Origin of the sequence: Paenibacillus cremeus (assembly GCF_007786445.1) — a bacterium.
Classification (GTDB): domain Bacteria; phylum Bacillota; class Bacilli; order Paenibacillales; family NBRC-103111; genus Paenibacillus_G; species Paenibacillus_G cremeus.
This window is the reverse complement of record NZ_VNJI01000019.1, coordinates 1-57,671: the sequence shown is the minus strand read 5'-3', so window position 1 is coordinate 57,671 and position 57,671 is coordinate 1. Positions and strand designations below refer to the sequence as shown.

General features: G+C 50.8%; 52 protein-coding genes (1 of these 52 running past the window's edge). 41 read left to right on the top strand and 11 right to left on the bottom strand.

Annotation, left to right across the window (positions count from 1 at the left end; translation table 11 throughout):
• On the bottom strand, window positions 1-148 hold the start of the coding sequence (locus tag FPZ49_RS35765) for a hypothetical protein (RefSeq protein ID WP_186445869.1). The gene continues 458 nt to the left of window position 1, outside the view; only the first 148 of its 606 coding nucleotides appear in the window; it begins with the start codon at window positions 146-148; its stop codon lies off the left edge, out of view.
• Window positions 149-319: 171 nt separating this feature from the next.
• Window positions 320-652, bottom strand: a complete 333-nt coding sequence (locus tag FPZ49_RS16385; protein WP_144848644.1) for an S-Ena type endospore appendage — start codon at window positions 650-652, stop codon at window positions 320-322.
• A gap of 202 nt (window positions 653-854) precedes the next feature.
• Here FPZ49_RS16385 and FPZ49_RS16380 point away from each other — a divergent pair, with 202 nt between their 5' ends.
• Both FPZ49_RS16380 and FPZ49_RS16375 read left to right on the top strand, forming a co-directional pair.
• Entirely contained in the window at window positions 855-1,922 is a 1,068-nt protein-coding gene (locus tag FPZ49_RS16380) for a Gfo/Idh/MocA family protein (RefSeq protein WP_144848641.1), read from the top strand.
• A gap of 27 nt (window positions 1,923-1,949) precedes the next feature.
• Window positions 1,950-2,789 carry a sugar phosphate isomerase/epimerase family protein gene (locus FPZ49_RS16375; RefSeq protein WP_186445868.1) on the top strand — a complete coding sequence of 280 codons (840 nt, stop codon included), beginning with the start codon at window positions 1,950-1,952 and terminating at the stop codon, window positions 2,787-2,789.
• Window positions 2,790-2,872: 83 nt separating this feature from the next.
• On the opposite strand, the gene FPZ49_RS16370 is transcribed toward FPZ49_RS16375, so the two are convergent.
• Window positions 2,873-4,435 (bottom strand): extracellular solute-binding protein, encoded by a 1,563-nt coding sequence (locus tag FPZ49_RS16370; protein ID WP_186445867.1) that lies wholly within the window; start codon window positions 4,433-4,435, stop codon window positions 2,873-2,875.
• Window positions 4,436-4,587: 152 nt separating this feature from the next.
• Window positions 4,588-6,726: a helix-turn-helix domain-containing protein gene (locus FPZ49_RS16365; RefSeq protein ID WP_144848632.1), complete on the bottom strand. Its 2,139-nt coding sequence runs from the start codon at window positions 6,724-6,726 to the stop codon at window positions 4,588-4,590.
• Window positions 6,727-6,947: 221 nt separating this feature from the next.
• Between FPZ49_RS16365 and FPZ49_RS16360 the strand changes: the two genes are divergently transcribed.
• The 8 genes from FPZ49_RS16360 (at window position 6,948) to FPZ49_RS16325 (ending at window position 15,004) form a co-directional block, all read left to right on the top strand.
• Entirely contained in the window at window positions 6,948-7,913 is a 966-nt protein-coding gene (locus FPZ49_RS16360) for an ABC transporter permease (RefSeq protein WP_261381449.1), read from the top strand.
• An 18-nt stretch (window positions 7,914-7,931) separates the two neighbouring features.
• On the top strand, window positions 7,932-8,786 hold the full coding sequence (locus FPZ49_RS16355; RefSeq protein WP_144848629.1) for a carbohydrate ABC transporter permease: 855 nt from the start codon (window positions 7,932-7,934) through the stop codon (window positions 8,784-8,786).
• A gap of 28 nt (window positions 8,787-8,814) precedes the next feature.
• Window positions 8,815-10,188: a rhamnogalacturonan lyase family protein gene (locus FPZ49_RS16350; RefSeq protein ID WP_144848626.1), complete on the top strand. Its 1,374-nt coding sequence runs from the start codon at window positions 8,815-8,817 to the stop codon at window positions 10,186-10,188.
• A 36-nt stretch (window positions 10,189-10,224) separates the two neighbouring features.
• The gene (locus tag FPZ49_RS16345; protein WP_144848623.1) at window positions 10,225-12,216 is read left to right on the top strand and encodes a hypothetical protein; all 1,992 of its coding nucleotides are present in this window, start codon (window positions 10,225-10,227) and stop codon (window positions 12,214-12,216) included.
• 100 nt (window positions 12,217-12,316) lie between these two features.
• Window positions 12,317-12,760, top strand: a complete 444-nt coding sequence (locus tag FPZ49_RS16340) for a GyrI-like domain-containing protein (protein WP_144848620.1) — start codon at window positions 12,317-12,319, stop codon at window positions 12,758-12,760.
• A gap of 41 nt (window positions 12,761-12,801) precedes the next feature.
• Window positions 12,802-13,233 carry an SRPBCC family protein gene (locus tag FPZ49_RS16335; protein WP_144848617.1) on the top strand — a complete coding sequence of 144 codons (432 nt, stop codon included), beginning with the start codon at window positions 12,802-12,804 and terminating at the stop codon, window positions 13,231-13,233.
• 147 nt (window positions 13,234-13,380) lie between these two features.
• Window positions 13,381-14,127 (top strand): type I methionyl aminopeptidase, encoded by a 747-nt coding sequence (gene map, locus FPZ49_RS16330; protein ID WP_144848615.1) that lies wholly within the window; start codon window positions 13,381-13,383, stop codon window positions 14,125-14,127.
• A 52-nt stretch (window positions 14,128-14,179) separates the two neighbouring features.
• Entirely contained in the window at window positions 14,180-15,004 is an 825-nt protein-coding gene (locus FPZ49_RS16325; RefSeq protein WP_186445866.1) for a sugar phosphate isomerase/epimerase family protein, read from the top strand.
• 19 nt (window positions 15,005-15,023) lie between these two features.
• Here the strand turns inward: FPZ49_RS16325 and FPZ49_RS37475 are convergent, their stop codons facing one another.
• Complete coding sequence (locus tag FPZ49_RS37475; protein ID WP_186445865.1) at window positions 15,024-15,119, bottom strand: AraC family transcriptional regulator; 96 nt, start codon at window positions 15,117-15,119, stop codon at window positions 15,024-15,026.
• On the opposite strand from FPZ49_RS37475, the gene FPZ49_RS16315 reads away from it, so the two are divergent.
• Window positions 15,100-15,720, top strand: a complete 621-nt coding sequence (locus FPZ49_RS16315) for a family 4 glycosyl hydrolase (RefSeq protein WP_261381448.1) — start codon at window positions 15,100-15,102, stop codon at window positions 15,718-15,720. The two genes, FPZ49_RS37475 and FPZ49_RS16315, sit on opposite strands and share 20 nt — an antisense overlap.
• A 22-nt stretch (window positions 15,721-15,742) precedes the next feature.
• Window positions 15,743-16,969, top strand: a complete 1,227-nt coding sequence (locus FPZ49_RS16310) for an oligogalacturonate lyase family protein (RefSeq protein WP_186445864.1) — start codon at window positions 15,743-15,745, stop codon at window positions 16,967-16,969.
• Window positions 16,970-17,020: 51 nt separating this feature from the next.
• Here FPZ49_RS16310 and FPZ49_RS16305 read toward each other — a convergent pair whose 3' ends face one another.
• The 3 genes from FPZ49_RS16305 to FPZ49_RS16295 form a co-directional block, all read right to left on the bottom strand.
• Complete coding sequence (locus tag FPZ49_RS16305; RefSeq protein WP_144848600.1) at window positions 17,021-17,398, bottom strand: VOC family protein; 378 nt, start codon at window positions 17,396-17,398, stop codon at window positions 17,021-17,023.
• 251 nt (window positions 17,399-17,649) lie between these two features.
• On the bottom strand, window positions 17,650-18,165 hold the full coding sequence (locus tag FPZ49_RS16300; RefSeq protein ID WP_144848598.1) for an SRPBCC domain-containing protein: 516 nt from the start codon (window positions 18,163-18,165) through the stop codon (window positions 17,650-17,652).
• 18 nt (window positions 18,166-18,183) lie between these two features.
• A complete protein-coding gene (locus FPZ49_RS16295) occupies window positions 18,184-18,540 on the bottom strand; it encodes an ArsR/SmtB family transcription factor (protein WP_144848596.1) in 357 nt (118 codons plus the stop codon).
• A 216-nt stretch (window positions 18,541-18,756) separates the two neighbouring features.
• Here FPZ49_RS16295 and FPZ49_RS16290 point away from each other — a divergent pair, with 216 nt between their 5' ends.
• From FPZ49_RS16290 to FPZ49_RS36795, 4 genes are all read left to right on the top strand, one after another.
• Entirely contained in the window at window positions 18,757-19,317 is a 561-nt protein-coding gene (locus FPZ49_RS16290) for a DJ-1/PfpI family protein (RefSeq protein ID WP_144848593.1), read from the top strand.
• Between the two features lie 130 nt (window positions 19,318-19,447).
• Window positions 19,448-20,185: a class I SAM-dependent methyltransferase gene (locus FPZ49_RS16285; protein ID WP_144848590.1), complete on the top strand. Its 738-nt coding sequence runs from the start codon at window positions 19,448-19,450 to the stop codon at window positions 20,183-20,185.
• Between the two features lie 333 nt (window positions 20,186-20,518).
• Window positions 20,519-20,788, top strand: coding sequence for an exo-rhamnogalacturonan lyase family protein (locus FPZ49_RS36800; protein WP_144848587.1), 270 nt, complete (start codon window positions 20,519-20,521; stop codon window positions 20,786-20,788).
• Entirely contained in the window at window positions 20,775-20,900 is a 126-nt protein-coding gene (locus FPZ49_RS36795; protein ID WP_261381447.1) for a hypothetical protein, read from the top strand. The genes FPZ49_RS36800 and FPZ49_RS36795 overlap by 14 nt, the downstream gene beginning before the upstream one ends.
• A gap of 57 nt (window positions 20,901-20,957) precedes the next feature.
• Here FPZ49_RS36795 and FPZ49_RS16275 read toward each other — a convergent pair whose 3' ends face one another.
• Window positions 20,958-22,064, bottom strand: coding sequence for a glycoside hydrolase family 88/105 protein (locus tag FPZ49_RS16275; protein ID WP_144848584.1), 1,107 nt, complete (start codon window positions 22,062-22,064; stop codon window positions 20,958-20,960).
• A gap of 218 nt (window positions 22,065-22,282) precedes the next feature.
• Window positions 22,283-24,400: a GMC family oxidoreductase gene (locus FPZ49_RS16270; RefSeq protein WP_144848581.1), complete on the bottom strand. Its 2,118-nt coding sequence runs from the start codon at window positions 24,398-24,400 to the stop codon at window positions 22,283-22,285.
• Window positions 24,401-24,783: 383 nt separating this feature from the next.
• On the opposite strand from FPZ49_RS16270, the gene FPZ49_RS16265 reads away from it, so the two are divergent.
• The 9 genes from FPZ49_RS16265 (at window position 24,784) to FPZ49_RS16225 (ending at window position 36,258) form a co-directional block, all read left to right on the top strand.
• The gene (locus FPZ49_RS16265) at window positions 24,784-25,407 is read left to right on the top strand and encodes a helix-turn-helix domain-containing protein (RefSeq protein WP_144848579.1); all 624 of its coding nucleotides are present in this window, start codon (window positions 24,784-24,786) and stop codon (window positions 25,405-25,407) included.
• A 144-nt stretch (window positions 25,408-25,551) separates the two neighbouring features.
• Window positions 25,552-27,801 carry a helix-turn-helix domain-containing protein gene (locus FPZ49_RS16260; RefSeq protein ID WP_144848576.1) on the top strand — a complete coding sequence of 750 codons (2,250 nt, stop codon included), beginning with the start codon at window positions 25,552-25,554 and terminating at the stop codon, window positions 27,799-27,801.
• Between the two features lie 382 nt (window positions 27,802-28,183).
• Window positions 28,184-29,137, top strand: a complete 954-nt coding sequence (locus FPZ49_RS16255) for an ABC transporter permease (protein ID WP_144848797.1) — start codon at window positions 28,184-28,186, stop codon at window positions 29,135-29,137.
• Between the two features lie 64 nt (window positions 29,138-29,201).
• On the top strand, window positions 29,202-30,050 hold the full coding sequence (locus FPZ49_RS16250; protein WP_144848794.1) for a carbohydrate ABC transporter permease: 849 nt from the start codon (window positions 29,202-29,204) through the stop codon (window positions 30,048-30,050).
• Window positions 30,051-30,087: 37 nt separating this feature from the next.
• Window positions 30,088-31,686, top strand: coding sequence for an extracellular solute-binding protein (locus FPZ49_RS16245; protein WP_144848573.1), 1,599 nt, complete (start codon window positions 30,088-30,090; stop codon window positions 31,684-31,686).
• A gap of 15 nt (window positions 31,687-31,701) precedes the next feature.
• Complete coding sequence (arfA, locus tag FPZ49_RS16240) at window positions 31,702-33,210, top strand: arabinosylfuranosidase ArfA (RefSeq protein ID WP_144848570.1); 1,509 nt, start codon at window positions 31,702-31,704, stop codon at window positions 33,208-33,210.
• Between the two features lie 12 nt (window positions 33,211-33,222).
• Window positions 33,223-34,665: a sulfatase family protein gene (locus FPZ49_RS16235; protein ID WP_222429919.1), complete on the top strand. Its 1,443-nt coding sequence runs from the start codon at window positions 33,223-33,225 to the stop codon at window positions 34,663-34,665.
• 126 nt (window positions 34,666-34,791) lie between these two features.
• Window positions 34,792-35,844: an amidohydrolase family protein gene (locus tag FPZ49_RS16230; RefSeq protein WP_144848567.1), complete on the top strand. Its 1,053-nt coding sequence runs from the start codon at window positions 34,792-34,794 to the stop codon at window positions 35,842-35,844.
• A gap of 12 nt (window positions 35,845-35,856) precedes the next feature.
• Window positions 35,857-36,258 (top strand): Rieske (2Fe-2S) protein, encoded by a 402-nt coding sequence (locus FPZ49_RS16225; RefSeq protein WP_144848564.1) that lies wholly within the window; start codon window positions 35,857-35,859, stop codon window positions 36,256-36,258.
• Between the two features lie 43 nt (window positions 36,259-36,301).
• Here the strand turns inward: FPZ49_RS16225 and FPZ49_RS16220 are convergent, their stop codons facing one another.
• Entirely contained in the window at window positions 36,302-37,435 is a 1,134-nt protein-coding gene (locus FPZ49_RS16220) for a helix-turn-helix domain-containing protein (RefSeq protein WP_144848562.1), read from the bottom strand.
• Between the two features lie 166 nt (window positions 37,436-37,601).
• Between FPZ49_RS16220 and FPZ49_RS16215 the strand changes: the two genes are divergently transcribed.
• The 16 genes from FPZ49_RS16215 (at window position 37,602) to FPZ49_RS16140 (ending at window position 57,495) form a co-directional block, all read left to right on the top strand.
• Window positions 37,602-38,615 (top strand): LacI family DNA-binding transcriptional regulator, encoded by a 1,014-nt coding sequence (locus FPZ49_RS16215; RefSeq protein WP_144848559.1) that lies wholly within the window; start codon window positions 37,602-37,604, stop codon window positions 38,613-38,615.
• A 206-nt stretch (window positions 38,616-38,821) separates the two neighbouring features.
• Window positions 38,822-40,207, top strand: a complete 1,386-nt coding sequence (locus FPZ49_RS16210) for an ABC transporter substrate-binding protein (protein ID WP_144848557.1) — start codon at window positions 38,822-38,824, stop codon at window positions 40,205-40,207.
• Between the two features lie 17 nt (window positions 40,208-40,224).
• Window positions 40,225-41,109 carry a carbohydrate ABC transporter permease gene (locus FPZ49_RS16205; protein ID WP_144848554.1) on the top strand — a complete coding sequence of 295 codons (885 nt, stop codon included), beginning with the start codon at window positions 40,225-40,227 and terminating at the stop codon, window positions 41,107-41,109.
• 3 nt (window positions 41,110-41,112) lie between these two features.
• Window positions 41,113-41,952, top strand: coding sequence for a carbohydrate ABC transporter permease (locus FPZ49_RS16200; RefSeq protein ID WP_144848551.1), 840 nt, complete (start codon window positions 41,113-41,115; stop codon window positions 41,950-41,952).
• A gap of 48 nt (window positions 41,953-42,000) precedes the next feature.
• Window positions 42,001-43,098 (top strand): mandelate racemase/muconate lactonizing enzyme family protein, encoded by a 1,098-nt coding sequence (locus FPZ49_RS16195; RefSeq protein ID WP_144848548.1) that lies wholly within the window; start codon window positions 42,001-42,003, stop codon window positions 43,096-43,098.
• A gap of 115 nt (window positions 43,099-43,213) precedes the next feature.
• Window positions 43,214-44,656 carry an aldehyde dehydrogenase family protein gene (locus FPZ49_RS16190; protein ID WP_144848545.1) on the top strand — a complete coding sequence of 481 codons (1,443 nt, stop codon included), beginning with the start codon at window positions 43,214-43,216 and terminating at the stop codon, window positions 44,654-44,656.
• A gap of 15 nt (window positions 44,657-44,671) precedes the next feature.
• Window positions 44,672-45,874, top strand: a complete 1,203-nt coding sequence (locus FPZ49_RS16185) for a hydroxyacid-oxoacid transhydrogenase (RefSeq protein ID WP_144848542.1) — start codon at window positions 44,672-44,674, stop codon at window positions 45,872-45,874.
• A gap of 28 nt (window positions 45,875-45,902) precedes the next feature.
• A complete protein-coding gene (locus tag FPZ49_RS16180; RefSeq protein ID WP_144848539.1) occupies window positions 45,903-46,877 on the top strand; it encodes a 2-hydroxyacid dehydrogenase in 975 nt (324 codons plus the stop codon).
• A 113-nt stretch (window positions 46,878-46,990) separates the two neighbouring features.
• Entirely contained in the window at window positions 46,991-47,707 is a 717-nt protein-coding gene (locus FPZ49_RS16175) for an MBL fold metallo-hydrolase (protein WP_186445862.1), read from the top strand.
• A gap of 90 nt (window positions 47,708-47,797) precedes the next feature.
• Complete coding sequence (locus FPZ49_RS16170; RefSeq protein WP_144848533.1) at window positions 47,798-48,754, top strand: D-2-hydroxyacid dehydrogenase family protein; 957 nt, start codon at window positions 47,798-47,800, stop codon at window positions 48,752-48,754.
• A 239-nt stretch (window positions 48,755-48,993) separates the two neighbouring features.
• Window positions 48,994-51,285 (top strand): helix-turn-helix domain-containing protein, encoded by a 2,292-nt coding sequence (locus tag FPZ49_RS16165; protein WP_186445861.1) that lies wholly within the window; start codon window positions 48,994-48,996, stop codon window positions 51,283-51,285.
• 148 nt (window positions 51,286-51,433) lie between these two features.
• Entirely contained in the window at window positions 51,434-52,969 is a 1,536-nt protein-coding gene (locus tag FPZ49_RS16160; RefSeq protein WP_144848528.1) for an extracellular solute-binding protein, read from the top strand.
• Window positions 52,950-53,915, top strand: a complete 966-nt coding sequence (locus FPZ49_RS16155) for an ABC transporter permease (RefSeq protein WP_391563828.1) — start codon at window positions 52,950-52,952, stop codon at window positions 53,913-53,915. Before FPZ49_RS16160 ends, FPZ49_RS16155 begins: the two co-directional genes overlap by 20 nt.
• A 2-nt stretch (window positions 53,916-53,917) precedes the next feature.
• Entirely contained in the window at window positions 53,918-54,790 is an 873-nt protein-coding gene (locus FPZ49_RS16150; RefSeq protein WP_144848522.1) for a carbohydrate ABC transporter permease, read from the top strand.
• 16 nt (window positions 54,791-54,806) lie between these two features.
• A complete protein-coding gene (locus FPZ49_RS16145) occupies window positions 54,807-56,099 on the top strand; it encodes a sulfatase-like hydrolase/transferase (protein WP_144848521.1) in 1,293 nt (430 codons plus the stop codon).
• Complete coding sequence (locus FPZ49_RS16140; RefSeq protein ID WP_144848518.1) at window positions 56,086-57,495, top strand: sulfatase family protein; 1,410 nt, start codon at window positions 56,086-56,088, stop codon at window positions 57,493-57,495. Before FPZ49_RS16145 ends, FPZ49_RS16140 begins: the two co-directional genes overlap by 14 nt.
• Window positions 57,496-57,671: the final 176 nt, after the last annotated feature.

Genomic DNA, 57,671 nt, shown 5'->3' with positions numbered 1-57,671 from the left:
CAACAGCTTGTATTTTTTCTGCTTCTGCATTAATCACATGTGCTAATCCCAGTTCTTCAAATGCAATAGAAGCCAAAAGGAGATTGACTACTTCTTCTCTCGTTAGGCTTATGCTAGGGGTAACGTTTGGTATATTTGGAAAGCTCATATATTTTCACCTCATCAAAAAACTTCCAAAATATTTTATGAAATGAATTGATTTTTGAAACGGATTAACACCTATGATTTTATATGTGGGGGAATATTTGCATAAAAATATTTGCATAAAAAAGGAGTCTCTTATTAAACAGTGAGACTCCTTTAAATACTTAATACTAAGTTAAGCTAGGACGCGTTTGTAGAGTGTAATACAGAATGTACCACTTACTCCTGTTGGTGCATCAATAACAAAAGAGATAGGATTTTTTACTGCCGCTGCATTGGAGAATCCCGGTACTGCATCAAACGTTGTAACGGCCCCGACGGCAGGAGTTACTGTTCCAACAGCTGAAGCGGTACTTGAGGCAGAGTTGAAAATCTCAAAAGTTCCTTCAAAATAATCACCCGCTGGAGCTGTAAATACAGCACGTACAGCTGCTCCTAAGAAATTGCCGCAAATTTTTTCCTGGAATATTTGAGCCGGAGGGCAACAGGCACTAGTATTGCAACACATGTACACTCACTCCTTTTAATTAAAAGTATTAGAGCTTATCTGCTCCCTATATTAAATGATTTATTTTAGAGATTTGAGAGTTTAATAGCGGAATTTATGCAAAAAATTATCGTTGAATAGACAACCCATTGGTTGAACCTTCCACCGACTTCAGTCTACAATAGAGATAGAAGACTCTAGTATCTGGAGGAGAATAAGCAGCATGCAGCCTATGGGGCAAATCCATTTGGGGATTATTGGATGTGGAAAGGTAACGGTGGCAAGACACCTTCCTTCGATCAAAGCGGTGGGTGATCCGACGGTGAGGCTGGTGGCGATGGCAGATGCGGTGCCAGGGCTGGCTCGTCAGGTGGCGGATGAGCATGGGATTGCGCTGGCATTTGACGATTACCGGGAGCTGATCGCGATGAATGAGATCAATGCCGTGTCGATCTGTACGCCGGCCTTCACGCATCGACAGATCGCAATCGACTGCCTCAGGGCAGGGAAGCACGTGTACCTGGAAAAGCCAGCAGCGTTAAATGAAGCGGAGATGCTCGAGATTTTGGCAGTGTCGAAGGAAACGGACCGCGTGTTCATCGTGGGCTCGAACGGGTTGCTGCAGCCGCAAATGTTCGTTTTTAAGAACATGATCGAGCAAGGTCAATTGGGCGAGGTATACAATATCGGCGTTTCGCGGACCGCTTCCCGTGGGGAAAGTCACAGCAGAAAAAGCTTTTCGAGCGACGGTGGCGTCCGAATGGAAAGCGCTTCCCATAATGTGGAGTGGGCGTTGTTTTTCCTCGGTGATCCTAAACCGGTTGCCGTAACCGCGACGGGGTACTACAAATACGACAACCTTAGCATCCTTCCACATGAGCGTGAAGCGAAAGAAACGCAGGACGCGATCATGGCGTTGATCCAATTCGACAATGGAACGAGCTTCAGCTACAGCGCCATCCGGGCTGCCGCAGCTCCGCCGAAGTATGAGCTGACGATTCAAGGGGATCTAGGCCAAATCCGATATGATGTAAATAAGTGCTACCAGCAAAAGTCCAATGAGTGCGTCGATGTCTACACCCAGAACGAGGAGGGACAGCTCGTTGCTTCGAAGCCGATCATTGAATGTGGAAGAACGCATGCGGCAATGTATGAGCATTTCTTCCAGTGCATTCATGAAGGTCAAGCGTCGCCGGTCAGCAATGGAGAGCGAAGCGCGGTAGTGATGCGGGTGTTGGACGCACTGAAGCTGTCTATTGAGCGTGGAGGCAAGCAGATCGAATTGAATTAATCGCTGGATGGAAAGGTGCACGAGCGCGTGATCAAACTTAGCTGCCATTCTAGAAATTATGGTCCCGGGACACCGGACGAGATTTTTTCGTTTATCCGCAAACTGGGGTTCGAATATATCGATGTAGATTCGGTAGGGACCATTAAGCAGGACGATGTGCTAGAAGCTCCGGACAAGCTGGCCCAATTCACGAAGGAATTAGCCGATAAGCATCAGCTGAAGCTGGCGGAATTTTTTATGGGCGGAGTGCTGGTGGATGGTCAAGGGATCGGCCCAAGTGTGCCAGACCCGCAGCTCAGAGAACGAATGCTGGCGAATTTCAACTCGATCTGCAGGTTTGCCGGGCAGGCGGGATTTCGCAGTATTATGGGGTCTGCCGGATCGCTGCAGCAAGAGCTGGGCTTCGATGGTTCGTTCGAGTACACAGCTCAAACGCTGGAACGAATGGTATCCATTGCGGCTGAGCATGGGGTAGCGTTTCACGTTGAGCCAAGCCGGACCTCACTGCTGAACACGCCGTCCATGGCACTGAAGATGGCGCAGAGCGTTCAGGGACTGAAATATACGCTGGATTTCCTGCACTTTCAGATCAACGGCGTCGACCAGGAGGAGACGATGCAGCTGCTCGCGCACACGGGTCATATGCATGCCCGGCAAGCGGCGGTAGGTTGGCCGAAATGTCCGTTTGAGCACGGGGAAATCGATTACGACCGGATTGTGAAACGTCTGCGCGGACTTCGGTGGGACGGCATCATTGCGATGGAGTTCTGGAACGGACCGGAGCAGGAAGCCGAGGGGATGTGCCCGGTCGAGCAAACGATTGTGATGAGGTATCATTTAAAGGGATTAATCAAGAAGTATTATTAGAACACATCTCTCAAGCGAAAAAAACGTGGTGATAGAGGAGCTCAACGTTCCTTTATCGCCACGTTTTTTGTTTACTGCTAAGCCTACTGCTTCACCGTATTTTTGCCCTCTTTGTTATACCAATCGGTCCAGAACTTGATGACTTGATCGCCGCCGGCCGATCTCCAGCGCTTCACGTAATCGTCCCAGGATTTGTCGATATCCGTGTTGCCCAAGATGGACTTGATCGTAAATTCATCGACGATCTTGCCCAAGTTAAAATTAGCCAAATCAGGATAGTACGGCAGGGATGCCTGCAAGTTATCGACTTGGCCGATATTTTTGGCCATGACGAGATTGTCAACGGCTTCCTTCGGATAGACCACGCCGATATATTTCAGAATATCGTCGGTCAGCTGACCGGAACGGACGAGCGAGAACGACCAATGAATCGGCGCGAGCTGCTTCAGCACTTCGATCTTGCCGTTGTCTTCCTTGTAGTTGAAGCCCGGAACACCGAGGAAAGAGAACTTCATGCCCTCAGGAGACACGGCCCAATCGAGCATTTTCATAAATTTGTCGATGTTCTTGGTCGTCTTGGGAATGGCAATATAGTGACGGTTCAAGTTCGGATAAGAAAATTTGGAAGCCGAACCATCCTTGTGAAGCGGCAGGTTGACAGCGACATAGTGATCCATGACATCTTTAGGCACCTCGAGACCGGACGGATAGTGCCAGAAGCTGGAGAAGGCGCCGTATTTCAAGGTTTTGAGCTTCTGCTGGAAAATCGCGCCGGAGAACGTAGGGAACTCGGGATCCATTATTTTTTCGCTGACTAGCTTGTTTAAAAATTTCAGATAGTCCTTGTACTCGCTGGAAATTTCAGGTGGGAGCACCTGGCCGTCGCGGATTTTATAGGTTTCCGCATCGAACGCTGCTTGGAACATCCGGCCACCATTGCCCAGCGTGTTGCTCGCGAGCAGGCCGAACGTATCCTTTTTGCCATTCTGGTCGGGATCATTTTCAGTAAACGCCTTCATAACGGTGTAAAATTCGTCGATCGTCTTAGGGATTTGCAGGTTTAAGTTTTTCAGCCAATCCTTGTTGATGTAAACGACTTGACTAAGACCGTCTGGGCGGTTGTAGGGGAAGGCCCATACTTTTCCGCCGTCGGTCACGGGCAGCCAGGCATCGGCAGGCATATATTTTTTGATGTTCGGGTACTTGGCAGTATCGTTAATATAGGGGGTCAAGTCGGTGAGCAGGTCGTCCTTCGCATATTTCAGGATGATTTCCCGCTTGCCTTGAGCAAAAGCGTCGGGATAGCTGCCTGAGGCCATGAGCACGTTCAGCTTGTCGTCATACCCCGCCGAACCAGGCGAATCCAGCTTGATCTCCACGCCGGTTTTCTCTTTGATGAATTTGTTGTACTCATTTTCCTGTAAATTCAAGCCCTGAGGATCTACATTGTAATCGTACAGCACCTTAAACGTAACAGGACCGCTGTTGGCGGGCTCGCTGGCTGCCGGCTTCCCGCTGGGCGCCGGGGTTCCACTGTCTGCTGGGGCAGACGATTGTGTACACGCTGTGGTGGCGAGCAAAGAAACAACCGAAATGAGAACTGCCGTCGACCGCACCTTTTGTTTACGGGCATTGCTCCTTGGCATTTGCATTCCTCCTTGTTGCGAATGGTTTACATCTTTCATTGTGCATGGAACGCCAAGCGAAGCAATGGCTATTATTTTGAACCCTGTAAAAAAACCAGACTTTGCAAATGTTCAATTTTTGAGCCGATCGCATCTAAAAAAATGAACACGCCTCAATGATTCATCCGGTTGCGGTATTCGCTAGGCGTCACGATGTGCACTTTTTTGAAATTGCGGATAAAGGAGTGAACCGTATCGTACCCGCACGCCTCGGACACCTCCCGGATCGGGATGCGCTGGTCGCACAGCATAGCAGCGGATTTTTTCACGCGCAGCTCGTTAACGTATTCGACGAAGCCTAAGCCCAGCTCGTTTTTGATCAAGAGACTGACGTAGGAGGCATTGATGTTGAACTCCTCGGACACGGTGGTGAGCGAGATGCGCTTGTCGTAATTTTTGTTGATGTAGTCGAGCACGAGCTTGAGCGTCTTGTTGCTGCTTCGCGAAGCTTCCTTCTTATATTGAATAAACGTTTGGCAGATGCCGACGACGTAATCTTTTTTATCCGAAATGACCTCATAGCTGAACAGAGGGATAAAAATGTCCTGATGGAAAATATCGTCCAGCGAATAGCGCAGCTCCAGCGCATACTTCACGACGGAGAATAAGGTATTGGCGAGCATTGCGTTGATCATTTCGATCGACACTGAGCCGGACTGAATCAGGTTGTCGCAAAATTCATCGAGCAGCTTCTGCACCTCTGCAAGATCGCCGCCTCGGATCGAAGTGTTGATTTTGTTCATATCGACGGCAGGGTAGTGATACTCATGGGCGGAATGGACAGCCACATCCTTGTAATAAATGACAGAATGCTTTCCGTAGATCAGCTTGGAGTTAATGGCTTTGAAGGCCTGGGAGTAATACATGTGGGCATTTTCCAGCCGGTCGGCGATGTCGCTGATGCCTGCGCAAACGGTGAGTCCGGTCGTATCCAAAATTTCCTTCTGGATGTAGCGGATCATTTTATCCAGATCGGCCAGCTGCTGCCGGGTATCAGCGTCCTCTTTAACAGCCACGAGGATGGCGATTTTTTCCAGCTCCGCTTTGACCGTGTAAGAGCTGCACTTCGTGGAGAAGTACCACTTGATGGCGTTGTAAATGGTTTTGTTCGTGTTGAACCGATCCTCGTTCTCGAGCCGCAGCAAATGGTTGTAATAGTCGTCGATGTGGAACACAATGACCAAAAATTGGCTCTGAAGCTGGATCCCTAGCTGCTTCGTCCGGTAGCGGATATCCGAGGCTTTGATCTTGCCCGTCAGGATGTTCAAGATGAAATTATGCTGCAAATCGTCCAGGTTCTGGTCGAGGTTGGTCTTGTATTCCTTCATCGGCTTAACGTAATTTTTGCTGAAAAAGCGGCAGATGACATAGACGTTAGCGACAATGAGCATCAGCAGCAAAAGGAGCAGGAGAGCATGGGGCAGCCGCAGCTGGACCAGCTGGGTATGCGGCATCAGTGAGATGATCTCCCATTTTCCATGCGCGTTACTGGACACGAGGGCGAAATGCTCGGAGATGCTGATCGGACGGGAGTCCGTTTCGTGCAGCTGAAGCAGCGTGACGGGCGACAAAGGGGAATCCTTCCCCAGCGTTGCACCGGTATAGGCTAGGATCGAGCCGCTGTTATCCGTTAGGGCCACGCTCTCGCCGGGCACGATGTTCTGGAACAGCTTGGCACGGTTGACGTTGATGGCGACGTAGCCGGTGTTGTTGTTGAGCGGTGCAATAAATGTAATGACGGAATGCGAGGTGCCGCCGACATTTTCGAATCGTTCGTTCATCCAATGGCCCTTATCGTCTGGCTGCTGCTGGTTGAACAATTCTTTTTCGGGGAAGCTGTCAATGGAAGTGAACATATAGTTGGTCGACAGGACGGTGCCGTTGTTCTTATTGTACAAATACATCGAGACGAGCTCGGGGTCGCTGTTGACGATGTTGATCATGCTTTTCTGAATTTGGCTGAGGTCGTAAATATCGAGGACGGTATAGTCCTTTTTTTGCAGCCAGGCATTGAGGACGTTTTCCAGCAGCATTTGACGGTACACGGAATTGATATGCTCCTCCAAGATGAAGGAGAGGGAGGCGGTCATTTCATGGGCTTTGCGGAACGAGGACAGCTGCGCTTCGTACATTTCGATCCGGGTTTTCACGAACACACTGAGGATGGAGATAAAGGTCACAAGCAAAATGAAATACAAGGTCAAAATGAGCGACTTCAACCACAAATCCGAACTTTTAGGAAAAAGCTTCATCCTTTTCACTCCCGGATCGTTATTCGTAAGCCCCTGATGTTGGATAATTATACATCAGCCCCGATTTTGGCCACAACGTATATTTCTTGCAGTCGCCCAAGTATAAAAAAATCAACAGCTGAACTTTCTTTTTCGTACATGAACAACGGATAATTTCCATTTCAAACGCGGAATCGCCAGCCTATACTTGGGATAAATCGAACGATGGGAGGTGTGCGAAGGTGGAGGTACCTATAAGTCGGCCGGAGCAAGGAGTCACGGTCAGGAAGAAGCAAGCGTCCACCAGATCGCTGCTAGCCATAGTCCGCAAGCATAAGTATTTGTATCTGCTGATGCTCCCCGGGCTGATCTGGTATTTCGTGTTCCGGTATTTGCCGATGTACGGCATCATTATTGCGTTCAAGAATTTCAATTTCTCCAAAGGCATCTGGGGCAGCCCATGGGTTGGAACAAAGCATTTTCAAATGCTGTTTCACAATCCGGACTTCTATTCGATCGTGAGAAATACGCTGCTCATCAATGTGTATGAGCTCATCTTCGCGTTTCCGATTCCGATCCTGCTGGCGATTATGCTTAATGAAATCCGGCACACGCTGTTTAAGCGGACGATTCAAACGGTGGTGTATTTCCCTCACTTTTTATCGTGGGTTGTGTTCGGAGGGATCATCATCCAGCTGCTGTCGCCCAATGACGGGCTCGTTAACTATATCCGCGGGCTGTTTGGACTCAAATCGATCTATTTCATGAGCCTATCCGGATATTTCAGGCCGATCGTCGTCATCTCGTCCATCTTGAAGGAGGCGGGCTGGGGGGCCATCATTTATTTGGCGGCGCTTAGCGGTATTGACCCGGACCAATACGAAGCGGCCACCATCGACGGCGCGACTCGCTGGCAAAAGATGCTGTACATCACGCTGCCAGGCATCCGCAACACTATCGTCATCATGCTGATCTTGAAGGTAGGGTACCTGCTGGACGTTGGGTTCGAGCAGATTTACATTCTGTACAATCCTTCGGTGTACGATGTGGGCGATGTGCTCAGCACCTACATTTACAGGATCGGGCTTCAGGGCGCACAGTTCAGTGTCACCGCCGCCGTCGGCTTGTTCCAGTCGGTGATCGGCTTCGTGTTGATCCTTACGACCAATTGGCTGGCGCGCAAATTCAGCGAGGTGTCGTTATGGTGAGGAAAGGAGGATGTGACTATGCGACTGCGTTCTAATGTGTGGATTGGCGGGCTGCTGATTCTGTTTGCGCTGATGACCTTTTTGCCGTTCTACTATGTGATGTGCGCTTCGGTAAGCGATTCCAATCTGATCAGTGAAGGCCAGCTGCTGCTTTATCCGAAGGGCTTCAACCTGAAAGCGTACAGTATGATTTTTCAAAACAATACGTTTATCAATGCGTTCCTCGTCACGGTTACCCGCACGCTGCTCGGCATCGTGATCAATTTAGCGCTGCAGCTATGCTTGGCGTTTGCGCTGTCGAGAACCTATCTGCCAGGCCGCAAAATATTCATGCTCTATATCATCATTACTATGATGTTTCACGGCGGGATCATCCCAACTTTTCTCATAGTGAAAGGGACGGGAATGATCGACACGATCTGGGCGCTGGTCATTCCCGCTGCCATCAGTACGTGGAACGTGATTTTGCTGCGCACGTTTTTTGAAAATGTGCCGGACAGCCTCGAGGAATCCGCCAAAATGGACGGAGCGAACGATTTAACCGTATTTGTGCGAATCTATCTGCCGCTATCCCTGCCTGCGGTGATGACCATCGGTTTGTTTATCGCGGTCACGCATTGGAACAGCTTTACGGACGCGGTCATTTATATTAACTCGCAAGAATTGCAGGTGCTGCAAATTTTCTTAAGAAACATGGTCATTCATCTGGATATGGCCACCCAGCTTGGGGATTTGACGGCCATGAAGGATGTGTCCTCGCTGTCGCTGCGGGCTGCGTCGATCTTTCTAGCTTCGCTGCCCATTATTATCGTCTATCCTTTTATTCAAAAATTTTTTATAAAAGGCGTTATGGTAGGTGCGGTAAAAGGATAAATAAACTTTGCCAAGGGAGAGTGTACTCATGTCTGCACAAGTGGATCTGAAAGTGGTTACGGAATTTTCGTTAGGTCAGGACATTGGCATGCTGCGAGCGGTTCCGGTTCGTCTTAAAGGGGGGAAAAAAGCCGTCTTGGTCGTTTATTGCGCCGATTTTGACGTGGATCCCTCGTATGAGATGTTTTTCTTTCCGACTGACACGCTGAAGCTGGCGCTGTATTCGCTGGAAGGGGAACAGATTTGGAAAAAAGATCTGGGCAAGGGCGTTGTGCCAGGAATTTGGTTCTGTCCGGTGTTCCCGTTTGATTTGAACGGCGATGGCGAGGACGAAATTTGGTTTGTGAATAATACAATTGTCCAGCACCCGCTTACGTTAAAAGGCTACGTATTGGAGCGTCTTGAAGGCTCGACAGGAGAAACGTTAGGGCAATTTCCATGGACGTATTATGGCGAACGGCAGGCGTTATCTCCGCAGTTCCGCAACTTCATTCTGGGCGGCTATGCCAATGGGGAGCCGGTGCTGGTGACCGCGCAGGGGACCTACCACAATATGCACCTGCAAGGCTGGAACGCAGATATGACGATGCGCTGGAGACATGATATTGCAAATGACGATCCGGGTGCCCGGGGGAGCCATATGACGCCGGTTGTTGACATCAACAATGATGGCGTTGATGAGGTGCTGTGGGGCGAACGCGGCATCGAGGTCGATACGGGGCGCGAGCTGTTCTGCGGGGACCGCGACGTGTACAGGGGACACTCGGACATTATCCAGCCGATTCGGGATCGGGATTCGAACCAGCTCTACATCTATACCGTCCGGGAATCCGATCCGACGGCCACGCCGCGTGTCGTGCTGTTTAACGGCGAGGGTCAGCGGGTATGGGGGAATGTAGACCACGGCCACATCGACATGGGATGGGCTGCCCGCATCAAGGATGACCAAGGGCATGTCGTCATGGCGATCCGAATCGGATCCAAAACGTGCGGTCCCGACGGGCGCTTCCATCAAAATATGGATGAATTTACGTATGATGCGCTCTCTGGTGAGGAGTATCCGCTTCCATTCAGTATTTACCGCACCTTCCCTGTGGATCTGAATGGCGACGGTTATCACGAGCTCGTTAGAGGAGTTCCGAACGGCGATGGCGAAGTGTTTGATAGACACGGTCAATCTATCGGGAATGTAGGCGGTACGGTGGCGATGGCGTCCAAGTTTATGGATCTACCGGGCGAGCAGCTGCTTTGTTTTTACCCGGACGGGACGATCCGCATTTGGGCGGACGCGAACGCTAAGGACAGCGAAACACTGCTGGAGCGGTGCGCTCACCCGTTCTATAAAGGTGCCCAGCGCATCACCGCCGTCGGCTATAATGTTGTGCTCATGGCCGGACTATAACACCAAATCACGTAGAAGCAGGAGTGAGTAGTGTTCATGATAACCGTACTTCAAGATCAATTCCGGCAGTTCTCCATTGGACCGTTTCCGTACGATCCGCAGCATTCCGCGATTGGCGAATACCATTACTATCCGTCGCAAGGCTTTCACGGCGGCTGGCATGATCCGGTCGTATGGTACGGGTGGCTTGGTCCGACATGGATCGTGACCGAGGAACGCGGGCGCAAATTTATGGAGCAGACGCGTCCTCAAATCGCGATCAAGGCTCATCTATGGCCGCAGCTGGTCAAAGGCGAGGTGGGCTGGCGGGATTATACGCTCGAAACGACAGTTCGGATGCTTAACACGGAGTCTCATACCGGGATTATGTTCCGATACCAGCATGGCCGGCGCTACTATTTTCTCGGCTTCGAGGGCGGAAAGGTGCAGCTGATCAAACGGGACCAAGATAACGTGCAGGTGCTGGCTTCCGCTGAATACGCTTGCGATTGCGACAGCTATTACGAGCTGAAGGCGGTATGCGAGGGAGCTTCGCTTCGCGGCTATGTGAACGGGGTCGAGCTGCTGCAGGCGGAGGATCATGAATACGCTTACGGCAAAATCGGCCTTACCTCGCGGATGCCGGCGCAGTTCACCGACGTTGAGGTCACGATGACCGAAAAGCAGCATGACGCTTGGATTAACGAGAAGACGTCCGATCAGCTGGAGCTTGAAATGCTGCGCAGCACGTATCCTCAGCCGAAGCTGTGGAAGACGATCGACCTGAAAAACTTCGGAACCGCGCGCGAGGTGCGCTTCGGACATTTGACAGGTACGGATGAAATGTTCGTTGTCTTAGCCCAGCATCAAAAACGAGGCCACAAAGACGCGTATGCACATATTAGCTGCCTTACTGCGATTAATCTGGACGGGGAAGTGCTGTGGCAGATTGGGGAGCCAAGCACACTGCTGGATCATACGCTGCTGTCAGCGGACCTGCCGTTTCAGGTGTGTGACGTCGATTTTGATGGCGTGGACGAGGTCGTAGTTGCGCGCAACTTTGAGCTGATGATTTTGGATGGACGTACGGGAGAGGTCAAAAAGTCGATTCCGACGCCGCGTTCGGAGCAGCCTGATGAGTCGCTATTCAGCGTGCCGTTCAAGAAGTACGCGTTCGACCGGATTAATGTCGATGCTATTCGCATCGCCAACTTCAGCGGGAAGGCGAAGCCGACCGATATCTTGATCAAGGACCGCTACAGCCGCGTCTGGGTGTACGATAACGAGCTGAATCCGCTGTGGAGCTTCCAAGAAGGCATTACGGGCCACTTCCCGTACACGATTGATTGGGACGGCGACGGCAAGGAAGAGATGTTCATCGGCTACCATCTCGTGGACCATGACGGCACCTTGCTTTGCACGCTGCCGGTTGAAACCGACCATACGGATGAAATCTTGATCGGTCATTGGAACCCGACACGCAAGGATGCGCTCATCGGGATTGCTTCGGGTGACGAGGGCTTTATCATCGCCGATCTGCAGGGAAATATCGTCACGAAGATGATGATCGGGCACGCGCAGCGCATCAGCGTCGGCAATTACCGTCCGGAGCTGCCGGGGCTGGAAATTTGCCTCTCCACCTTCTGGGGCAATCAGGGCATCGTGTACTTTTTTGATGGAGAGGGCCGGATCATTCACCAGTTCGAGCCGACTTGCAACGGGAACCTGCTGACGCCGGTCAACTGGACCGGGGATGGGAACGACCTTGTGCTGCTGAACGGCAACGTGCAGCATGGGGGACTCGTGGACGGCCAAGGACGCCGCGTTGTCGTGTTCCCGGAGGACGGCCATCCGGATCTATGTGCGGAGGTGCTCGATCTGACCGGCGACGGCCGCGACGAAATCGTGGTGTGGGACCAGCGCCGCATGTACATTTACACGCAGGACCGACCTGCTGCGGTGGAGCCTGTGAAGGTGCCGGAGAAATATCCGCACTATAACGCCTCGAACTACCGCGGGGAGTTTAACTACCCGGCACGTGGAAATTAACGATTGAACCGCAACGAAAACGGTTTTCGTGCGCTTTTGCGTATGGAAGCCGTTTTGCGCTGTGTGTGCGTGCAATAAACAGGATGAGGAGCTGCTGCCCATGGAACCGTTCGTATTTGATCATAACAAAACATTTACGCTCTACGGCTTTTCGAAAAGGCATGAGGATCCGAGCAAACCTTACAGTGCGACGATGTTTGAGCTGATGGACAAGCTGTGGGGGGAAGTGCGGAGCAAAGGGCTGTCCCACAAAGGTATTAATCATGTCGTTTATGACCTGGATCAGGTGGTTTTTGCCGGAATTGAGCTGACTGATGCGCCACAGGATGACTCTCAGTTGGAGAGGCGTGAGGTGGTCTTGGAGAAATATGCTTACTGCAAGCATATCGGACCGTACAGCCAATTGGGCCAAACGTACGAGCGTATCCAATCGGCCATCCAAGCGGCAGGGGAGCAGGTGAAGGCGCCTAGTCTGGAGGTGTACGGGCATTGGAATGCAGATGAATCCAAGCTGGAGACGGAGATTTACTTTCAACTGGTCTAGTATGGTAAAATGGACTTTACCCAATCGAAGGAGAGAGACTAATGAATAACGTTACAAAAGTGAGAATTTCTAAACCCGCCCATGAAGTGTTTGAATCATTTGTGGATCCAGCCCGAATCGGTCATTTTTGGTTCTCCTCGAGCTCGGCTCGCTGGGAAGTAGGGAAGACGATTACACTAAGATATGAGGAGTATAACGCTCAAGGGGATATCCAGATTCTCGAGATCGAGGCGGACCGGAAGATCGGTTTCCGTTGGGGACAAGGTGAGGAAGGACATGTGGTAACGATCACGCTGAACGAAGTGGAGAACGCTAGCACGGTGATTGAAATAACCGAAGAGGGCTTCCCGATCCAAACTGAGGAGCAAGTACGGGCTCTGATCGACAACAAAGAAGGCTGGGTGTACATGCTTTCTTGTTTAAAAGCGTACTTGGAGCACGGTGTGAACATTAGAGCCGCCTTGGTGAAATAAGGAAGAAGCAGCCGATCCGTTTGATGGGACGAGGCTGCTTTTTTGTTGGTGTTTTATAAAATGTGGGACGTATTAAGGAACAGCAGCATAAAGGAATTTTCTTTCTTTGTGGTACAATAAACGTATCTGGAAAATGGAGTGGATTTTATGACAGTAGGATCTCAAAATGATATCGATGCTCTTAAGGAAATTGGCAAAATCGTTGCACTGACGATTAGTGAAATGAAACGAAACGCACGTGTCGGTATTACAACAAGGGAACTGGATGATATTGGCGGAACGTTTTTGAAGAGGCATGGGGCTGTGCCGGCACCTAAAAAAACATACAACTTCCCGGGCAACACATGTATTAGCATTAACAATGAAGTTGCTCACGGAATACCGGGAAATCGAATCATTCAGCCTGGTGATTTAATAAACATCGATGTTTCGGCAGAATTGGGAGGCTATTATGCGGATGCAGGACATTCCTTTCCGATCCCTCCATTCAACCCATCATTAATGCGTCTATGTGAATACACACACCATACGATGATGAAAGTGATCTCTTCACTTAAGCATGGAGTAAAACTGAACGAAATCGGAAGGATCATTGAAATCGAGGCTAAAAAAGGCGGCTATAAGGTTATTGAGAATTTGTGCAGTCACGGCATTGGGAAATCCTTACATGAGGCTCCAACAGAGATTCTTCCTGTTTATAACAAGCACGATAAACGTGTATTGAAAGAGGGCTTAGTCATAACTATTGAGCCTTTTTTATCAACGGGTGCCGATTATGTCGTCGAGCAGCCGGATGGGTGGACTTTATGTTTACCGAACGGCGGCTTTGCGGCACAACATGAGCACACCATAATTATTACAAAGAATCAGCCCATCATCTTGACGGTAGCTTAGACCAATCTGCAACATGCTGTTCCGATACCCAAATAAAAAGGATGGTGTGCATATGTTTTCTTTTTCAATCAGCACGTGGAGCATGAGACAGTCATTGGGACCGTTGCGATGGACGATCTGGAATGAGGAGACGAAAAATCAGGAAATTCGTGAAGAATGGAAGCCGCAGGAGTTGGAGCTTACCGATCTTCCGATGGAGGCGAAGCAGAACGGGTTGAGTTACTTGGAAGTATGCCATTTTCAGATTCCCTCGACAGACGCTTCCTACTTGGCTGAGCTGCGAGCTTCTTTTGAGTCGGCGAGCATCGGCTTCCTGACACTGTTAGTCGACTACGGGGATATTTCATCACCCGATAACATACGCCGCGAATCGGACATCGCCTACTTATGCGGATGGATTGAGGCGGCTGCGAAGGCAGGTGCAACGGCGGTGCGAGTTGTTGCCGGCGAGCAGCCGGCAGACGATGCTGCAGCAATCGCGAGAAGTTGCAGCGCACTTAAGCAGTTGGCCCTTTATGGGGCAGAGCGGGGAGTACGAGTTGTAACGGAAAACTTCAGGCCGCTGACTGCGACGTTAAGCAGTTGGAGCACGATCATGAATAATGTTGGCAGCATCGTGCCGACCATTATTGACTTCGGCAATTTCCAGCCTAGCGAGAAGGCAAACGGGATTTCCCACGGTGCTTCGATGGCTCATTCGATTCATGCCAAGCCGAACTATCTTCCTGACGGAAGCGTGGACGCCAATGAGCTCGCGATTATGCTGCGCATTCTGAAGGATCGAGGCTGCAACGTACCGCTCTCGATCATCGCCGACAAAGGAGAGACTCGGTGGGATCAGATTGATGCGATTAAATCGCTGATCAGCGTACTTTAGTTTCTGCCAACGCGTTTTCCTATCTCAGGCCCTTCCTGTACTGGAGAGGCGTTTGATTTACTTGCCGCAGGAAGATGCGGTAGAAGTGCTGCAAATTGTTAAAGCCGCAGCTCATAGCTACCATAATGGTCGTCGATGTAATGGATGAGGCTCTGGATGTGTGGGTTATATGCGATGGCTGGAGGCTGAACTTCGGCCCATTCCTTGAACTGGACTTGCCGCTGGCCGGAGACCGGCATTTGATCGAGTTTTATCCGAGCCTTTGCAATTTGCAAAACGGGTACGGCATGAAGTACGGCGTGCTGAAAACGACGGTCGATGCCAGACGACTGACCAAGCTGCGCCAGCTGGACCATATCCGTCAATTGGCGAGTGGAGCCAAGGAGGCTTCATGGCAGCGGTCCGGAGAGGAAATGACCGAAATTATGAAAGCTGTTATCACTGGAGGTGCGACGACAGCGATTGTGAACGTCCCGAACGGGGGGCAGCTAACGAACATGCCTCGGGAGGTCATTGTGATCGGGAGCCTGTGCCGATTGCATGCCGATGTGCACGAGCTGACAGTCAAGGCGGCGCTGGAAGGCAGCCGATCGCTTCTACTGGAAGCGTTGAGCCTGGATCCGCTGAGCGGGTTAGCCGATTTCTCCGAGCTGGGCGAGCTGTCGGATCGGCTGCTGCGGGCGAACCGGAGCTGGCTGCCGCGATTTTTTACCTAAGATGCGAAGGGGAGAGCTACGCATGAATTTGATCAAAGGCAGTGTGCTTCAGCACCAGTTGAAGAAACGCCAAGATGAACAAACCGGTCGGACGGTCACTCAACTCACGTCGCTGGCGGGCAATCATCACCATCTTTATTTTACAAGCAACAGCTTTACCGCCGATAACCGGCACGTTCTGTATATCAGCGATCTGGGGACGGGGAATCCCAACTTGTTCAAGCTGACGCTGGACGACGGAGCCGCCGTGCAGCTGACCGACAACCGGGACGGCTATATGCAGAGCTACGTCTATTACGACGGCAACCCGTATCGCGGGCTGGCGAAAGCGAGTCCCAGCTTTGCCCCTGTAGCAGGGAAGCTGCTGTACATCCAAGGCGACGAGGCTCGGCTGCTCGACGTGGACACGCTGGAGGAGCGCACCATTTACGTTCTACCGGAGCACGTGATGACCGGGTTTACGCATTTGTCCGGTGACGGCCGATACGCATGTATTCCCTATATCGATGCGCCCGCGTTCGAGGTTGGCGAAGGCAATCCATTCGGCCTGATTCGCGATAAGGTGAAAAAGGAGCAGATGCTCTCTTACATAATTGTTATCGATACGACGAATGGGGAGACGTTGTATTCTTTTTCCCATCAGGGCTGGGTGACACACGTGCAGTTTCATCCGAACGACCCGCATATCGTGTTGTTTAACCATGAAGGCGGAATGGTGCAGCAGCGCATCTGGATGTATGATCATGGGACGATCAGCAAGGTGAGGGATCAATCGGATGGCGGAGCTTCGCTCTGGATCTGCCACGAGATGTGGACCAGCGATGGTCAAGCGGTTATTTATCACGGGACGCGGGGCGTGCCGAACGATCCGGCGATGAACCAAAACGAAGGCTCCAAGGACGAAGTCGTCAGCTTTGTCGGGTACATGGACACAAGAGACGGGAAGTGCGCGGAGGTGAGCTTTCTGCCGGAGATGACGGCTTATGGGCATTTCACGGCCAGCACGGACGATACACTGCTTGTGACCGACGGCATTATTGATAAGACCAGCATCCACTTGTGCCGAATGGATTGGCAGCGGAGTGAGCTGGAGATGACGTTCCTCTGCTGCCACAACAGCAGCTTCTCCGTTCAGGACGTGCACCCGCATCCGATTTTTAGTCACAACGACCGCTACATTTTGTTCACATCGGATGCTCACAACGAGCGGACGAAAGGGAACGTCTACCTGATCGATTTGCAAGAGTAAACAAAAAAGCGGTTACCCTTATCCATCAGATCAAGGGTAACCGCTTTTGCATTATTTATCTTCTCTCAACAGATATTCATTTCCGTCTTGATCCTTGAAGGTGAACATGCTGCCGAAGGGTAAACGTAACATTTCCTCTACTACGACTCCGTTTTCCTTCATTTTGGCATGAGCGGCTTCGATATCCGTTGTGCTGAACAGAATGGATGGATGCGACACGGCAGACGGCTTGTGCTGCATCATAGCGGCCTTCGAATAAAGCACTAACGTGGTAAACTCGTTATCGCTTGGACCTACCTCGATCCAAAACGCGTCAGGTCCCATCGGCTGCTCCACTTTCAGGACAAACCCCATTCGGTTAAGCCAGAACTGCTTGGCCTCTTCTTGATCATTGACGTAGACCGTGACTTTGCCAATTTTATTAATCATCCATAATCTCCTACTTTCTCTGGACTATTACTTGACGACAAGAGTGTAACACTCCTTAATTTCATTTGCAATTTCAGCTGAATGACCGAAAAAGTGGAAAAAACACAAATCATATGACCAACGGGAGTGATGGATCGTGTTAACAGCAGCAGCAGCTTGAATGAGATCGCTGCCGAGTGCGGGATGGGGGATGCGCCGTAAAAAAACAGCCGCCGGCTTATCTAAGCCAAGCGGCTGTTCGCGTTTGATGCTTATTTACACTCGTTCAAACGCTCTTCCAGACGATCCCAAGTTTCTGTGATGCCTTGCAGCATGCCCATATCCATGACCGTCTTCAGAGCCTCAGCGGACACGTATACCGAACGGCTGACCAGCTTCGTTTGGCCGCCCAGATCGATGAACTCCATCTCTACGTTCGTGGATGGCATAGCGTCGTTGGAATTGCCCTCGGCATCCGAGAAGTAATCGGTGTAGACCAGCTTCTCCGGCTCGACAATTTCCTTATACACAGCTTTGCCCCAAGATTCCATCCCGAAAAAGGACCCTTGGTTCGGATCAATGCACTTCATACAGTAGTGCCAAATCCCTCCCGGACGAAAATCCACCGTACAGGCCGACAGCTCCCAGCCTCGCGGTCCCCACCAGTGCTTCAGATGCTCCGCTTCCTTGAACATCTTAAACACGAGCTCACGCGGCGCATGGAATACACGCTCCAGCACCAGCACCCGATCGTTCTCTACGCTTGAAATCATCGCATTGTTTGACATTGTAAATCCTCCTTATGATTAGGATTGATCCTTGGATTTTTCTTTCCTTTGAAGCTGCTGCAAATAATCGTCCAATCTGTCGAATCGGTCTTCCATAATGCGACGGAACGATTCTACCCAAGAATCCAGCGCTTGGAAGGGTTCTGGTCGGAGCTTATAGATGCGACGGTTCGCTTCGGCTTTCACTTCTAAGATTCCGTTGTCGCTAAGCACCTTCAAATGCTTTGAGGCTTGAGGTTGGCGAAGCCCTAGACGCTCGGCAATTTCCCCTACGGTCAGGGGACCGTCGCGTAAGAGCTCAACGATATGCATCCGATTCGGTTCGGCCAAAGCGTTCAGCGTCGTAATGTCTAAGCCCGGATACTTGCCTGACATACCGTTCACCTCGTTGATTGATGATATTGCGGAATCGGTTCAACTCCTTATCCTTAGGATCACCATCTTGCTGAATTAAATATACACTATTTGGAATATTCCTGTCAAGGAATATTCGATTGCCGCCAAAAATCTACAATTTACGTCTCTTTACAGATTCGTCCACATCCATAACAATGAATAAGGAGCCAAATTTATCCATGGAGCGTGATGGAGTTGTCCAAAAGAATTCTTATCCTCACTGGAGACGCCGCAGAATCGCTAGAGGTTTATTATCCTTATTTTCGTGTTTTGGAGGAAGGCCATGAAGCGGTGATCGCCTCGCCAAGCGTTAAGACGCTGCGCACCGTTGTCCACGATTTCGAGGGCTGGGATACCTACACGGAAAAGCCGGGCTATCAGCTGAATTCTCACATCGCTTTTTCCGAGGTTAATCCAGCGGAGTTTGATGGTTTGATCATCCCAGGCGGCCGCGCTCCCGAATATATTCGTTTGGATGAGAACGTACCTCGGATCGTCAGCCATTTTTTTGAAGCGAATAAACCGGTCGGTGCGATCTGTCATGCGGCACTCATTCTCAGTGTGGTGGGGAATCGCTCCTACTTTGAAGGACGCTCGATGACAGCATACGCCGCATGTCGGCCGGATGTTGAAGCACTTGGCGCCACTTACGCCAAAGAAACGCTTTGCGTCGACGGCAACATCATCTCGGGTCATGCTTGGCCGGATCTGCCTGGCTTTATGCGCGAATTTTTGAAGCAGGTGAATGGCCGATAGGCTGTACATCGTATGTAGCCGCTCTCCTTCATGTAAAGGAGGGCGTTTTTTTATTCTCGCATCATTTTTTTTGCTATAATACCAGTATTCGCATGAAATAACTGCCAAGGAGCCGACTGGAGAAACGAAAATGACCAAGCAAAATAAGTATGATGATGCGGCTTTCTTTTCCGCTTACGAAAAAATGCCCCGATCCGTCGGTGGACTGGATGCTGCTGGCGAATGGTATGTTTTAAAAACGCTGCTGCCCGACTTGACCAACAGGCATGTCTTGGATTTGGGATGCGGGTATGGGTGGCATTGCCGGTATGCCCGGAAGCAACTGGCCAGCTCGGTGATTGGGGTAGATATCTCCGAGAAAATGCTCCAAAAAGCTCGCGAGATGACGGATGATCCGTTCATTTCATACATGCGGATGCCTATAGAGGATATTGATTTTTCGAACGATCAATTTGATGTGGTGCTCAGTTCTTTAGCGTTTCACTATATTGAATCGTTTGAGCCCATTTGCCGGAAACTATTTGATTGCCTGAAGTCCGGTGGAGCGTTTATTTTTTCCGTGGAGCATCCCATCTTTACATCACGAGACCACCAGGATTGGTATACCGATGATGAGGGGAACCGTCTGCATTGGGCCGTTGATAACTATCAAGATGAAGGCGTTCGTGATACGTCATTCTTAACCGATCATGTGATCAAATATCATCGTACGTTATCTACGTATATCAATACTTTAATTCGGGCGGGCTTTTGTATCAAAGCCGTTCATGAGCCTGCTCCATCAGAGGAATTGATCGAGACGGTTCCAGGCATGAAGGACGAACTGCGACGACCGATGTTTTTGATCATTTCGGCAGTGAAGCTCTAGGGATAACCAACCGAATCCAATACCACAATGAAATTAAGCCGCAGTGTATAGCTGTGGCCTTTTTGTTTTTGACGCATGCTATTGGGACAGGGAATCAAAAAAATGCTAATTCCACAAAAAAGTGCTATCCCAAAATCCTTTATTTGTAAAAATGTCTTATGGTTTTCTAGGAAGCTTTGCACTAATCTGAATGCAGGTAAGCGAATTCCAAATTGTGGAGGTTATGGGATTAACAGCTTAGGGAAAGGCACGCGTTGGAAAGCCGAATGGACGGAGTCGACCGATCTGATAACGGGGACGAGTCTGAAGTCCGCACACTGCTGGATTTATTGGATGATTCGGCTGTATGGGACCATTTTCAAGCTCAGTCAGCTGTCTGCTGATTCGTATTCCATCCGTAAGCGAACCGGTGAAGGATGCTGTTGGGTAAAAGCGGCCGACGAGAGCCGCTTCCCTGTGCGCTTGGTGTGCAATCCTGAATACTATTATGAATGCCGTGCCTTTGGCGTTTGGAGTTTGCCGAATCGGGAGACGGAGCAGAAGCGGTTTATTGAGGAACAGCTGGATGTGCAAAAAAACAGTACCCGCGGTGGAATTTATTAGTGCCTTGGAGGAGCTGCCTTCACCGGCCACCAATGTGATGTCACAGTGGTCATTGAATGCCATCCTCTGCTTGGAATTGATCGGTGAGCCGATAAAGCTGGAGCTTGCATAATAAAAAAGGAGCCGCGCTTTTGGGTGCGCGACTCCTTTTTTGCGTTTCAAGGGGCTCTTAAAGCTCTTTATGAAACAAGGCTTCCGCCAACAGAACGATCGTTAAGGCCTGGCCATAAGCGGTCGGCGCGAAGACGATCTTCTTATAATCTTCCTTCGTCTCGCAGATCGGAGTCCCTGCGGAGACGTTCAACACCGTTCCGTCTTCGGAGATGTTCTTCAGCACGGCGGCGACCGCTTTGCGGCATGGCTCCAGGTAGCTGGAATCCAGCAATCCGAGGCGGATCCCCTTCAAGATGCCCGCGGTGATCGCGGCGGAGCCGGACACCTCGGTATAGCTGTCCTTGTCGTCGAGCAGGGTGTGCCATAAGCCGTTCTCATGCTGCAATTGAAGCAATTTATCGACTTGCGCCTTGTAAGTGCCGAAAATAAGATCGCGGGACTCTTGCGTCATGGAATCCTGCATAATTTCCAAGAACTCAGGAGCGGCGAGGGTGAACCAGCTGTTGCCGCGGCACCAGTGCGCTTCGCTGAAATTGTTTTCATTCGCAAAATCGTAGCCGTGGAAGAACAAGGAATTGCCTGGATTGAAAATCTTCTTGATGTGAAGCGCGAATTGGTACGCCGCCTCGTTCATCCAAGCTGCATTATTATATTTTTTGCCCATTTTGGCGGTAAACAGTACCACCATAAACAACGTGTCGATCCAAATCTCCTGATCGTGAAGGTTCAGCTCAAACTTCGACGTATTGCCGGACGTGACATGCTGAATGCCATTTTCCTTCGTCCGCGGGCACTCGTTCTCCACCCATTGCATCCACTCTAAAGCCAGCTTTTCCACGCTAGGAAGATCCATCAGTGTCAGCAATGGCGCCATTGTATTTACGTTTTTGAGAGGCAAGCCGCGTTCGATCTGATCATTCGCCCACTTTACGAAGAAATCCTGATATTCTTTGGAGCCGTCTGGCTTCGTCAGTTTATTCAGGCCATATAAGCCGATGCCTTGCGGCCAGTCCCATTCGTCCATACCAAAATCACGAGGGAAATAACCCAGCGCTTTTCCTTCGGATTGTAACTGCTGGATCTGGCTTTCGTTATCAGGACGTTTCAGATTTAACAGCTGATTGATGACTTTCTTTAATTCGTGTTGAATCGTTTCCTGCATGGCAGTAACTCCTTTTGTTTATGTTTGAAATTAATGCGTTTACGAATTGGGTATAGCGCTTAACCAAACCAAAACCAATAAAAATAAAGAACTATTAGCCATTTTACCTTCTTTCGTTTTAATAAGCAATGAAAAAGAGGGTAGTACTACGGATTTACAACAACAGGCTGCCGTATCCGGCAGCCTGTTAAACTTACTATTCCAAATTTTTACTTACCTTACGCTTGTTTCACCAAATTCTCTGCCGTGCGGAAAGCCAAGGCCAGAATGGTCAGCACCGGATTTACTCCGCCATTGGTCACGTGGACCGAGCCGTCGCTCACCCACAGATTATCGTACCCGTGCACGCGGCCATGAGGGTCGGTGACGGAAGTCGCAGGATCGCTACCCATGCGCAGTGTTCCTGCTTGGTGCTGTCCGCCGCTAAGCCCGCCGCCCGGCTTGGTTTGCCAGACCTGACGCGCTCCGGCCGCCCAGAGCCAAGTCTCCGCTTGCGCCGCCAGCATGGCCGCGGTGCGAAGGGACTCGGGATGGACACTGCCCGAGAGCTGGGCCACGGGAATCCCGAAGCGGTCCTTGACGGTAGGCGAGAGGCGCACTCTCGATTCCGGGTTCGGGATATCCTGGATCGGCCCGTACACATGGCTGGTGCGCAGGAATCCGTCGCGCATCAAATCCTTGCCCGCTCTGCCCCAACGCGCGGCATCGGGCGGGAGCGCCCGGTTCCAATGAATGAGCGGCAGTCGCGTGAATTCGTTGGCCAGCATCCCGCCCCCGATAATCCCGTCACCATTATCGTGGGCGAAGCGGAAGGTGGCGATGCTTACCCCGGGACCAAGGCCGTCTTGAACCGGGTCATCCATAAGGGCATAGGCCCCCGTATATACATGACCCTGAAGATTTCTGCCTACGTGTCCGTTCCGATTGCCGATCCCGTTTGGTTCAGCATCGCTAGCGGAGTTAAGCAGCAGACGCGCGCTTTCAATCGCTCCGGCGGCAACCACCACGTGCTCGGCCCGTACCTGACGACGCTGGATCGTGCCGCCTACCTCATGCACAAGGCGTACCCCAGTGGCATGCTTGCCGTCCACGGTATCGATGCGCTCCACCATGGTGTCGCAAACCAGGTGGCAATTCCCCGTACGAAGCGCTCTCACCAGCATCGTATTGTGACCGCCATTCTTGCTGTTGGTTGGACAGGCGAAGCCGACACACTGACCACAGCGTCCACAGGCCGGTCGGCCATCACGCTCAACTGAGTTGATCAGCAGCGGAACAGGTCCTGTGTCCCAGCCCAACCTGGCGGCCGCTTGCGCCAATCGCGCCGCTTCCTGCGTCCTCGAGAGTGCTGGCATCGGATAGGGGCTTCGCCGGAAGCCTCGCGAGAGATGGGCATTGCCGTCACCCGACACGCCGACTTCCCACTCCGCCCGCTCGTAATAAGGCTCCAGATCCTCATAGCTGATCGGCCAATCACTAAGCGAGCTCCCGTCTGGAACACCATACTTGGTAGCCATCCGGAAATCATTCGAATGAAATCGCCACGCTTGCGCGCCGTAGACTCGCGTGCCGCCGCCAACTGTCATGGCATTGTTATGGTAGTCTCCCTCAAACGGAGCCGTGATTCGTTCCTTACCATCCGCTAGCAGAAACGTACGAGGGTTGCCTTCCAAGCTGGGCCCCGTGTTATGGCCGTACTTGCTAAAGCGGTGGTTGCTGGCGTGATCGCTTCCCACCTCAGCGTACCGAAGCCAGCTGCCGCGCTCAACGACGAGCACGTGAAGCCCAGCTTCGGCCAGCAGCGCTGCCGCTACCGAGCCGCCTGCACCAGCTCCTATGACGATCGCGTCATACCGATCCCGGAGCTGATTGAAGTCACGCTGCGGCAGCTCGTCTTCTTGGACCGGCTCCTGCTCACCGGAGACCGGACCAGGACGAAACCCCAGCATCGACCATGACTTCGCCTCGCGATTGCCGCCGGCACTCGGGCTTCCGTAATAGCCTTCGATAACGAAATTTAGAAGGGTGGTAAAAAAAAGCTTCTGCGATACCGGGAAGCTCGGAAGCCGATCTTGCTCCAAGTCACGCAATAGGGCGTCCTGTTCATTCGTCGACAACGCCACGAACAGCTGTCGGTTGTAAGCGGTTGCTTTTTCATCCAATGCGCGAACGCCGGGTACGATCAACTGCTCCCAGGTAACAGCATCCTCGCTTGAGCGGCGCTTCAGGTAGTCCAGTACGCCACCTTGGGTTGCCGATGGCCAGGCATCTTCCGGGATCAGCCGCTCGAGGACGGCCTCCAAGGTCGGGCGCATTTCATCAAAACGGGACGACATAGACGGTTTCTCCTTTACGAGTGATTCCTCTGCAAACAGCTTATGGGGGAGGAAGGATAAGGTTCTAACGCTAGTCTACCACAGATTTAACTGCTTGTTTGACGCTTTTTTTTGCGATCCGCCCCCGATTACAGCAGTATGCTAAATTTAATCTGCAGCAATTTATCACCCGAAGTAATTTCGGTTAACCCATCTTAAAAAATGATTACAGCCCAACATTAAGGATCGATTACCCAAGTTAAAACCTAGTCATTTCCGTTGCTCGAGAACCATGTAATATCAGGAGTAGCGAAGTGGAGCAAAGCTACTTAAACCTTACCGACCACTGGAATGAGCCATCCTTTCGCTAATGTGCATTCCATTTCAAGGAGGTAAACAGAGGTATGAGCAACATTAGGGGGAAAAAATGGTTGACCATCGGGACGGCGGGCATGCTGTCCCTCGCGGTGCTTGCTGCAGGCTGCAGCTCCACATCTACACCCGCTTCCACGACGACGACAGACAAGAAGCCAACGGATCAGCCCAAAGCTGCAGCAGAACCACCCAAATTGCAATCGCTTACTTATTGGGTGCCTCTAGCCAGCAACGTGGCTGCCACGCTCAAGAGCTTCGGCGACATGACGGTTACCTTTGAAGAGATGAAGGTAAGAACCCGGGCATGGTTCTTGACGCTCGGCCATTATCTGAATGAAAGCTGCATCCGCAACAGCCCGAAGCTCTCGGAGCATATTATCAAATTCATCGAGCAGTATTACGGCAACGAGATGCTAAGCCTGACGATGATCGCAGAGCCTTTTCAATTGACCCCGCCGTATTTGTCAGGGCTGTTCAAGAAACAGACCGGGATGAATTTAACGGATTACTTGACACGATTGCGCATCGATGAGGCGAAGAAGCTGATGACGGATAAAAAGCTGACCTTTACGCAAATTGCGAATAAAGTCGGCTATACCAGCGATATCGGGTTTATTCGGGTGTTTAAGAAACGGTCACAAAGACATGTGTGAAAACGCTTCCAAATCTTGTGATAAATCGCATATATGCTCCCAACACCCCATGATTTAAATTAAAATAACGGCATCTAGGGGTAATTACAGCAAAGCATATGATAAAATAGGACGTATATTCAACTTAGGACGGGAGCGAACACCATGAAGGGTCGAAGCTTATTTTACAAATATTTGCTTTCCTACCTGCTGATCGGCTCCATTCCCGTAATTGCGCTTGGCTGTATTTTGTATATCAATTCGGTAGGCCAATTTCAGAAGGAAATCACGAGCTTCCATACCGAAAAGCTTAATCAAGCACAGCTAAATATGGATAACAGCATCTCGAGTTTGCTCAAGGTGGCGCTGCAAATTTCGATGGACAGCAAGCTATCGCCGTATTCTATCAACGAAGGCTACCGAGCGATTGAGACAACCACCCAAATTAAGAAGTACAAAGAAGGAAATCCGCTGATCCGGGAAATTTTCTTGTATTACCGCAATTCCGATATGCTTCATACCTCCTCGGGGAGCTTTTCCACGGATTCGTTTAAGGAATATATGTTCAATGATTTCGGTTGGAATAAGCTGTATTTCCTTGACCAGTTGAATGCGGCGGATACGCTGCGGTTTGAAAGCCCGGTGACGGACGACCAGCAAGGCGCGTTTACCGGCCGGAATACGATTGCGATGTTCATTCCGATTCCGATGTATTCGTCAGCCCCTACAGGCGTGGTGGCGATTGCTTTGCAAGCCTCGATGCTGACCGATACCGTTCAACAAGTAGTCGGCAACTCGAACAGCGATACGTTTATCCTCGATGACGAAGGGAAGTTTCTGGCCGTGGACAACCGGGGCATCCAGATCCCTCAGGAGCAGCTGTCCGCCTTGATTCGTCAATATCAGAAGCCGGGGATTTATGATTTTGAGTATCACCAAACCCCTTATTCCTATCTCGTTACCCGTTCGGAGAAGACGCATTGGAGCCTCATATCCATCGTCCCGAAAAACGAATTATTTCATAGCGTGAACAATCTGCGCTACTTTATGATTATCATTTTTGCCGCTGTCGCCTTGATTGCCGTCTCCGGTGCGGTCTATTTGAGCCGCCGGAATTACGCTCCGGTGAGGAAGCTGCTGTACAATATCTCCACGCTGGTTCGTCCAGGAGATGCAGCAGAGCAGCCGGTCGGCGAATGGGAAGTGATTCAACACACGGTGAGCCGAACGATCGAGACGAATCGGCAGCTGGCCTCCAAGCTGGATGAACAAGGGCCGCTCATCAAGGAGCTATGGTATTCCAGGCTGCTGGATGGAACCCCTCTGGAAGAGGAGGAGCTTCTGGAGGTCCAACGACTGACGGGCTGGAAAGGGAAAAAGTTTGTCGTCGCCTATCTCCACTTCAGAGGGCGCAGCGAGCTGGAGCCTGGAGCCAAGGAAGCGCTGGCTGCCATGTATGAGACGCTGACCTTTGCCGGCGGGCAGGGCTGCGGGGTGGAGCTGCATCAAGAGGATGCCATCGCCCTGATCGTCAGTCTGGAGAATGTGACGGAAGGGAAGAGGATGCTCGCACAGAAGCTGCTCGAGCTGAATGAGCTGGCTAGCTCCAAGTACCTGGTCCAGCCGATCATTGGGATTGGCGGGATCTATGAGCGGGTATCCGATATTCATCGCTCGTTTATCGAGGCCAAAGGCGTTATTCAATCGTTTCCGCATCAGGATGGCGCGCGGGCCATCTTTTTCGATGAGTATTTCACGATCTCTCAGGAGCAGTTCTGGTATCCGCTGGAGGAGCAGGTGCGGTTGTCGCAATGTCTCATTCATGGTGACGTAGCGCTGGCGGAGGAATCCATTCGGCAGCTGTTCGCCAAAATCGCCATCATGGATCATTCCCTTGAGATGGTACGCTGCATCTATTACGACATTATTAATATGGTGATCAAGACGGTCAATCAGCTGCACGCGCCCAATCTCCAAGAGGAGATCCGCAGGCTGCTGCAGTTTCATACCGCGGAGCAGCTGGAGAGCCGGCTGTTGTCCCTATGCCGCAAATTGTGCGAGCATGCGCTGCAAACGAAAAGCATGAAAAATGAGACGCTCATCGCGCAGATCGTAGCGTATATAGAAGAGCACTGCTGTGACGCCGCCTTGTCGCTGGAAGCGGTAGCCGAGCATTTTGGGATGACCACGTCTTATCTAAGTAAAATGTTTAAGCAGGAAACGAACCAGACCTTTACCGAGCATCTGAAGCAGTTCAGACTGAAGGAATTCAAGAAAGGGCTCGTGGAAACAAATAAGAGCATTAAAGATTTGGTTGTGGAAATCGGCTACTGGGATGTTCCGAGCTTCTCCAGAATGTTCAAACAAGCGGAGGGGATGACCCCCGGGGATTATCGAAAGCTGCATACGGGGTGATGAGTGAAGAGAGGCAGTCTATGGCGTGAAGCCGTGGATTGCTTTTTTTTACATGTGACACCTGCAGGACAGGGGGCAGCAAAGCGAATAATCCGCGTTGGTGGCGGAAATGTGGAGTGCAGGTCCTGTCGAGCGCGGAAAATCTGCTTTGCAGGTGGATGTGGGCGGCGCTGAGGAGCTCGAACGCGGGTTTTCCTCGTTGCAGATCTGGCTCTGCTGAGTACGTACCTATTAAATGTTTTTTTTGGCATGGAGGTGTGCTTAGCATAATTGAAAGCGTTTGCAATGGCTGGTTTGTATCGCATATTTACCATGGTGCTTCGAATTCGGCATAATACAATCAAGCTTTCGACCAAACCGCAAGGAGGTGAACAATTTGTCAATGAATCAATCTATCATGAATCAGGGGACGAACAGGGAAGCAGCAGCTGCGCGCCGCTCGGGCTGGAGAGCCTACACACGCAATTACGATTTATATCTCATGCTGGTCCCTGTCTTGGCGTACTATGTGATTTTTCAGCTGCAGCCCATTTACGGACTTCAGATTGCCTTCAAGGATTTCTCAGCCTCGCTGGGCATCTGGGGCAGTCCTTGGGTCGGCTTTGCTCATTTCGAACGGTTTTTCTCATCGTACTATTTTGGACGGCTGCTGACGAACACGATTGAAATCAGCCTGTACGCGCTGGCGGTGGGCTTCCCCATGCCGATCATACTGGCGCTGCTGCTGAACGAGATTCATCTGCTGAAGCTCAAGAAGTTCATTCAAAACATCACGTATTTCCCGCATTTCGTCTCTGTCATTGTGGTAGCGGGAATGATCAATGCATTTACTTCGCCTGATGGATTTATTAATACGATCGTATCGTGGTTCGGCGGGGAAAAAGCAAGCTTCTTGACGAATCCGGCTTATTTTAAAACGATCTATGTGATCTCGAACGTTTGGCAGCATACTGGCTGGTCTGCGATCATTTATATCGCGGCGCTGGCTTCGATTAATCCAGAGCTGTACGAAGCGGCCACTATTGACGGGGCAAGCCGGTGGAAGAAAATCCTGTACGTATCGATCCCGGGCATTTTTTCCACGATCGTCGTCCTGTTTATTTTGCAGATCGGTAGCCTGCTGGATGTCGGCTTTCAAAAAATATTGCTGCTCCAAAATCCGCTTAATCTGGAGGCGAGTGATGTCATCTCCACTTATGTGTACCGCACGGGGATTCTGCAGGGCAACTACAGCTTGTCTACGGCAGTCGGTCTTTTCAATACGCTGATTAACGTTACTTTGCTGGTTACATCCAATGCGGTCATTAAGCGTCTGACAAACCATAGTCTGTGGTAGTGCGATACCAGTTGTAGGAGGTGTGAATGTGCAGGGCAGAAAGCTGGATACGGATTACTGGTTTATGATTCTGTTGTATCTCTTGGTCGGATGCATCACCTTGTTTGTGCTGCTTCCGCTGTTGAATGTGCTCAGCAGCTCCTTCAGCAGCCCGGCTTTGGTGGCGGAGGGAAAAATCTTATTTTGGCCCCAGCATTGGACGCTGCAGTCGTATGAACGCGTATTTACGAACCAGAGCTTCTGGACCGGCTACGGCAATACTTTGCTTTATACGGTGCTGGGCACGAGTATTAATGTCATTCTCACCGTGCTGGCGGCGTATCCGCTGTCCAGAACCGATTTGAAGGGGGGCAAGCTCATCCTCGGTGTGCTGATCTTCACGATGTATTTTCAGGGCGGCATGATTCCGACTTATCTCGTGGTAAAGCAGCTGGGGATGGTCAATACGGTGTGGGCTATGGTGCTGCCGGGTGCCATTAGTACGTTCAATTTGATTGTGATGCGCACTTACTTTATGAACACGCTGCCGAAGGAGCTGCAGGAGTCGGCGTTTATCGATGGGTGCAGCAATGGCCGGTACCTCTGGAGTGTGGTGCTGCCGGTGTGTAAGCCCATTCTGGCGGTGATCGCGCTGTACTATTCGGTGAACCATTGGAACGATTTTTTCCAAGCCTTGATTTACCTGTCTGATGCCAAAAAATATCCCCTGCAGCTCGTCCTGCGAGACATTCTGATTTCCTCGAAGGTAGACGATTTTGCCACCTTGGATGCAGGCTTCTCAGACCGTTTGTTTCAGGGGGAGGGCATCAAATATGCGATCATTACCGTTGCGAGCTTGCCGATGCTTTTGTTTTATCCGTTTATGCAGCGGTATTTTGTGAAAGGAGCTTTAGTGGGGTCTGTTAAAGGTTGAGAGATGATGTAAAATAAGCCTTAGGGAGGTCATAGAAATGAAGAAGATGCCCAAACAATGCCTGACCGTTTCTGCCATGGTTCTGCTGTCGGCGGGGCTGCTCGGCTGCCAGCAGGGAGGGGCTCCGGAGGCGAAGCCTTCGGCTAACGCTTCAACCGTGAGTCCGACCGGATTTCCAGTGGTGAAGGAAAAGGTCACGCTGAAAGGGTTTGCCCGTAAGGATGCCCAGCTCGGCGACTATGCCCAAATGGCCTTATGGAAGCAAATCGAGGAGAAGACGAACATTCACGTAGATTGGGTCACGCCCGCCCTGCAGGATGCGACGGAGAAGGTGAATTTGGCGATTGCCAGCGGCGACCTGCCGGACTTTTTTATCAAAGGTGTTATTCCACAGGAAGATGTCATCAAATACGGCTCCCAAGGCATTTTGCTCCCGCTTGAGAAGCTGATCGACAGCTATGCCCCGAATTTGAAGGCCATTCTGGATAAGAAGCCCGAACTGCGAGCCTCGATCACCTCGCCGGATGGTCACATTTATACGCTGCCTCGGATCGTCGATTACGGACTGCTCGGCGTGCCCCGGTTCCCGATGCTCAACATGACTTGGACAAGCAAAGTCGGGATGCAGCCTCCCAAGACAAGCGACGAGCTGTATCAACTCCTGAAAGCGTTTAAGGAGAAGGATCCGAACGGCAGCGGCACCGCAGACGAAATCCCGTATTCGGCACATAACCTAGATTGGGCGATGCGCGGTCTGGAAGGGATGTTCGGATTAGAGCGCAATCTCGATTACTACACGAATGTGGACAGCAGCAATAAGGTTCATATTTGGGTTACGGACGACAAGTATAAGCAGCTGCTCCAGTACGCTCACAAGCTGTACGCGGAGGGCTTGATGGATAAGGAAATTTTCACGCAGACGGATCAGCTGTATTTCGGTAAGCTGGCGGCGAACCGGGTCGGCTTCACCCCGCTGCTAACGTCTCAGAATGCAGGGAAGTTTGCGAACGATTACAAAGGCATTACGCCGATCAAAGGGCCGGGCGGAGACCAGCTGTGGAATATGCGTCAAGATACGAACGCCGGCGGTGCGAAAGCAGCGATTACGAAGGCCAACAAAAATCCGGAAGCGACCATGCGGCTTCTCGATTATTTCTATAGCGATGAGGGAGCGACGCTGCAGTACATGGGCGGTCAAGAAGGGGATACGTACACGAAGTCGGCTGACGGGTCGCTTCATTACAAGCCGGAGCTTTTGAAAAGTTCGAAAGGCTTTGCCGTAGAGATCGGTGCCCGGACGATCTGGCCTGGGGGCATGGAGCCAGGCTACTACACCGAAAAGCAGCTGGCACCGATGATGGAAGGGACGACGAGACCGGCAGATTTTAATACGGTCAAGGACTATGTCACTAAAAACTATCATGCCATGCCGCTGCTGTCCAAGGAAAAGCAGGATCAGATGACAGCGCTTCGAACCGATATTGATACTTTCTTAAAGGAAATGCAGGCGAAATTCATTCTTGGCGACGCTTCCTTTGACACTTGGGGGAAATATACCGAAACGCTGAAGAAAATGGGGATCGACAAGCTGGAAGCCCAGTATCAGGATGCGATGAATACGCTAGTTAAAAAATAGTGGGGAGTGGTGACAATGGCTGTTCAACGGGGAAAAGCGGTGATCGACCGGGACTATACGATCTCCCGGATCGATCCTCGCATCTATGGAGGATTTATTGAGCATATGGGTCGCTGCGTCTATGGCGGCATCTATGATCCTAAGCATGCAGAAGCGGATGCGAGCGGCTTCCGGCAGGATGTGCTGGCTATGGTTCAGGAGCTTCAGGTTCCGATGATCCGCTATCCTGGCGGCAACTTTGTCTCAGGCTTTCGCTGGGAGGACAGCGTCGGTCCGAAGGCAGAGCGTCCGGTACGTATGGACGCGGCTTGGAAGAGCATTGAGCCCAACGAAGTCGGGTTGAACGAATTTCACGGCTGGGCGGATCGGGCCGGTTCGGAGGTTATGATGGCCGTCAACCTCGGCACCCGAGGCGTGGAAGCTGCAGCTCAGCTGCTGGAGTACTGCAATGTGAAGGGCGGCACCGCCTTCAGTGAGCTTAGGAAGAAGCATGGCCGGACGGAGCCGTATGATTACAAGGTATGGTGCCTCGGCAACGAGATGGACGGTCCGTGGCAGATATGCAACAAGTCGGCGGAGGAATACGGGGTACTGGCCCGAGAAACCGCCAAGGTAATGAAGCGGATCGATCCATCGATTGAGCTGGTGGCCTGCGGGAGCTCTAGTATGAACCTTCCAACGTTCCCACAGTGGGATGCGACGGTGATGGAGCTGATCTACGAGCAAGCCGATTATCTCTCGGTGCATTTGTACATCGACAACAAAGAGGACGACCTGGACAATTACTTGCTCAAAGGGATCCAGATGGACCGGTATATTGAATCCATCACGGCCACCTGTGACTATGTGAAAGCGAAAAAGCGCTCGAGTAAGGTGATGAACCTTTCCTTTGACGAGTGGAATGTGGTACCCGGCAATTGGAAAAAGAACGACGTCGAGCCTTGGACGTTTGCGCCTGCACTGTGCGAGGGCAATTACTCGATGGCCGATGCCGTCGTGTTCGGCAATATGATCATTTCGCTGCTCAAGCACAGCGATCGCGTCAAAATCGCCTGCTTAGCCCAGCTCGTTAATGTTTTTGGTCCGGTCATGACCTCTTCGGATGGAACGGCTTGGAAGCAATCGGTGTATTACCCGTATTTGCATGCGTCACTCTTTGGGCGAGGCATTGCGATGAACGTTCAGGCAGAGGTTCCGGCTGTGACCACGCAGCATTTTACGGATGCGCCTATGCTCGATTCTGTGGCGGTCATGGATGAGCAAACGGGGGACCTGACGATCTTCGCGGTGAACCGAAGCAGCTCGGACGCGTTGGAGCTGTCTCTGGAGCTTCGGGGCTTCGGGGGGGAGTACACTTTGTGCGAGCGCTTAGTGATGAAGCATGAGGATGGCGGTGCGTACAATTCGTCTACAGATCAGACCCGCGTAGTTCCCGAGCAGCTGGAGACGGTTGCTGTGAACCATAGCTTTTGCACAGTCGAATTGGAACCGATGTCATGGAACGTTCTGCGTTTTAGAGCATAGGAGATGATGGGGATGAAGCCAAATATTCTTTGGATTTGTACGGATCAGCAGCGCACGGATACACTGCACTGCTACGGGAACTCGATCGTCGACACAGCGAATATTGACCGGCTGGCTGAGATGGGAGTCTTGTTCGAGCAAGCCTATTGCCAAAGTCCGGTTTGTACGCCGAGCCGGGCCAGCTTCATGACAGGCCGCTATTCGCGAACAACCAGGTGCAGACAGAACGGACAGAAAATTCCGGACGACGAAAAGCTGGTGTCCAAACTGTTCGCCGAGCAAGGGTATGTTTGCGGATTAGCCGGGAAGCTGCATTTGGCTCCATGTCATCCGGATATTTGCAAGGGGGTAGAGGAGCGCATCGATGACGGTTACCACGCGTTTCATTGGTCTCATGCGGTTGGCGGCCACGCTTGGGCACTCGATGATTACTTGCAGTGGCTGGAAAAGAAGGGAGCTACTCTAAAACGCGAACCCATTCCTGGCGTCCGGCAGACGTTCTATGGCAACGATCCGGAGAATCGGCAGGGGACATGGTGCACCGATGAAGCGATCTCGTTCATCCGCGCCAACCGAAGACATGGCAATCCGTGGTTTTTCTCCGTCAATTATTTCGATCCCCATCATCCGTTTGATCCGCCCAAGGAGCTGATGGAGAAGTATATGGCGTTGGGCGAGCAGATCCCGCTGCCGAATTACATTGAAGGTGAGCTGGACAACAAGCCGCGGTATCAGCGCATTGATAGCGAGAATGCGTATAATTTTAACGCGATGTTCCGGTATCGGGAAATGTCGGAGCTGGAGCATCGAGCTGCACGCGCATCCCAATGGGCGATGGTGGAGCATTTGGACACCCAGGTAGGTCGGCTGTTGGATGAGCTCGAGCAGTCCGGTGAGCTGGACAATACGATCATCATTTTCATGTCCGATCATGGGGAAATGCTGGGCGATCACGGCATTTACTGGAAGGGTCCCTACTTCTACGAAGAGCTGGTGCGCGTACCGCTTATGATCGCTTGGCCTGGAAAAGTGGCTGGTGGGCGGCGCAGCAAGGCATTGGTCGAGCTAGTTGACCTGGCCCCGACGCTGCTGGAGGCTTCAAGCCTGCCGCTGTACCCTGGTATTCAGGGACGCTCCTTGTGGTCCCTGCTAACAGGGGAGACGGAGTTGAATAAGCACAGGGACAGCGTCTACTGTGAGTATTATAACGCCCAGCCGTGGCATCCGGAGCTGCCGCCGCAATGCACGATGGTGTTCGACGGCCGGTATAAGCTGGTTCGCGTCCATTCTGCGGGTGAGGGCGAGCTGTACGATCTGCTGCTGGACCCGAAGGAGCACCGCAATTTATATCATTATCCGTACTACGGGAAGGAAAAGCTTCGCTTGCTGGAGCTGCTGACCGATCGCATGGCATGGACGGTAGACCCGCTGCCCGAGCGGCTGGCGGAGTGGTAGGTTTGTGCAAGCACACAATGTTCGTACGCTTACCCTTCGTTTTTTTAGAAATTAATCCGATGTATTGCAAGCCTCTCTTCTATAAGATGGTTCTAGAGCCGTAGTTTGACTATAGGAGAGGATAACATGGCAAGGAAACAAGGGATCATTGATTGTGACGTACACCCGTACCCGACAAGCATTGATGAAATTAAGCACTATTTGGAACAACCTTGGAAGGAACGATATAGCGGCGCCGGCAGAGGAATGTATAATAATCCGGTGAATAACGGGAGGATGGACGCGAGAACGCCAAGCGGTGGCCCATCCGGTAGCGACCCTGCATACTTAAGGCGGCATCACCTTGATGTTTATGGTATCCAGTATGCCATCCTGATGCCGAGAGCCTTTTGCAATTGGCTGCCTGATCCGGACTTTGCCACTGCCATTGCTGCCGCATATAATCAATGGCTTGCAGATAAGTGGCTGGATAATAACAATGAAGACGGGGTGTACAAGGGTTCTATCACGATCGCCCATCAAGATCCGCTCGCCGCTGCGAAAGAGATTGAAAAATGGGCAGGGCACCCTCATTTCGTTCAAGTCATGACGGATTCCGGTTCACGGGTGGCATTTGGACAGCGTCAGTATTATCCCATTTTCGAAGCATGTCAGAAATACGGTCTCCCATTTGCCATCCATCCGGGTACCGACAGTGTAGGAATTAATGACGCACCGACGGTAGGATACCCCACACATTTTATTGAGTGGTTCACGCTGCTGAGCAATTCGTTTGCATCGCATCTTGTCAGCATGCTGACGGAAGGTGTGTTTGAACGCTTCCCTGGCTTGCAAGTGGTGCTGGTCGAAGGTGGCGTATCCTGGTTAGCGCCTCTCATGTGGAGACTGGATGCAAACTATAAGGCATTAAGATATGAGGTTCCGTGGCTAAAAAAGCTGCCGAGTGAATACTTAAGAGATCATGTTCGGGTTACATCTCAACCGTTGGAACGTCCTAATAACGACGCGCACCTGCTCAATATTTTGGATGCCATGGATGCAGAGCATATTTTGATGTTTGCCAGCGATTATCCTCACTTTGACTTTGATTCTCCGAAGTATGCGTTTCCCAAATTACCTGACGCTTTATATCAGCGTATATTTTATCAGAACGCCAAGGAATTTTACCACTTGGAATAGGGGGGGAACCGTATGGGGAGGCACGTCGTAGGAACAGTGACAGAGATGCCTGCTGGCAGCAGAAAAATCGTCATGCTTGAGGGAAGATCCATAGGTGTATTTCATGTGAATCAGCAATTTTATGCTTTAAAAAACACATGTCCGCATCAAAATGCGCCACTATGTTTAGGCAGGGTTACCGGTATGACCCTTCCATCGGAGCCAGGCCAATACTTGTATGGCCGGGAGGGGGAGATTGTACGCTGCCCATGGCATGGCTGGGAATTTGACATTACGAACGGCAAATCGATTTACGATCCGCATAAATGCAATGTAAAAACCTACGAAGTAGTGATCGAGTCCGAGGAAGAATCGGTCAGCGTAGAGACGTATCCGGTCAAAGTGGAGTCAGGCTTGGTCGTCGTATATGTATAAGAGGGGCCCTCGAAGGACAATGGAGCAAATGTCCGCGGGGGCTTCATTTATTCAAGCTCTTACAAATGAGCAGTAACTTATAGATGATCGCATCATTAAATTTCTTAGGGTCCAATTTCATTTGTTCGGCTAACTTATCAAGCCGATACAGTAAGGTGTTGCGGTGCAGGTGAAGCCGGTCTGCAGCTTCTTTCACGCTAAGGTCGGATTCGAGGAACGCTTCGAGCGTTTCTTCCTGCTCCGCGCTTAACTTCATAAGAAACGTATCATAATGATCGGCGAACTTTTGACGAATTTTATTCGGGATACTGTCCATTAGCCGAACGAGACCCCAATCGTTAATATGGGAGATGCCTATGCCCTGCAGCAGCTTTTGATGCAAAGAGATGCATTGAAGGGCTTGAAAATAGGAATCGCGATAACCCTCAACGCCTTCCAGCCTTTCACCAATTCCAATACAAACATGATAATCCGACTTTTCGAATAAAAGCTTCAGCTTATCAGCGAACGCTTTCTCTGAAACTCCAGCATCTCCAAGCAGAGGCAAACAGAGCAGCAGACGGCTGTCACCGCAAAAGGTTGCCAAGCCTTGGCTTGGCAGAATAGAGCTGATGGAGGACATCAATTTGCTTTTTTTCTCTGACAGCTGCTCAGCATCTTTGATCATCGTCAGCTCACGAATGTGGACCAGCAGAATGGATCGTTTTACCGTGCATTTGATTTGAATCGTTTCCGCGAAAGCCTCCAGCTCCGCCGAGTTAAACCTGTTCGGGTTGATTAAATCGAAAAGCCATGCTTCTTCCGCTTTTTTTTGATATTGCTGCTTTTGCTGCATATGGTATTGTTCAAGCGAAAGCTGCAAATTGACGCGAATGACCCGGGCAACCGGAAGCACGATATCCAACTCGCCATGGTATTCAATGCTTAAGGCTCCCACAACCCGATGGTATAGCTCGATAGGCAATATAATGTGGACCGAGTTCGTATGCGCAAGCTGAAGGACCTTCTCGGCACCGGCTTTTTGCGCTTCGAGCGCTTCAGGCAGCACCGTATTGATTTTCTGGGGATCGGTGCTGGCGAGGATGTTTCCATTAGGATCGGTAACATTAATAACGCTTTCAAAAATAGAGCTGAGCTGCTTCAATATAGGTGCGACGAGCTCGGAAGTCAATATCATAATGGCGCCTCCCCGAACGGGTTCATGTTGACATTAACTTAATCTCATTTATAATTGTACCAAAAACGTTTTTGTACTGGTAATTATAAACAGCGTCCTCCTTTTAATCAATACAGAAATTTCAAAATGCTGGATAAATACTACATGGAAGGAAGATATCAAGCTCATGTCCATAAGAGAGATCGCGAAACGTACTGGAGTATCTGTATCAACCGTGTCAAGAGCGCTCAACAATTACGCCGACGTTAATCAGGAAACCAGGCTTAAGATTATGCAGGTAGCAGAAGAGTTGAATTATTTTCCCAATTCTTCCGCCAGGAGCCTGGTGATGAGGAAGACCCATTTGATAGCGCTATTTTGTGGAGACCAAATCAGTTCAAATTTTGATGCATATATTCAAGAAATCAATGCCGTAAGAACCGTTGCTGGAAATGCGGGATACGATCTGTTGATCTTTTCCAATCGAAACAAAGAGCGTGCCACGTATGCCACTTTATGCCGGGAAAGAAGCGTCGACGGAGCGTTCCTTATTCTTAATCGCGAGGAGAAGAAGAAGAAGGATCAAATCGCCGAGCTTGAGCGTTTAGGCGTTCCCTGCGTTACCGTGAACTTCAAATTGGATGGAGAGCGCTGCTCCTACGCCGAATGCGACAATTTTCAAGGCACAAAAGATGCCGTTTTACATTTGATCGGGCTGGGACATCGAAAAATTGGCTTCATCGGGGGAGATACTTACGGCAAGGCTGGAGTCGACCGGGTGAACGGGTACATTTCCGCATTACATGAGACAGGGATTCTGCTGGATTCACAGCTCATGCAGTTTGGCTATTTTACCGAGAATGGGGCGCGTGAAGCCGCAAAAAAAATAATGGACACCGTGCCCGATGTGACCGCTATTTTTGTTGCAAGCGATACGATGGCTTTGACGGTTATTGATATTCTTAGATCGCGCGGGTTACAGGTACCAGAGGATATTTCCATCGTAGGCTTTGGGGATACCAAAGAGGGAAAATACGCTCAACCGCCCCTTACGACGGTAAATCTGATGAAGTATGAACAGGGCAAATTAGCCACGGAATTTTTAATCCGCATGATCGAGGATCCAAAGGAACATCCGGCACCAGTAACGTTTCCATGTCAATTAATCGTAAGGGGATCGACGGACTACGCTAAGAGTTGAGATCCACTGCTGCTGTGCAGGACTCCAAATCTCCAAAAACGTTTTTGTGCAAATGTACAAATTATCGATTCATATAGGAGTAGTTTTCGGTTGATCTTCTGATGAAAAGGGATCGAAGTCTGTGATTAAATAATTCTGAAAGCGATTACTTGAGAGATTTCAGAAGCTTTAACCAGCTCACCTAATCATGGGAGGTCGATCGAAACATGAAAAAGCTTTTAAAATCATCCATTGCTTTAACCTCGCTAGCGCTTACTTTGGCAGCGTGCGGTGCCCCGGCCAATCCGACCGCGACCAATACGCCAGCTCCAGCAGCGAATAGTGAGAAGAAGGATCAGCCGGCGGCAGCGCCTGCAGCGACGGCTGCGGCTACGGCAGCAAAAGATCCTAAGGATATCTCCGGGAGCATCAAATATTCCTTCTGGGGCGATCCCGCGACCAAAGAGCTTCACATCAATGTAGTTAACGCCTTCATGAAAAAGTATCCCAACATTAAGGTAGAGCCTGTACATATTCTTGATGCGGAATATTTAACCAAGATTCAGACCCAGTTCGCCGGTGGAACACAGCCCGATCTGATTAACTTTTCGACGGCCGATTTGATTTCATTTGCGGCCAGTGGAGTACTCGAGCCCGTGACCCAATGGGTAAAGCGGGACTGGGATAAGGAGAACCTGGGCGATAACTTTGATCGAATGATGAAAGCGCTTGAATACAATGGCGAACAATACGCGCTTCCGAGAAATGCCTCCGGGCGAACCATTTTCTACAACAAGGATATGTTTGACGCAGCGGGAGTACCTTACCCTGACAGCTCTTGGACATGGGATAAGTTTGCCGAAGCTGCACAAAAGTTAACCAAAAATGACAACGATCCCAATAAGCGGACTTATGGGTTTGGCTTCCAAGGGGAGGTTTCCACTTCGTATCTAAGCTATATATGGCAGGCGGGTGGAGACTATTTTAGCGCTGATGGCAAGCAGTTTACGCTCGGCTCCAAGGAAAGCAAACAAGGATTACAATACATGCACGATCTGATTTATAAATATAACGCAACGCCTAACCCCAGCACGTATACAAGCACAGCTCCGAAGGACTTGTTTCTGAATCAAAAGGTTGCCATGCATATCGACGCAGGATCCTTTATTGTAAACCTGCAAAATGCGCCTTTCAAATGGGATGTTGCGCTTTTGGCTCAAGGTCCGAAAAGCAGAGAAGGCGCCATTTCCCCAACCGGTCTCGCCATTCCGAAGGCCAGCAAAAATAAGGAAGCGGCATGGGAGCTGGAAAAATTCATTAACGGACCGGAAGGCCAAGCCATTTTGGTCAGCACGGGTTTCTCCGCCCCCGTACGGCAAAGCGTTATGAACGATAAAACGAAATTCTTGTCCCCGGATTTGTTCAAAGTCAACCGCGATATCGCATTGGAAGCTTATGCTAAGAACGGTCGAGTGCTGCCAAAGCATCCGAAATGGACACAGATTGACGCTATCACGAAAAAATATCTTCAGCTCTACCTCTTAGACAAAAATGCCAACTTGGATGACACGATTGCCAAGATCGAGAAGGAAGTGCAGCCATTACTGAAATAACCAAGCTGAGGTGAACCATGTCGAGGAAGTTTTGGTTAAGTGAAACAATGGTGGCCTATTACTTTCTGCTGCCCTGTATAATCGGCTTTTTACTGTTTACCACGATCCCGTTGGTTTCATCTCTTGTCTTATCGTTTTATGACTGGAATATCCTTTCTCCTCCTAAATTTATCGGATTGAGCAACTTCATTAGGCTATTTACAGATGATGATATCTTTATTACCTCATTAAAAAACACCGTGCTCTATGTGATTGCCGTCGTACCGTTTGGGATCGGCCTGGGATTGATTGCAGCCGTAGTGCTCAATCAGCAGCTTAAGGGTGTAGCCTTCTGGAGAGCCGTGTATTTCTTGCCTGTTATTACGTCGACGGTGGCGATTTCGTTAGTTTGGCGCTGGATTTTTAATCCGGATGTGGGACTCATTAACGTCATTTTGCGGGGATTGGCTGTGGCCAATCCTCCCTCATGGATCGGCGGCGTGGAGTGGGCTTTGCCATCCATCATGATTGTTGCGATCTGGAAAACAATCGGCTACAACATGGTCATCTTTTTGGCAGGGCTGCAAAATATTCCAAAAGAGCTTTATGAAGCGGCCTCCATCGACGGCTCTAATCGTTGGAACTCGTTCTGGCACGTAACCGTGCCTTTGCTGAGGCCAACCACATTTTTCATTACCGTGATCGCCATCATCAACTCGTTTCAGGTGTTTGGCTTTGCGCTGATCATGACTGAAGGAGGACCTGGAAACGCGACCAATACGCTCGTACTGTACGTTTATCAACAAGGCTTTAAGTTTTTCAATATGGGCTACGCCTCGGCGATCGCGTGGGTGCTTTTCGTCATCATTCTGATCTTTACCTTGCTGCAATCCTATATTAATCATCGAAGGGAGGCCGCTTAAACCATGAGGACTTCTACCCAGGTCATGACGAGATGGACTCACATGATTTCCTATGTCTTTTTGGCGGCGGGTGCCGGCATCATGGTGCTGCCTTTTCTTTGGATGATTTCTACATCCTTTAAAAATCTCAACGAGTCCATGGAAATCCCGATCCGCTGGATTCCGAACGTTTTTCGCTTTAATAATTACGAGCAGGTGTTTGTTGTTATTCCCTTGGCTCGATTTATTCTAAATACGTTCTTTGTATCGGTAACCACTACCACCGCTGCGCTGATCGTATGTACGATGGCTGCTTATGCCTTTGCGAGATTGAATTTTCTGGGCAAAAACGTATTGTTTTACATGTTTTTAAGCGCCTTGATGATTCCGCAGCAGGTCACGATGATTCCGAATTTCCTCATCATGAAGTACTTGGGCTGGATCAATACGTATAACGCCTTAATTATTCCAAGCATTTTTACCGCCTTCGGTATTTTCATGATGCGGCAGTTTTTTATGACCGTACCGAAGGAGCTGGAGGAAGCGGCGAGAATCGACGGCTGCAGCCGGTTTCGAATTTATTGGAATATCATGCTGCCCTTATCTAAGCCCGCGCTTATCACACTGGCGATCTTTAATTTTTTGCAAGAGTGGAATTCATTCCTTTGGCCGCTCCTAGTGATCGATAATGTGAATTTGCAGCCTATTCAGGTGGGCTTGAGAACCTTTGAAGGAGAGTTCGGCACCCAATGGCATTTGTTGATGGCCGGAGCATTAGTCGCGGAATTGCCGATTATTTTGTTCTATTTATTCTGTCAGCGCTATATTATCGCCGGCATTGCTACATCGGGCATTAAAGGCTGAGACGGATGGCTTACCGTAACTAAAAAAACTATTTGCGAGGTGTTGATTTTGAAAATTACAGGCGTAGAAGCAATCATTTTGAATACGGGAAGCAAGAGAAAGGTGTCCGATGCACTGCATACGTATGATGCGGGAGGCTGTGTTGTCACGAAGGTGTTTACGGATGAAGGCATTACCGGCTACGCTACCACGGGCATCGGGAGAGTCGGCGCCACCTGCGATATCGTCAAGGTGATCTTGGAAAAAGAATTGGCCCCTTTGCTGATCGGTGAGGATCCTTTCTTCTCGCGGAAAATTCGTCAAAAATTATGGGGCTCCGCCGATTATCATGGTGTTGAGGGTGTGGCTCAATTCGCTATCGCTGCTTTGGATACCTGCGTGTGGGATATTGTAGGCAAGGCGTTAGGTAAACCGACGGGACTTGTTGTGGGAGCGCACAGGGACCGGATTCCAGCTTATGCTATGGTTGGATGGTATTACGAAACGGAAAAGGAATATGTTGATCGGTGCGTCGAGGCCGTCGAGGAGGGATTCCGCGCTCTGAAATTAAAGGTCGGCAAATATTCGCTGGAGGACGACATTCGCCGGATTAAGCAGATCCAAAACGAGGTAGGTCCTAATATACGACTTATGGTGGATGCTAATCAAGCGTTTGACGAAGTGGAAGCTCTGACACGCGGAAAAGCTTATGAAGAGCTCGGAATGTATTGGTACGAAGAGCCGATGATTCCACAGCATAAGGAAAGCCAAGCCCGTCTATCCGCTAAGCTAAGCATCCCGCTGGCTATCGGTGAAAATTACTATACTCGGTATGAGTTTTATGATGCGGTTCGGACTGGAGCAGCGTCCATTTATCAGCCGGATAACCGGCGTGCCGGCGGTTTGACGGAATGGCTGGATATCGCCGCCATCACGGAAGCCGCGGGATTAAAGCTTGCCAGCCACGGAGGCGGCCCCGCGAATGTCAATGCACTCTGCGCCATCCCGAATGCGATTTACTTGGAAAGCGGGAGCTTGAAAAATCAAGATAATTCCATGTACGTCACGAAGCTTAAGATGGAGAATGGTGAAATTTTATTGCCGGACACACCGGGCATGGGCACGGAAGTTTCCGAGACGTTTATTGCTAAGTACCGCATATCTTAATATGTCTCGCTGGATACCATTGGTTCATCTTACGGAAACGATTTTTGCTTCTTCCGTTTCCGGTGATGTCGTCAGTGGTGTCTGTCTTTTAATCTAAAAAAGGAGGTTTGTAGCTATGAATTCAACGCAATCGAATACGCCCGTGTATGGCAATTTAATAGGAGGCGAGTGGGTGGCTGGGAAGGAAACGATCCCCGTGGTACATAAATTTAGCGGGGAAACGATGGCTTACGTCGCCAAATCTTCTAAAGAGGATGTCCACTATGCCGTCAGCAACGCCCTGGAAACGTTTAAAACGAAGCAGCTGGCGCCTTATGAACGCTATGAGATTTTAACCCGGGCGGCGGAAATTTTTAAACAGCGGAAAGAAGAGCTGGCATTCATCATTGTGCGAGAAGGCGGGAAGGTGCTTAAGGACGCTCGGGCGGAGATTGATCGGGGGATTCAAACCTTTATCGCTTCTGCTGAAGAAGGCAAACGCTTAGCGGGGAAAGAAGTTCCCATTCAAGGACAGCCCGGCAATGAGGGCAAACTCGCATTTACAATCCGGGTTCCTGTGGGGGTCATTTGCGCCATCACTCCGTTTAATTTTCCTTTCAATTTGGTTGCACACAAAATTGCTCCAGCGATCGCTGCAGGCAATACGGTGGTTTTAAAGCCTGCTGGCGTGACTCCGATCATTGCCCTCACCATGGCTCAAATTTTATTGGAGGCCGGTTTGCCGGGAGGCTTTCTTAATGTTATCAACGGCTCAGGCCGAGAAACTGGGAAGTATCTGCTGGAGGATGAGCGGATTGCGATGTTTACTTTCACAGGGAGTCCTGAAGTAGGCAGGCAAATTAAAAGTCAAACGGGAATCCGAAAGGTTACGCTGGAATTGGGCAATAACTCTCCGAATATAGTTCACAAGGATGCTCCGGACCTCATGAAGGCGGCTCAGCTCTGTGTGACCAAGGGGGTTTCCAATGCCGGTCAAGCCTGCATTTCCGTGCAGCGAGTGTATGTTCATCGTGACATATATGATGAATTTGTAGAAAAGGCCGTCCAAGCTGCTAACAGCCTGAAGGTTGGAAATCCGGAGCAGGAAGACACCGACGTGGGCCCGATGATTTCGGAGTCCGAGGCCATTCGGGCAGAGACGTGGATTCATGAAGCAGTGCAACAAGGTGCGAAGGTCCTATGTGGAGGAGTCCGAGAGGGAGCCGTTCTGCATCCGACCTTATTGATCGGTGCTACGGAAGAGATGAAGGTCGTCTGCCAGGAGGTGTTTGCACCTGTAGTTAGCTTGATCCAATATGACGATATTGATCAAGCACTCGAAGCGGCTAACCGGTCCCAATTTGGCTTGCAGGCGGGGTTATTTACTTCTAACTTGCAGTTAGCGTTCAAGGCGGCCAGAGTGCTGGAGTTCGGCGGCGTGATTATAAACGATGTATCCACATACCGTGCGGACATCATGCCCTATGGCGGGATTAAGGACAGCGGGTTTGGTAAAGAAGGGCCAAGTTATGCCGTGCAAGAAATGACGGAAGAGCGAATCGTAGTGATCAATCTATAAAGTGAGGCTCCGTATATGAGACAATCCTGGGAGTTTTTTTCGACAGAGAGGGTCGTTTTTGGACCTGGCGCGATTCACAAGTTGAATAGCATCCTTAAGCGATTCAATGCCAAAAACGTATTGCTTATTACAGATCAAGGGATTGTGAAGTCAGGGATATTAGATCGGGTGCTTCATGTCCTGAACGAAAGTGATTATCAAGTCATCGTCTACGACCAGGCTGTTCCAGAGCCGCCAGTTACAAGTGCGCTCGAGTGCTATGAGTTTGCCAAAAGACAACCCAGCACGGACGCGATTATCGGTTTAGGCGGGGGGAGCAGTATCGATCTAGCCAAAATTGTTGCCTTGCTAACGGCTCATGGAGGGCATCCGAAGGATTATTTCGGCGAAAATGCGATCCCATGTCCGATTGCGCCGTTAATTGCCATCCCGACAACGGCGGGTACCGGATCTGAAGTCACCTCCATTGCGGTGGTAACGGATACCGATACGAATATGAAGGTGGGGATTTCCAACAATTATTTGCGTCCTGCGGTCGCGCTTTTGGACCCGGAGCTTACGTTGAAATTACCTCCCTATGTTACAGCCTGCTCCGGAATTGATGCTCTGGCACACGCCATTGAAGCGTATACCGCGAAAAATTATAAATATATTGAAGCCGAGGGTGAGATTCTTTTTCAGGGCGCCAATCCGGTCAGTGATGCGCTCGCCCTGCAGGCGATAGAGCTCATTCACCAAAATTTGACGATTGCGGTTCATCAAGGCAGCAACCTGGAGGCCAGGTCCAATATGATGCTAGGCAGCTTATTGGCTGGAATGGCGTTCTCCAATGCGGGTACGGCAGCGGCTCACGCACTGGCTTATCCGATTGGCGGATTGGTGAAATCACCGCATGGAGAAGTAACGGGACTGCTGCTTCCGTATGTGATGCAATATAATGCTTCTGTGGAAGCTGGTAAAATGAGCAAAATCGCGAAAGCGTTTCAAGTAAATACAGCCGGATTAAGCGATGCAGAAGCAGCTCAAAGCGCTGTTAATGAAGTATTCAAGCTTTTGGAACAAACCGGCTTGCCCACCAAGCTGTCAGCCATTGGCATTACGAAGGAGCACATTCCTGAAATCGCTGAAAAGGCATTGACGATCGAGAGAATTATCCGCAACAATCCGCGTGTTCCCAAATTGAATAGCTTTATGGAAATGCTTTACCAGGCATTGTAAGTCTATTCTTCGGTTAGGGTGACAACAAATGAAGGTTTTGATAACCCGTAAAATACCTCAGAGCATCGTGAAGCTATTCGAAGACAGCCAGCTCGAGATTCACATGTGGGAACATGAAGATGAGCCCATGCCTCATGAGCTGTTATTGAAGGAAAGTAGGCAGGCGGACGCTATTTTTACCAATGTCTCAGACCGGATTGACCGGGAGCTGATCCAGCATGCAGAGCGGCTAAAAGTCATTAGTACGATGGCGGTCGGGTTTAACAACATTGATATTGCCGAGGCTACCCGGAGAGGGATACCAGTGGGTCACACCCCGGATGTACTGACGGAGGCCGTGGCGGACTTAACCTTTTCTCTACTGCTGTCGTCTGCACGAAGAGTGGTTGAAGGTATGAATTACATTAAAGCAGGGCAATGGAAAAGCTGGGGACCCATGCTTCTCACCGGCCAAAAAGTCCAAGGTGCCACACTCGGCATTATCGGTATGGGCCGGATCGGCGAGGGCGTTGCGAGAAGAGCACTGGGCTTTGACATGAACCTGTTGTATTTTAACCGTAATCGCAAGGTCCATGCCGAGCAGAGGCTGGGGGCCAAGTACAAAGACCTGGATAGCTTGCTCAAGCAATCGGATTTTATCGTTATGCTTGCTCCCTCCACACCGGAAACCTACAAAATGATTGGGGCCAGAGAGTTTAGTTTAATGAAGTCAAATGCTGTCTTTATAAATACTTCACGAGGTGCGAATGTGGATGAGCAAGCGCTTTATTCCGCATTAAAGGATGGGAAAATATGGGCTGCAGGCTTGGACGTATTCGAAAAAGAGCCCATTTCTCCAGATCACCCCTTATTACAGCTTGACAACGTGATTGCTTTACCGCATATCGGCAGCGCCAATGTGGAAACCAGAATGAAAATGGCTGAGATCGCCGCAGTTCATATCTTAGATGGCTTGCTTGGGAAAAGGCTGACGCATTGTGTAAATCCGGAGGTTAACGTCTGATCGGAGCCGTGTAAATCACGGCTTTTTTGTTTTGCAGACAAAGGACTGTGGTAAAATGGGGCTAGGAAAGTGAAACCGAGATGATGAAGCTGCTGAGGAGTGATTACTTAACCATGCAAATCATTAAAGACATTTATCTTCTAACAGGTCAAGCTTACGGCGTATCTTCCAACGCTTATGCGGTTAAGGGAGAGGATGCCATAGTGCTGATCGACTGTGGGACGGGCAGCGAGGATCTGGGGCTGATCGAGCGCAATCTGGCGGTGTGGGGGCTGGACCAATATCCGGTCAGCCATCTGCTGCTGACACATTCGCATTTTGACCACAGCGGCAATGCCCATGTGTTCAGCAAACGAGGCGTTCAGCTCGTGGCCGGGTGCGGGGATGCGGAAGGTGTGGAGACCGGGGACGAGCGCGTGTTGTATTACTCCTACCAGCAGGATTTTGTGCCGTGCCCGGTGGATCAGAAAGTGAAAGACGGAGAGATGTTGGAGATAGCCGGGCTCCGGTTTGAGGTGCTGCACACTCCTGGTCACTCTCGAGGCTCCGTTGTGTACCGGCTGCAGCTGCGGGATCAAGTGATCATGTTCACCGGAGATACGGTGATGCCTGGTCCGAACGGGCAGCCGAAGCTCGGGGTCACAGTGGCAGAGGATTTTAACGCCGAAGATTACCTGCAATCGCTCAAGCGCTTATCCCGCATGGAGGCCGATGCCGTGCTGGGCGGACATTTTCAGCCGTGCTTGAAAAATGCCACGTTCCTGCTAAGGCGCGGATACCGTACGGGGTTGATTCAGCTGCGTTCGCCGTCGATTCCGACGCTTCAGTAGTTATTTTTACATAGCGATTGGGCGAGGGTATACTAGAATTGATGTGAAAGTGGTACGAGCAAAGGTTTACTACAAAGGAGGCAAAATAGAATGAAGCTGCGCTGTGCGATTTTGGACGATTATCAGCAAGTGGCGTTGACGTCAGCGGATTGGTCGCCGATTTTGGATCAGGTGGAGGTTAAGAGCATCCATCGGCATATCGATCAACAGGAAGAGCTGATCGAAGAGATTGGGAACTGCGAAATTGTCGTCATTATGCGCGAACGAACGCCGTTCCGGGCCGACCTTCTGGCCAAGCTTCCGAACCTGAAGTTACTGGTTACGACAGGCATGCGCAATGCATCGATCGATCTGGCTGCGGCCAAAGCGCAAGGCATTACGGTCTGCGGCACGGGAGGCGCTGGAAACTCGACTGCTGAGCTCACATGGGCTTTGATTTTGGGGGTTGCGCGCAGCATTGTGCAGGAGCATAACGCGATTCGCAGCGGTCAGTGGCAAAGCACGATTGGAACGGATTTGTACGGCAAGACGCTAGGCGTGCTTGGACTCGGCAAGCTGGGCACCAAGATCGCCAAATTTGGCCAAGCGTTCGGCATGGATGTGGTGGCGTGGAGCCAAAATTTAACCCAAGAGCGGGCCGATGAGGCTGGCGTGAGATTAGCCGCTTCGAAGGAAGAGCTGCTGGAGAGCAGCGACTTTGTCTCGATACATCTGGTCTTAAGCGACCGGACCCGAGGGCTGATCGGAGCCGAAGACCTGAAGCGGATGCGTCCCACGGCATATTTGATCAATACGTCCAGAGCGCCGATTGTAGATCAAGCTGCTCTTGCCGAGGCGTTACAGGAGGGCTGGATCGCCGGTGCTGCCGTCGATGTGTTCGATGTGGAGCCGCTGCCGCAGGACCATATGTACCGATCGCTTCCGAATCTGCTGACTACGCCGCACCTTGGGTATGTATCGAGGGCAAATTATGATGCTTTTTACAAGGATGCGGTGGAGGATATTGAGGCCTATTTAGCCGGATCGCCGGTTCGTACGTTTTTTTAATTAACATATACTCACTAAAGGCTGCCTATCATCAATCAAGGATGGCAGCTTTTTCTATTTTATATTTTGCCGAAAAGGTTATATCGGAACCTAACCTGTGAAAAGTCGCATCCAGCTGCGGCTTTTTTCTTTTCCATCCGTGAAGCATATATTCCAATCCGAACAAGCATATAGTATTAATTTTACTAGCAAAAGCACTAGATAACATGCCGGAATCCGCTGATGGGGTGGGGGCTGAAATGCGCTTTCCGAAATTTTTGTTCAAGCTGATCGTCTTCAGTTTATTTCTCAGCATTTTCCCTGTGCTCACCCTGGGGCTATTCTCGTATATCAAGCTGACGTCCTCGGTGCAAGAAACGATTTACAAGGCGAATGAACAAATTTTGCTGCAAAATCAAATGCGGGTCGAACAAATGTTAAAAACGATCGAGCGCTCCGTCGTACAGTTTAGCAGCTCCCCACTCGTGGGTGACAGCCTGGGGCAAGCACTCACGTTCCGCCAGTTTGACGTGGTGAATCAGCTGTCCAAGGAATTGAAAAGGCTGCAGACGATCGATTTGCCGATATCCGATATTTCCTTAGTGAATTTCGAGAAGGGCTGGCTGATCAATAACAATGGCTTGAGAAGCTTGGAGCCGCAGGAAAGCCAAAGCTTTCGAGAGATCAAACAAAATACCTCATGGTCGCTGGATCCGGACGAGCTGAACTCGAATCCTTCTTCCGGCGGCGTACGGTTTCTCAAGAAAACCCCGACGGATTTTGCCGAGCATTACGAATTTATCATTGTGAGAATCCCGTTCAGCGACCTGAGCAGATTGATCAAGACCGACAAGTTGCTTGGGGACTATCTGATTCTGGATCAGCGTAACCGGGTTTTGCTGGATAATCGAAATGCCGCGCTGGGAGCTGATTTATCGGGCACACCATTGTCCACGCAATTGGCCGAGCTGCCCGGTGACTCCGGGTATTTGACAATGCACACGAAGTCCGGGGATGAAGCGGTGCTTGTCCGCAAGTCGGATTACAACGGCTGGACGTATGTGTCCAAAACGCCGGTCGCCACCATCCTGAGCGGCTCCAAAGAGATCGGCTGGATCACGCTGTGGACGTGTGTCGGTATTTTTATGGTAACGCTGCTGATCTCGATCTTCATCTCCCGCCGGATGTACACCCCGATTCTTCAGCTGTATCAATCGGCCGTGCATTCCAACAAGGAGCTCAAACCGGGGCATTGGAAGGATGAGTTTCAAATTCTTTCGAGCCGCTTCAGCTCGCTGCTGGATGGCCAAACCGAGCTGCTCCGCCGCAGCGAAAGGCAGCTGCCCCAGCTGAAGGATTTGTTCGTGCTTCAGCTGTATGAAGGAAAAGTCAGAGCAGAGGAAATCCAGCCTACCTCGGTCATGTACGGGTTTGCCGGGCCGTGGAAGCATATGTGTGTGATGGCGGTGGACATCGACGAATTGAAAGAGACGCGGTATACGCAGCGGGACGTGGACTTGCTTTTGTTCGCGATTCATAACATCGCCTACGAAGTCATTCCCCACAGCAAGCTGTATCATGCGATGGTCGTTCACAAATCCGTGGTGCTGCTGCTTGGAGGGGACCACCCGGCGAAGGAGCATTTCACCGAGGAGATCTACGTGTTTGCTTCCCTGCTGCAAAGTCAAGTGGAACAGTTTCTCGGCTTGAAGGTCAGCATAGGGCTCAGTCGGGTATTTCCGGAACTATCCGGTGCTTCGACTGCTTTTGATGAAAGCATGGAAGCTTTACAGTACAAGTTTCGAGCGGGCACCGGCACGATCCTTTGGATTGAAGAAGTACGACCGGAGCGGCACAGTCACTTGTTCATACCGGATCAAGCCGTGAAGAGCCTGATGGATGCGCTCAAGCTGGCGGATGAAAAGGCAGCAACCCAAGCGCTTCTGGACTGCTTGCAAAGCTTGGCGGAGCACAATATCTCTTATAAGCAATATCAAGTTTTGCTCGCAGGATTGTTGAATGATTTGATCAAGGAGGTCCTGAAAACAGGGGAGAGCTTTCCTGCACTGCAGGATGAAAAAGCGTCGGTGTTTGATCAATTTTTTGAACTGAAGACGAGACAGGATACCGAACAATGGTTTCTTCACGCCATCCTCCGGCCGATGGTACGTATCATGTCCAGACGCCGCGACCTGCAAAATAAAAAAATATCCGAGCACATGATCGACATCGTTCAGCTCGATTATGATAAAGACCTCACGCTGGAATCATGCGCCGCCCGGCTCAATTACCACCCAAATTACATCAAACGCGTATTCCGTCACGATACAGGCATCAATTTTAGCGACTATTTACTGCAGTACCGGATCCAGAAGGCTAAGGAATGGCTGCTCGAGACCGATATGACAATCACTGAGATTGCCGACCGATTGAAGTACAGCAACCTGCAAAATTTCAGCCGCTCCTTTCGACGGGTGGTGGGGAGCTCTCCCAGTGAATTCAAGGATCGTTATGAAGCGGATCGGCCGCCCGATCATTTCAAGGTTCCCTAAGGATATCCCTCTAGTTCCCTAAGGATTGACGGCGCTCGAGGGCGTAAATAGTTCCCCTTGGAGTATAGACGGATAACGTTCTGCGGCGATACGCTGACCCTAAGGGGGCTTCCTCCGAACCATAGATTTTTCAGGGAGGGTTACAAAAATGAAAATGAAACCCATCACCAGCTCGCGAGCCGTCGGGCTGCCGCTAGTGTTTCTGCTCGGCTTCTCGGGAGCTTTAGCCGGCTGCAGCTCGTCAAGTGCACCCGCCGCAGGGACTCAGCAGCAGGCTCAGACCAAGCAAGAGGATACCGGTCCCACCGAAATCAGCTTTCTCTTGAAATACTACAGCGCACAGCCTCCTACTGCCGACGAGGCCTTTGGGATCATTGAGAAGCACACGAACACCAAGCTGAAAATCAACTGGGCACCCAACCCGTCCTATGAGGAAAAAGTGAATACAACTCTCGCTTCCGGCAATCTCCCTAATGTTATTCTCGTCCCGCGAAGAGGAACCACCAAGCTGGACAATATCGTTGACGCTGTGCGCTCCGGCGCGTTCTGGGAGGTGGGACCTTATCTGAAGGACTATCCGAACCTTAGCAAAACGATTGGGAAGGATGCGCTCTACAACGTAGCCTTTGAAGGGAAGGCGTACAGCATTCCGTCGCTCCGAAGCAATAATGAGTCGACGATTATTATCCGCAAGGATTGGCTGGACAATCTGGGCATGAAAATCCCGCAAACGCTGGACGAATACTACGAGACGATCAAGGCCTTCAAGAATAACGACCCGGACAAAAACGGCAAAAACGATACGGTTGGGCTGGTGGAAACGAGCGACGGCAGTGCGTTTGGCCGGGTTGCGGTTTGGATGGGAGCGCCGAACAGCTGGGGAGTGGTAGACGGCAAGTTTACCCCGGCCTTCATGACGAAGCCTTACTTCGATGCGATGAATTTTATGAAAAAGCTGTACAGCGAGAAGCTGATCAATGAGGACTTTGCCGTCGTCACACAGAATCAATTGATTGATTACATCAATAAAGGGAAGGGCGGCTTATTCGCAGGGGCCTTCGCTCAGCTGACGAACGGGCAGTTCAATCCGCTGGCTGATGCCGATCCGAAAGCCAAATTAACGCTGTTCGACCGGATGAAAGGTCCGACTGGGGAATACAGAACCTCGGCTGGCGCTGGCTTTAACGGAGAATTCATGATTCCGAAGAGCAGCGTCAAGACGGAAGCGCAATTAAAAAAGATTCTGGCCTTCTTCGATAAATTGGCCGACGACGACATGAAGAAGCTAGTCGCTTTGGGCATCGAGGGCAAGCATTACAAGGTCGAAAACGGCAAGAATACCCTGCTGGACGCCAAGGCGTTTACGAATGATGTCGTACCGCTTCGCTGGATTATGGTGGCGGACGGAATCACCGACCGGGTGTCTGCCGGACTCAACTCTTTTGACGCGGAGATCGCCAGTGTCGTGACCGATAAAGAGTTGAAAATCATCAACGACCTCTCCACCCCCTTCACGTCCAAAACGGTAGTGGATCCCAAAATTATCGACGACGCGAGAACGAAATACATCATGGGGCAGCTGGATGAGAAAGGCTGGAACGATGCGATTCAAAAGTGGCGCAGCAGCAACGGCGACAAATTGATTAAGGAGTATGAGGAACAGTATGCCAAAATCGGCAAGTAATTCGTCCATCCAGTCCCATGCTGCGTATCGCTTGCCCAAACGAGGCTCTTTATTCAGTTACGTGCTCAAAAATAAATGGTCCTATCTCATGCTGCTGCCGGGTGTGTTGTATTTTATCCTGTTCAAATATATCCCGATGTGGGGTGTACTAATCGCGTTTCAAAACTACCAGCCATTCCTCGGGTTCTTACACAGTCAGTGGGCCGGGGTAGAGCATTTTCGCGAGTTTTTCTCCGACAGCGCGTTCTGGCAGCTGTTCCGTAATACGGCGATTCTGGCGGTCTATAACATAGCCTTTTATTTCCCGCTGCCGATCCTTGTCGCACTAATGCTTAACGAAGTGAGAATCGCAGTGTTTAAACGGTTCGTACAAACGATGATCTACATCCCTCACTTCGTATCCTGGGTGGTCGTCATCGGTATGGCCTATGTATTTTTTACGACGGAGGGCGGAGTCATCAACGAGCTGATCGCCAAGTTCGGCGGGCAAAAGGTGAATTTTCTCGTCAGCGCGGACTGGTTTCGTACGATGATCATGTCGGAGGTGATCTGGAAGGATACCGGCTGGGGCACGATTATTTTCCTGGCGGCGCTGGCCGGCGTCGACCCACAGCTCTACGAAGCCGCGCGAATGGATGGGGCAGGGCGCCTGCGTCAAATATGGCACATTACGCTTCCGGCGATCCGTAGTACGATCGTGATTTTGCTGGTGCTGCGGCTCGGCCATTTTCTCGACAACGGGTTTGAGCAAATCTTCTTGAGCCTCAACAGCATGACCCGGGAAGTAGGGGAAGTGTTCGAGACGTATGTGTATCGGATGGGTGTGCAGCAAGGGCGCTTCAGCTTCAGTACGGCGGTGGGGCTGTTCAAATCGGTGATCGGGCTGATCTTGGTCGTTGGCGCCAATTATTGTGCGAAGAAGCTTGGGGAAGAAGGGGTGTACTAGAGATGCCTTCCGATAAAACCTATGCATCCCAGCTGCTGGATCTAGTCATCTATGTAGTCTTAACCGTGATGGCTATCGTTACGCTGGTGCCTTTTCTGTATATTTTGCTGAACTCCTTCGCATCCGCCGAGCAGGCGCTTAGCAAGACGTTCATTCTCATCTCTACCCAATATTCGCTTGCGGCTTATAAGTTTATTTTCTCGTCGTCCACGACCTTACGGAGCTTGGGGGTCAGTGTGTATATCACTGTCATCGGCACCCTGGTAAATCTCGTCTTCACCTCCTTGATGGCGTATCCGCTGGCGCGGAAGGATCTAAAGGGCAGGCGCGTGGTGCTCATGCTGGTATTGTTTACCATCCTGTTCAACGGCGGGATCATTCCCTTGTTCCTCGTCGTGAAGACCATGGGCCTGCTGGATTCCTTGTGGTCGCTCATTATCCCGTTTGCTGTGAGCCCTTTTTATTTAATCATCTTAAAAAATTTCTTCCAGCAGCTGCCGGACGGGATCGAAGAATCCGCCAAAATGGATGGCTGCAACGAGCTTCAGACGTTGATTCGCATCGTCCTGCCGTTGTCTGCTCCGGCGCTGGCCAGCTTCGCTTTGTTTTACGCGGTGTATCATTGGAATTCGTTCTTCAACGCCATAATGTTTATCAATGATTCGAAAAAGTGGCCGATTCAGGTGCTGCTGCGGCAGATCGTCATTTTATCCTCCGGGGCGTTCGATCAAGCAGGCAGCAGTGAGGCCATCCCTCCGTCGGATACGATTAAAAATGCGATCATCATCGTATCGACCGTACCGATCTTACTGATTTATCCGTTCTTGCAAAAGCATTTTGCCCAAGGCCTACTGCTGGGCTCCGTTAAAGGATGAAGAAGGAGTGTTGGATGTGACACCGAGTTCGAAGCTGAGGAAGCAGCCGAATGTCATTATCATTCTGGCCGACGATATGGGCTATGGAGACCCGAGCTGCTACAACGGATGGATCGATACTCCGAATATTGACCGGCTCGCTGCCGAAGGGATGGCCTTCACGGATTTTCATTCGAGCGGCGCTGTATGCAGTCCGACCCGAGCCGGTCTCTTGACCGGTCGCTACCAGCAAAGAGCCGGCATTGACGGCGTCATTACCGCGGCGAAGCATCGCCATCTTGGATTGAAGCCGCAGGAGATCACGGTCAGCAAGCTATTGCAGGGCAGCGGCTATGCAACGGCCGTTTTCGGCAAATGGCATTTGGGCTACGAGAAGCAATTTAACCCGATTTATCATGGCTTTGATCAGTTTAGAGGCTACGTGGCTGGGAATGTGGACTACATTTCGCATATCGATCAAACCGGAGTCAGCGATTGGTGGGATCAAGACCAGTTAGTCGATGAGCCCGGGTATGTTACACATTTGGTTACGCAGCATTCGATTGAGTTCATTCGCGAGAATAATGACCGACCCTTCTTGCTCTATGTCGCTCACGAGGCTCCACACTATCCGTACCAAGGGCCTAATGACAAGGCGGACCGAGTGGTCGGTGGCACCTTCCCCGCCAAGGGGAGCCGTGAAGATCAGAAGGAAGCGTACCGCGAAATGGTGCAGGAGATGGACAAAGGCATCGGTGAGATCCTTGATGTGTTACAGCAGATGGACTTGGATCGCGACACCTTGATCGTATTCTTCTCCGATAACGGCGGTGTGCCGCTCGGCTCCAACGGACCTTTGCGAGGCTACAAAAACGATCTATGGGAGGGCGGTCACCGCGTACCGGCCATTGTCAGGTGGCCCGGACGTATTAAGCCAGGGACAACGTGCAGTGAATCAGTTATCTCCATCGACATTATGCCGACTATGCTGGACATCTGCGGTGCAGCTGTGCCTGAAGGACATAGGCTCGACGGAGTTAGCCTCGCGTCATGCCTCCTGGATCAGACTCCACCACGTGCGAGGACATTGTTCTGGAAAAATGGCGATCAGCACGCCGTACGCAGCGGGCAGTGGAAGCTGCTGGTAGGTGCGAAGGGGATGGAAGGAGACGCGAGTCTGGGTTTGTTTGACCTATCCAGCGATCTGAGCGAACAAAACAACGTGGCAGAGCAATTTCCTGAAGTGGTCGCTGAGCTTCAGCGGCAGCTAGACGAGTGGATACGCGATATCCATGGCGAAGAAGGAGGGGTAAAGCGTGAGCAGCAGTAATCGACCGAACATTGTAATTATTTTGGCTGACGATTTGGGATACGGGGATGTGAAATGCTGTAATCCGAATTCCAAGATTGAAACGCCCCATATGGATAACCTGGCGTACGAAGGGATGCTGTTCACGGATGCGCATACCAGCTCAGCCGTTTGTACGCCCTCTAGATATGCGCTGCTCACGGGACGGTACTGCTGGAGAACCCCGATGAAAGCAGGGGTTTTGTTCGGCTATGACCCGGATCTGATTGAACCGGATCGACTGACGCTGCCCAAGCTGCTGAAGCAAGCCGGTTATTACACGGGCTGTATCGGCAAATGGCACCTGGGCATGGGACTTCCTACGACAGATGGCGTCGTGGCCAATCAGAATGAAGGCGATACGATCGACTGGCAGGCGGACATTCAAGGCGGTCCGATCGGGGCGGGCTTCGATTACTATTTTGGCATCAGTGCATCGCTGGATATGCCGCCTTATGTGTACATTCGGAATCGCCGATTCACAGACGTTCCACTGCACAAGCGGGAGCGGGACCGTCGGCCATATTTCCGCAACCGGGACGGATGGATCGCTCCGGGCTTTGAAGACGAGCAGGTACTGCCTGATCTCACCAATGAAGCGGTGCACTTTATCGAAGAGCGAAGCGGCACAGAACAGCCCTTTTTGCTGTATTTCCCAGTGAACTCCCCGCACACCCCGGTTGTACCGACCGATGAATTTAAGAACAGCAGCGGAGCAGGCGAGTACGGTGATTTTGTCCGACAAACGGATGCAGTGGTAGGAATCATTAAAGAAACCCTTGAGCGCTGCGGCGTTGCGGACAATACGCTGTTTATTGTCACGAGCGACAATGGCGCGGAGAATATCACGCTGCATCTGCGCGAGGATTACGGACACCATCCATCCGGGCACCTGAAAGGGATGAAGCGCGATTTATGGGACGGCGGACATCGTGTTCCGTTTATTGCTTGGTGGAAGGGCCGGATTCCCGAGAGCTCGACCTGCAGCAAACCGATCTGCCTGACGGACATCATCGCCACCTGCGCGGACATCACAGGGACCGGGCTGCCCACGAATGCAGGAGAAGACAGCTTCAGCTTCCTTAGCTGTTTGACCGATCCAACTGCCCCATTGGAGGCTCGGGAGGCCATTGTTCATCATTCCTTTAATGGCACGCTGGCAATCCGAAGCGGCAAATGGAAATATATCGATTGCAGAGGCTCGGGCGGCAACAGCTATGATTTTGCGGCCTGGCAGCCTTCGGATGACTATCCCGGCCAGCTGTACGATATGGAAGCGGATGTAAGCGAGCAGCACAATTTGTTCGGTGAGCATCCTGACATTGTGAGCGAATTGAGAGCGCTTTTAGAAAATATAAAAGCAGGTAAGTCGGGATAACGTGCCATGTTTTTTTCTCCTCGGGAGGAGGTTGACGAATCAGGTCCGCATATTAGGGACTGTTGACAAACGTATCAATTTAATAGGTTTTTTGGAGGGCCGTGTAGAATTTATCTCTATACGGTCTTTTTTACTTTGGAGGGTAATCCTATGATGGGTGTAGATGGAGCCAAACA

What these genes read in the sequence shown, in the direction of transcription:
- FPZ49_RS16155 (WP_391563828.1), top strand. Translation starts at nt 52,950, where the DNA reads ATGCCAAAATCGGCAAGTAATTCGTCCATCCAGTCCCATGCTGCGTAT.
- FPZ49_RS16350 (WP_144848626.1), top strand. Translation starts at nt 8,815, where the DNA reads ATGTCTGCACAAGTGGATCTGAAAGTGGTTACGGAATTTTCGTTAGGT.
- FPZ49_RS16190 (WP_144848545.1), top strand. Translation starts at nt 43,214, where the DNA reads ATGAATTCAACGCAATCGAATACGCCCGTGTATGGCAATTTAATAGGA.
- FPZ49_RS36800 (WP_144848587.1), top strand. Translation starts at nt 20,519, where the DNA reads ATGATTCGGCTGTATGGGACCATTTTCAAGCTCAGTCAGCTGTCTGCT.
- FPZ49_RS16285 (WP_144848590.1), top strand. Translation starts at nt 19,448, where the DNA reads ATGACCAAGCAAAATAAGTATGATGATGCGGCTTTCTTTTCCGCTTAC.
- FPZ49_RS16355 (WP_144848629.1), top strand. Translation starts at nt 7,932, where the DNA reads ATGCGACTGCGTTCTAATGTGTGGATTGGCGGGCTGCTGATTCTGTTT.
- FPZ49_RS16325 (WP_186445866.1), top strand. Translation starts at nt 14,180, where the DNA reads ATGTTTTCTTTTTCAATCAGCACGTGGAGCATGAGACAGTCATTGGGA.
- FPZ49_RS16385 (WP_144848644.1), bottom strand. Translation starts at nt 652, where the DNA reads ATGTGTTGCAATACTAGTGCCTGTTGCCCTCCGGCTCAAATATTCCAG.
- FPZ49_RS16265 (WP_144848579.1), top strand. Translation starts at nt 24,784, where the DNA reads ATGAGCAACATTAGGGGGAAAAAATGGTTGACCATCGGGACGGCGGGC.
- FPZ49_RS37475 (WP_186445865.1), bottom strand. Translation starts at nt 15,119, where the DNA reads ATGAGCTGCGGCTTTAACAATTTGCAGCACTTCTACCGCATCTTCCTG.
- FPZ49_RS16270 (WP_144848581.1), bottom strand. Translation starts at nt 24,400, where the DNA reads ATGTCGTCCCGTTTTGATGAAATGCGCCCGACCTTGGAGGCCGTCCTC.
- FPZ49_RS16150 (WP_144848522.1), top strand. Translation starts at nt 53,918, where the DNA reads ATGCCTTCCGATAAAACCTATGCATCCCAGCTGCTGGATCTAGTCATC.
- FPZ49_RS16235 (WP_222429919.1), top strand. Translation starts at nt 33,223, where the DNA reads ATGAAGCCAAATATTCTTTGGATTTGTACGGATCAGCAGCGCACGGAT.
- FPZ49_RS16170 (WP_144848533.1), top strand. Translation starts at nt 47,798, where the DNA reads ATGAAGCTGCGCTGTGCGATTTTGGACGATTATCAGCAAGTGGCGTTG.
- FPZ49_RS16305 (WP_144848600.1), bottom strand. Translation starts at nt 17,398, where the DNA reads ATGATTAATAAAATTGGCAAAGTCACGGTCTACGTCAATGATCAAGAA.
- FPZ49_RS16230 (WP_144848567.1), top strand. Translation starts at nt 34,792, where the DNA reads ATGGCAAGGAAACAAGGGATCATTGATTGTGACGTACACCCGTACCCG.
- FPZ49_RS16210 (WP_144848557.1), top strand. Translation starts at nt 38,822, where the DNA reads ATGAAAAAGCTTTTAAAATCATCCATTGCTTTAACCTCGCTAGCGCTT.
- FPZ49_RS16255 (WP_144848797.1), top strand. Translation starts at nt 28,184, where the DNA reads ATGAATCAATCTATCATGAATCAGGGGACGAACAGGGAAGCAGCAGCT.
- FPZ49_RS16335 (WP_144848617.1), top strand. Translation starts at nt 12,802, where the DNA reads ATGAATAACGTTACAAAAGTGAGAATTTCTAAACCCGCCCATGAAGTG.
- FPZ49_RS16225 (WP_144848564.1), top strand. Translation starts at nt 35,857, where the DNA reads ATGGGGAGGCACGTCGTAGGAACAGTGACAGAGATGCCTGCTGGCAGC.
- map (WP_144848615.1), top strand. Translation starts at nt 13,381, where the DNA reads ATGACAGTAGGATCTCAAAATGATATCGATGCTCTTAAGGAAATTGGC.
- arfA (WP_144848570.1), top strand. Translation starts at nt 31,702, where the DNA reads ATGGCTGTTCAACGGGGAAAAGCGGTGATCGACCGGGACTATACGATC.
- FPZ49_RS16175 (WP_186445862.1), top strand. Translation starts at nt 46,991, where the DNA reads ATGCAAATCATTAAAGACATTTATCTTCTAACAGGTCAAGCTTACGGC.
- FPZ49_RS16365 (WP_144848632.1), bottom strand. Translation starts at nt 6,726, where the DNA reads ATGAAGCTTTTTCCTAAAAGTTCGGATTTGTGGTTGAAGTCGCTCATT.
- FPZ49_RS16250 (WP_144848794.1), top strand. Translation starts at nt 29,202, where the DNA reads ATGATTCTGTTGTATCTCTTGGTCGGATGCATCACCTTGTTTGTGCTG.
- FPZ49_RS16180 (WP_144848539.1), top strand. Translation starts at nt 45,903, where the DNA reads ATGAAGGTTTTGATAACCCGTAAAATACCTCAGAGCATCGTGAAGCTA.
- FPZ49_RS16275 (WP_144848584.1), bottom strand. Translation starts at nt 22,064, where the DNA reads ATGCAGGAAACGATTCAACACGAATTAAAGAAAGTCATCAATCAGCTG.
- FPZ49_RS16205 (WP_144848554.1), top strand. Translation starts at nt 40,225, where the DNA reads ATGTCGAGGAAGTTTTGGTTAAGTGAAACAATGGTGGCCTATTACTTT.
- FPZ49_RS16340 (WP_144848620.1), top strand. Translation starts at nt 12,317, where the DNA reads ATGGAACCGTTCGTATTTGATCATAACAAAACATTTACGCTCTACGGC.
- FPZ49_RS16300 (WP_144848598.1), bottom strand. Translation starts at nt 18,165, where the DNA reads ATGTCAAACAATGCGATGATTTCAAGCGTAGAGAACGATCGGGTGCTG.
- FPZ49_RS16215 (WP_144848559.1), top strand. Translation starts at nt 37,602, where the DNA reads ATGTCCATAAGAGAGATCGCGAAACGTACTGGAGTATCTGTATCAACC.
- FPZ49_RS16160 (WP_144848528.1), top strand. Translation starts at nt 51,434, where the DNA reads ATGAAAATGAAACCCATCACCAGCTCGCGAGCCGTCGGGCTGCCGCTA.
- FPZ49_RS16200 (WP_144848551.1), top strand. Translation starts at nt 41,113, where the DNA reads ATGAGGACTTCTACCCAGGTCATGACGAGATGGACTCACATGATTTCC.
- FPZ49_RS16185 (WP_144848542.1), top strand. Translation starts at nt 44,672, where the DNA reads ATGAGACAATCCTGGGAGTTTTTTTCGACAGAGAGGGTCGTTTTTGGA.
- FPZ49_RS16380 (WP_144848641.1), top strand. Translation starts at nt 855, where the DNA reads ATGCAGCCTATGGGGCAAATCCATTTGGGGATTATTGGATGTGGAAAG.
- FPZ49_RS16260 (WP_144848576.1), top strand. Translation starts at nt 25,552, where the DNA reads ATGAAGGGTCGAAGCTTATTTTACAAATATTTGCTTTCCTACCTGCTG.
- FPZ49_RS16220 (WP_144848562.1), bottom strand. Translation starts at nt 37,435, where the DNA reads ATGATATTGACTTCCGAGCTCGTCGCACCTATATTGAAGCAGCTCAGC.
- FPZ49_RS16370 (WP_186445867.1), bottom strand. Translation starts at nt 4,435, where the DNA reads ATGCCAAGGAGCAATGCCCGTAAACAAAAGGTGCGGTCGACGGCAGTT.
- FPZ49_RS16310 (WP_186445864.1), top strand. Translation starts at nt 15,743, where the DNA reads ATGAATTTGATCAAAGGCAGTGTGCTTCAGCACCAGTTGAAGAAACGC.
- FPZ49_RS16345 (WP_144848623.1), top strand. Translation starts at nt 10,225, where the DNA reads ATGATAACCGTACTTCAAGATCAATTCCGGCAGTTCTCCATTGGACCG.
- FPZ49_RS16295 (WP_144848596.1), bottom strand. Translation starts at nt 18,540, where the DNA reads ATGTCAGGCAAGTATCCGGGCTTAGACATTACGACGCTGAACGCTTTG.
- FPZ49_RS16165 (WP_186445861.1), top strand. Translation starts at nt 48,994, where the DNA reads ATGCGCTTTCCGAAATTTTTGTTCAAGCTGATCGTCTTCAGTTTATTT.
- FPZ49_RS16245 (WP_144848573.1), top strand. Translation starts at nt 30,088, where the DNA reads ATGAAGAAGATGCCCAAACAATGCCTGACCGTTTCTGCCATGGTTCTG.